The sequence below is a fragment of the Geobacillus thermodenitrificans subsp. thermodenitrificans DSM 465 genome, assembly GCF_000496575.1.
Classification (GTDB): Bacteria; Bacillota; Bacilli; order Bacillales; family Anoxybacillaceae; genus Geobacillus; species Geobacillus thermodenitrificans.
On record NZ_AYKT01000012.1, the window covers coordinates 1 to 57,671 of the forward strand.

At 47.7% G+C, this 57,671-nt stretch carries 54 protein-coding genes, 1 pseudogene and 1 riboswitch (1 of these 56 running past the window's edge); of the genes and pseudogenes, 26 read left to right on the forward strand and 29 right to left on the reverse strand.

The features are described 5' to 3' along the window. Positions 1 to 113: DUF6792 domain-containing protein (locus DSM465_RS20195; RefSeq protein ID WP_317135449.1), on the reverse strand; the 113-nt coding region annotated here is incomplete at its 3' end. 62 nt (positions 114 to 175) lie between these two features. Continuing rightward, positions 176 to 841: a hypothetical protein gene (locus tag DSM465_RS0112300; RefSeq protein ID WP_011886765.1), complete on the reverse strand. Its 666-nt coding sequence runs from the start codon at positions 839 to 841 to the stop codon at positions 176 to 178. Between the two features lie 1,499 nt (positions 842 to 2,340). Here DSM465_RS0112300 and DSM465_RS0112310 point away from each other — a divergent pair. After that, positions 2,341 to 3,267 carry a DMT family transporter gene (locus DSM465_RS0112310; RefSeq protein ID WP_029761474.1) on the forward strand — a complete coding sequence of 309 codons (927 nt, stop codon included), beginning with the start codon at positions 2,341 to 2,343 and terminating at the stop codon, positions 3,265 to 3,267. A 97-nt stretch (positions 3,268 to 3,364) separates the two neighbouring features. Here DSM465_RS0112310 and DSM465_RS0112315 read toward each other — a convergent pair whose 3' ends face one another. From DSM465_RS0112315 to DSM465_RS0112340, 6 genes and pseudogenes are all read right to left on the reverse strand, one after another. After that, the gene (locus DSM465_RS0112315; RefSeq protein ID WP_011886764.1) at positions 3,365 to 5,125 is read right to left on the reverse strand and encodes a glycoside hydrolase family 2 protein; all 1,761 of its coding nucleotides are present in this window, start codon (positions 5,123 to 5,125) and stop codon (positions 3,365 to 3,367) included. A gap of 22 nt (positions 5,126 to 5,147) precedes the next feature. After that, positions 5,148 to 6,038 (reverse strand): carbohydrate ABC transporter permease, encoded by an 891-nt coding sequence (locus tag DSM465_RS0112320; RefSeq protein WP_011886763.1) that lies wholly within the window; start codon positions 6,036 to 6,038, stop codon positions 5,148 to 5,150. A gap of 3 nt (positions 6,039 to 6,041) precedes the next feature. Beyond that, positions 6,042 to 6,914, reverse strand: coding sequence for a carbohydrate ABC transporter permease (locus DSM465_RS0112325; RefSeq protein ID WP_011886762.1), 873 nt, complete (start codon positions 6,912 to 6,914; stop codon positions 6,042 to 6,044). A 323-nt stretch (positions 6,915 to 7,237) separates the two neighbouring features. Beyond that, positions 7,238 to 7,387: pseudogene (locus DSM465_RS19300) on the reverse strand (IS701 family transposase); the annotation flags it as partial. A 150-nt stretch (positions 7,388 to 7,537) separates the two neighbouring features. Then, positions 7,538 to 8,812: an ABC transporter substrate-binding protein gene (locus DSM465_RS0112335; protein ID WP_029761476.1), complete on the reverse strand. Its 1,275-nt coding sequence runs from the start codon at positions 8,810 to 8,812 to the stop codon at positions 7,538 to 7,540. Between the two features lie 694 nt (positions 8,813 to 9,506). Further along, positions 9,507 to 10,913: an MDR family MFS transporter gene (locus DSM465_RS0112340; protein WP_011886760.1), complete on the reverse strand. Its 1,407-nt coding sequence runs from the start codon at positions 10,911 to 10,913 to the stop codon at positions 9,507 to 9,509. A gap of 188 nt (positions 10,914 to 11,101) precedes the next feature. Between DSM465_RS0112340 and DSM465_RS0112345 the strand changes: the two genes are divergently transcribed. After that, positions 11,102 to 11,701, forward strand: coding sequence for a TetR/AcrR family transcriptional regulator (locus DSM465_RS0112345; protein ID WP_011886759.1), 600 nt, complete (start codon positions 11,102 to 11,104; stop codon positions 11,699 to 11,701). Positions 11,702 to 12,093: 392 nt separating this feature from the next. Here DSM465_RS0112345 and rlmD read toward each other — a convergent pair whose 3' ends face one another. From rlmD to DSM465_RS0112365, 4 genes are all read right to left on the reverse strand, one after another. Further along, entirely contained in the window at positions 12,094 to 13,503 is a 1,410-nt protein-coding gene (gene rlmD, locus DSM465_RS0112350) for a 23S rRNA (uracil(1939)-C(5))-methyltransferase RlmD (RefSeq protein ID WP_008881191.1), read from the reverse strand. Then, positions 13,500 to 14,366 carry a DNA-3-methyladenine glycosylase family protein gene (locus DSM465_RS0112355; protein ID WP_029761477.1) on the reverse strand — a complete coding sequence of 289 codons (867 nt, stop codon included), beginning with the start codon at positions 14,364 to 14,366 and terminating at the stop codon, positions 13,500 to 13,502. Before DSM465_RS0112355 ends, rlmD begins: the two co-directional genes overlap by 4 nt. 160 nt (positions 14,367 to 14,526) lie before the next feature. Continuing rightward, positions 14,527 to 15,318, reverse strand: coding sequence for a delta-lactam-biosynthetic de-N-acetylase (pdaA, locus tag DSM465_RS0112360; RefSeq protein ID WP_008881193.1), 792 nt, complete (start codon positions 15,316 to 15,318; stop codon positions 14,527 to 14,529). A gap of 172 nt (positions 15,319 to 15,490) precedes the next feature. After that, complete coding sequence (locus DSM465_RS0112365) at positions 15,491 to 17,038, reverse strand: fumarate hydratase (RefSeq protein WP_008881194.1); 1,548 nt, start codon at positions 17,036 to 17,038, stop codon at positions 15,491 to 15,493. A gap of 225 nt (positions 17,039 to 17,263) precedes the next feature. Between DSM465_RS0112365 and yfkAB the strand changes: the two genes are divergently transcribed. After that, on the forward strand, positions 17,264 to 18,388 hold the full coding sequence (gene yfkAB / locus DSM465_RS0112370; RefSeq protein ID WP_008881195.1) for a radical SAM/CxCxxxxC motif protein YfkAB: 1,125 nt from the start codon (positions 17,264 to 17,266) through the stop codon (positions 18,386 to 18,388). A gap of 97 nt (positions 18,389 to 18,485) precedes the next feature. Here yfkAB and DSM465_RS0112375 read toward each other — a convergent pair whose 3' ends face one another. Both DSM465_RS0112375 and cax read right to left on the reverse strand, forming a co-directional pair. Next, positions 18,486 to 19,274, reverse strand: a complete 789-nt coding sequence (locus tag DSM465_RS0112375) for a YfkD famly protein (protein ID WP_008881196.1) — start codon at positions 19,272 to 19,274, stop codon at positions 18,486 to 18,488. Positions 19,275 to 19,426: 152 nt separating this feature from the next. Continuing rightward, positions 19,427 to 20,479 (reverse strand): calcium/proton exchanger, encoded by a 1,053-nt coding sequence (gene cax, locus DSM465_RS0112380; RefSeq protein ID WP_011886757.1) that lies wholly within the window; start codon positions 20,477 to 20,479, stop codon positions 19,427 to 19,429. Positions 20,480 to 20,630: 151 nt separating this feature from the next. On the opposite strand from cax, the gene DSM465_RS0112385 reads away from it, so the two are divergent. Both DSM465_RS0112385 and DSM465_RS18345 read left to right on the forward strand, forming a co-directional pair. Next, positions 20,631 to 21,764, forward strand: a complete 1,134-nt coding sequence (locus DSM465_RS0112385; RefSeq protein WP_008881198.1) for an MFS transporter — start codon at positions 20,631 to 20,633, stop codon at positions 21,762 to 21,764. A 119-nt stretch (positions 21,765 to 21,883) separates the two neighbouring features. After that, on the forward strand, positions 21,884 to 22,030 hold the full coding sequence (locus DSM465_RS18345; RefSeq protein WP_008881199.1) for a BH0509 family protein: 147 nt from the start codon (positions 21,884 to 21,886) through the stop codon (positions 22,028 to 22,030). A gap of 237 nt (positions 22,031 to 22,267) precedes the next feature. On the opposite strand, the gene DSM465_RS0112400 is transcribed toward DSM465_RS18345, so the two are convergent. Next, on the reverse strand, positions 22,268 to 23,101 hold the full coding sequence (locus DSM465_RS0112400; RefSeq protein ID WP_008881201.1) for a YihY/virulence factor BrkB family protein: 834 nt from the start codon (positions 23,099 to 23,101) through the stop codon (positions 22,268 to 22,270). Between the two features lie 55 nt (positions 23,102 to 23,156). After that, on the reverse strand, positions 23,157 to 23,639 hold the full coding sequence (locus DSM465_RS0112405; RefSeq protein ID WP_029761478.1) for a low molecular weight protein-tyrosine-phosphatase: 483 nt from the start codon (positions 23,637 to 23,639) through the stop codon (positions 23,157 to 23,159). A 230-nt stretch (positions 23,640 to 23,869) separates the two neighbouring features. Here DSM465_RS0112405 and DSM465_RS0112410 point away from each other — a divergent pair, with 230 nt between their 5' ends. The 8 genes from DSM465_RS0112410 to DSM465_RS0112445 all read left to right on the forward strand — a co-directional run bounded on the left by DSM465_RS0112410 (position 23,870) and on the right by DSM465_RS0112445 (position 30,174). Further along, the gene (locus tag DSM465_RS0112410) at positions 23,870 to 24,094 is read left to right on the forward strand and encodes a DUF1128 domain-containing protein (RefSeq protein WP_029761479.1); all 225 of its coding nucleotides are present in this window, start codon (positions 23,870 to 23,872) and stop codon (positions 24,092 to 24,094) included. Between the two features lie 180 nt (positions 24,095 to 24,274). Then, positions 24,275 to 24,381, forward strand: a riboswitch (SAM riboswitch). 122 nt (positions 24,382 to 24,503) lie between these two features. Beyond that, positions 24,504 to 25,211, forward strand: a complete 708-nt coding sequence (locus DSM465_RS0112415; protein ID WP_008881204.1) for a phosphoadenylyl-sulfate reductase — start codon at positions 24,504 to 24,506, stop codon at positions 25,209 to 25,211. 11 nt (positions 25,212 to 25,222) lie between these two features. Further along, complete coding sequence (locus DSM465_RS0112420; protein WP_008881205.1) at positions 25,223 to 26,296, forward strand: inorganic phosphate transporter; 1,074 nt, start codon at positions 25,223 to 25,225, stop codon at positions 26,294 to 26,296. Positions 26,297 to 26,343: 47 nt separating this feature from the next. Next, positions 26,344 to 27,504: a sulfate adenylyltransferase gene (gene sat, locus DSM465_RS0112425; protein WP_008881206.1), complete on the forward strand. Its 1,161-nt coding sequence runs from the start codon at positions 26,344 to 26,346 to the stop codon at positions 27,502 to 27,504. Between the two features lie 12 nt (positions 27,505 to 27,516). Continuing rightward, complete coding sequence (cysC, locus tag DSM465_RS0112430) at positions 27,517 to 28,128, forward strand: adenylyl-sulfate kinase (protein WP_008881207.1); 612 nt, start codon at positions 27,517 to 27,519, stop codon at positions 28,126 to 28,128. Between the two features lie 140 nt (positions 28,129 to 28,268). Then, a complete protein-coding gene (gene cobA, locus DSM465_RS0112435) occupies positions 28,269 to 29,045 on the forward strand; it encodes a uroporphyrinogen-III C-methyltransferase (RefSeq protein ID WP_008881208.1) in 777 nt (258 codons plus the stop codon). A gap of 10 nt (positions 29,046 to 29,055) precedes the next feature. Further along, positions 29,056 to 29,802, forward strand: coding sequence for a sirohydrochlorin chelatase (locus DSM465_RS0112440; RefSeq protein WP_029761480.1), 747 nt, complete (start codon positions 29,056 to 29,058; stop codon positions 29,800 to 29,802). 87 nt (positions 29,803 to 29,889) lie between these two features. Next, positions 29,890 to 30,174 carry an acylphosphatase gene (locus DSM465_RS0112445; RefSeq protein WP_008881210.1) on the forward strand — a complete coding sequence of 95 codons (285 nt, stop codon included), beginning with the start codon at positions 29,890 to 29,892 and terminating at the stop codon, positions 30,172 to 30,174. A 252-nt stretch (positions 30,175 to 30,426) separates the two neighbouring features. Here DSM465_RS0112445 and DSM465_RS0112450 read toward each other — a convergent pair whose 3' ends face one another. Continuing rightward, entirely contained in the window at positions 30,427 to 31,197 is a 771-nt protein-coding gene (locus DSM465_RS0112450) for an arginase family protein (RefSeq protein WP_008881211.1), read from the reverse strand. 163 nt (positions 31,198 to 31,360) lie between these two features. Here DSM465_RS0112450 and DSM465_RS0112455 point away from each other — a divergent pair, with 163 nt between their 5' ends. Continuing rightward, complete coding sequence (locus tag DSM465_RS0112455) at positions 31,361 to 31,708, forward strand: YojF family protein (protein WP_008881212.1); 348 nt, start codon at positions 31,361 to 31,363, stop codon at positions 31,706 to 31,708. 13 nt (positions 31,709 to 31,721) lie between these two features. Further along, positions 31,722 to 32,375, forward strand: coding sequence for a bacillithiol biosynthesis deacetylase BshB2 (gene bshB2, locus DSM465_RS0112460; RefSeq protein WP_029761481.1), 654 nt, complete (start codon positions 31,722 to 31,724; stop codon positions 32,373 to 32,375). A 189-nt stretch (positions 32,376 to 32,564) separates the two neighbouring features. On the opposite strand, the gene DSM465_RS0112465 is transcribed toward bshB2, so the two are convergent. From DSM465_RS0112465 to DSM465_RS0112480, 4 genes are all read right to left on the reverse strand, one after another. Then, the gene (locus DSM465_RS0112465; RefSeq protein ID WP_008881214.1) at positions 32,565 to 33,206 is read right to left on the reverse strand and encodes a precorrin-2 dehydrogenase/sirohydrochlorin ferrochelatase family protein; all 642 of its coding nucleotides are present in this window, start codon (positions 33,204 to 33,206) and stop codon (positions 32,565 to 32,567) included. A gap of 101 nt (positions 33,207 to 33,307) precedes the next feature. Then, on the reverse strand, positions 33,308 to 33,871 hold the full coding sequence (locus DSM465_RS0112470) for a hypothetical protein (RefSeq protein WP_008881215.1): 564 nt from the start codon (positions 33,869 to 33,871) through the stop codon (positions 33,308 to 33,310). A 202-nt stretch (positions 33,872 to 34,073) separates the two neighbouring features. After that, positions 34,074 to 34,445, reverse strand: a complete 372-nt coding sequence (locus tag DSM465_RS0112475) for a DnaJ family domain-containing protein (RefSeq protein WP_029761482.1) — start codon at positions 34,443 to 34,445, stop codon at positions 34,074 to 34,076. A 1-nt stretch (position 34,446) separates the two neighbouring features. After that, a complete protein-coding gene (locus tag DSM465_RS0112480; RefSeq protein WP_029761483.1) occupies positions 34,447 to 36,900 on the reverse strand; it encodes a putative bifunctional diguanylate cyclase/phosphodiesterase in 2,454 nt (817 codons plus the stop codon). A 339-nt stretch (positions 36,901 to 37,239) separates the two neighbouring features. Here DSM465_RS0112480 and DSM465_RS0112485 point away from each other — a divergent pair, with 339 nt between their 5' ends. Both DSM465_RS0112485 and mreBH read left to right on the forward strand, forming a co-directional pair. Further along, positions 37,240 to 37,692, forward strand: a complete 453-nt coding sequence (locus tag DSM465_RS0112485; protein ID WP_008881218.1) for a C40 family peptidase — start codon at positions 37,240 to 37,242, stop codon at positions 37,690 to 37,692. Positions 37,693 to 38,135: 443 nt separating this feature from the next. Continuing rightward, positions 38,136 to 39,143 (forward strand): rod-share determining protein MreBH, encoded by a 1,008-nt coding sequence (gene mreBH, locus DSM465_RS0112490; protein ID WP_008881219.1) that lies wholly within the window; start codon positions 38,136 to 38,138, stop codon positions 39,141 to 39,143. Positions 39,144 to 39,339: 196 nt separating this feature from the next. Here the strand turns inward: mreBH and DSM465_RS0112495 are convergent, their stop codons facing one another. The 3 genes from DSM465_RS0112495 to DSM465_RS0112505 all read right to left on the reverse strand — a co-directional run bounded on the left by DSM465_RS0112495 (position 39,340) and on the right by DSM465_RS0112505 (position 43,896). Beyond that, on the reverse strand, positions 39,340 to 40,704 hold the full coding sequence (locus DSM465_RS0112495) for a (Fe-S)-binding protein (protein ID WP_011886749.1): 1,365 nt from the start codon (positions 40,702 to 40,704) through the stop codon (positions 39,340 to 39,342). Next, entirely contained in the window at positions 40,701 to 42,113 is a 1,413-nt protein-coding gene (gene glcD / locus DSM465_RS0112500; protein ID WP_008881221.1) for a glycolate oxidase subunit GlcD, read from the reverse strand. The genes DSM465_RS0112495 and glcD overlap by 4 nt, the downstream gene beginning before the upstream one ends. 106 nt (positions 42,114 to 42,219) lie before the next feature. Further along, the gene (locus DSM465_RS0112505) at positions 42,220 to 43,896 is read right to left on the reverse strand and encodes an L-lactate permease (protein ID WP_008881222.1); all 1,677 of its coding nucleotides are present in this window, start codon (positions 43,894 to 43,896) and stop codon (positions 42,220 to 42,222) included. Between the two features lie 307 nt (positions 43,897 to 44,203). Between DSM465_RS0112505 and DSM465_RS0112510 the strand changes: the two genes are divergently transcribed. The 4 genes from DSM465_RS0112510 (at position 44,204) to DSM465_RS0112525 (ending at position 47,926) form a co-directional block, all read left to right on the forward strand. Next, positions 44,204 to 44,929 carry a FadR/GntR family transcriptional regulator gene (locus DSM465_RS0112510; protein WP_029761484.1) on the forward strand — a complete coding sequence of 242 codons (726 nt, stop codon included), beginning with the start codon at positions 44,204 to 44,206 and terminating at the stop codon, positions 44,927 to 44,929. Between the two features lie 109 nt (positions 44,930 to 45,038). After that, positions 45,039 to 45,758, forward strand: a complete 720-nt coding sequence (locus tag DSM465_RS0112515) for a (Fe-S)-binding protein (RefSeq protein WP_029761485.1) — start codon at positions 45,039 to 45,041, stop codon at positions 45,756 to 45,758. Between the two features lie 18 nt (positions 45,759 to 45,776). Continuing rightward, entirely contained in the window at positions 45,777 to 47,207 is a 1,431-nt protein-coding gene (locus DSM465_RS0112520; RefSeq protein WP_008881225.1) for a LutB/LldF family L-lactate oxidation iron-sulfur protein, read from the forward strand. Continuing rightward, positions 47,204 to 47,926: a LutC/YkgG family protein gene (locus DSM465_RS0112525; RefSeq protein WP_008881226.1), complete on the forward strand. Its 723-nt coding sequence runs from the start codon at positions 47,204 to 47,206 to the stop codon at positions 47,924 to 47,926. The genes DSM465_RS0112520 and DSM465_RS0112525 overlap by 4 nt, the downstream gene beginning before the upstream one ends. A 46-nt stretch (positions 47,927 to 47,972) precedes the next feature. Here the strand turns inward: DSM465_RS0112525 and DSM465_RS0112530 are convergent, their stop codons facing one another. The 5 genes from DSM465_RS0112530 to hutP form a co-directional block, all read right to left on the reverse strand. Beyond that, the gene (locus tag DSM465_RS0112530) at positions 47,973 to 48,905 is read right to left on the reverse strand and encodes a D-2-hydroxyacid dehydrogenase (protein ID WP_029761486.1); all 933 of its coding nucleotides are present in this window, start codon (positions 48,903 to 48,905) and stop codon (positions 47,973 to 47,975) included. Positions 48,906 to 48,947: 42 nt separating this feature from the next. Beyond that, positions 48,948 to 49,634: a TerC family protein gene (locus DSM465_RS0112535; protein WP_008881228.1), complete on the reverse strand. Its 687-nt coding sequence runs from the start codon at positions 49,632 to 49,634 to the stop codon at positions 48,948 to 48,950. A 292-nt stretch (positions 49,635 to 49,926) separates the two neighbouring features. Continuing rightward, complete coding sequence (locus DSM465_RS0112540; protein WP_029761487.1) at positions 49,927 to 51,189, reverse strand: glycosyl hydrolase family 18 protein; 1,263 nt, start codon at positions 51,187 to 51,189, stop codon at positions 49,927 to 49,929. Between the two features lie 99 nt (positions 51,190 to 51,288). After that, positions 51,289 to 52,803 carry a histidine ammonia-lyase gene (gene hutH, locus DSM465_RS0112545; protein WP_008881230.1) on the reverse strand — a complete coding sequence of 505 codons (1,515 nt, stop codon included), beginning with the start codon at positions 52,801 to 52,803 and terminating at the stop codon, positions 51,289 to 51,291. Between the two features lie 149 nt (positions 52,804 to 52,952). Continuing rightward, positions 52,953 to 53,402 carry a hut operon transcriptional regulator HutP gene (gene hutP, locus DSM465_RS0112550; RefSeq protein ID WP_008881231.1) on the reverse strand — a complete coding sequence of 150 codons (450 nt, stop codon included), beginning with the start codon at positions 53,400 to 53,402 and terminating at the stop codon, positions 52,953 to 52,955. 327 nt (positions 53,403 to 53,729) lie between these two features. Here hutP and DSM465_RS0112555 point away from each other — a divergent pair, with 327 nt between their 5' ends. From DSM465_RS0112555 to DSM465_RS0112575, 5 genes are all read left to right on the forward strand, one after another. Further along, positions 53,730 to 54,575, forward strand: a complete 846-nt coding sequence (locus tag DSM465_RS0112555) for an SPFH domain-containing protein (protein ID WP_008881232.1) — start codon at positions 53,730 to 53,732, stop codon at positions 54,573 to 54,575. Positions 54,576 to 54,590: 15 nt separating this feature from the next. After that, positions 54,591 to 54,767 (forward strand): hypothetical protein, encoded by a 177-nt coding sequence (locus tag DSM465_RS19015; protein WP_008881233.1) that lies wholly within the window; start codon positions 54,591 to 54,593, stop codon positions 54,765 to 54,767. A 613-nt stretch (positions 54,768 to 55,380) separates the two neighbouring features. Next, positions 55,381 to 56,409, forward strand: a complete 1,029-nt coding sequence (locus DSM465_RS0112565) for an XdhC family protein (protein ID WP_008881234.1) — start codon at positions 55,381 to 55,383, stop codon at positions 56,407 to 56,409. Continuing rightward, positions 56,406 to 57,044 (forward strand): xanthine dehydrogenase accessory protein PucB, encoded by a 639-nt coding sequence (gene pucB, locus DSM465_RS0112570; RefSeq protein ID WP_029761488.1) that lies wholly within the window; start codon positions 56,406 to 56,408, stop codon positions 57,042 to 57,044. Before DSM465_RS0112565 ends, pucB begins: the two co-directional genes overlap by 4 nt. Beyond that, on the forward strand, positions 57,031 to 57,671 hold the beginning of the coding sequence (locus DSM465_RS0112575; protein WP_029761489.1) for a xanthine dehydrogenase family protein molybdopterin-binding subunit. Its footprint extends 1,687 nt past the window's final position; only the first 641 of its 2,328 coding nucleotides appear in the window; the start codon lies at positions 57,031 to 57,033; its stop codon lies off the right edge, out of view. The genes pucB and DSM465_RS0112575 overlap by 14 nt, the downstream gene beginning before the upstream one ends.

Genomic DNA, 57,671 nt, shown 5'->3' on the forward strand with positions numbered 1-57,671 from the left:
TTAAAATCGTCTGAATGATAGACTTTAATGTGGGCGGGAGGTTCCTTTCCCGTTTCTTCTATATAAATACGGCGAATCTCTGCTTCCGTCAAATGATCATATTCTAACGCCATGATTCTCGCACGCAACAGATCCGTATCTAACACAAGTTTTTGCGACACAGCGTATCCCTTCCTTAATCATAAAACGTAATAGACCTCATCAACATTTTGGCTGTTTTTTCTTCTTCCTCCACCTTTACTTGGCAACTTTTCCTAGCATCATTGCAATTTACTGAATATATAAATAAAACTCCTTGATGGCTATTGTTTGATTTAATATAACTAAAAAACAAATATTCCGTATCATGTTTATCATCCACCGAAATGTCTTTTTGGCTTTTGGCAAAATAAATAGTTTTGTCATTATATTCTTGTTTCATATATGAACCGTTATAATCCGCATAAGCCCGAGAGGATAATAAATATAAATTGGTTTCAATATCCTCCATGTACTCACCTTGTTCATATTGAAGATCTATAGAATAGTCTAAATTTTCCTCCTCATTGTCCCATCCGATAGCTAATGATTCGAAATCCTTTCCATCTCTTTCATAAAGTCCTTTTGCCACTACAGCGTCTTTAGGAAATAACATCGTATACCCATCTGTTTGCGATTGAAACAAATAGTACCCTTCTTTGACTTCTTTCGTTGATGCCATAAACTCACGAGTAAATTCATCCTGAAACGCGACCGTGTCCGGCCATTTCTTCGGCTGTTCTTTCTGTTCCTCCATGTGACATCCTGCCATCAATACAAGTGCTGATAACCATAACGCTTGCCAATATCTTTTCAAGGCCACCCATTCCTTTCCATTCTGATCCATACTACCCTATACGTATCAGATGATGGTGCGTTTTTCAATAAAAAATGCTACTTGGCCCATTTTTAGATAAAAAACAAGGAATCACGTTGATGAAAAATTTCTTGTCTATTTTTTGGACTGTCAGCATCCATTCTGTATCTTGTCCTCATCACTCCTTCACATGATAAAAGTCCGAACATCTTCCTCTTCACAGAACCATCTGTTGTTCTGGAAGAGGCGCTGTTCGGTTGCTCGTTCCAATTACTTGATAAAATTTCCCAAAGGTTCGATCTTCAAAGGGCATGTATATAGCACTACGTTTTTTGTGTTTTCTCTTTTGAATCTTTTCTCCCGTAAGAAATGATGATTCTGCCTATCCCCTAATGAGAAATCATGTAGAGTGTTCTCGGAAACATTACCATCCAATATATCAACCAACTGTATTAATCCTCTTATGTAAAATAGGATATTTAAAAAAGGTTTCATTGAAACCCTCCATTCTCATTTGAACATATAGCTTTTCTTTTCACCCCGTATTTTTTTGCCAACACGGCCAGCCTGTCAGAGATCTTTGCCACAAAGCATATCTAACAAAAACATAAATCACGATAATAGAAACCTAAATCATTTTCTGTTTTTGTTTCAAAATTTTATTGATACAACATCCTGATCAGCTAGTCTAAAAAATAAGCACACTTTTTGGTCATGAACCAAACAAAATCCAATTTAATCATAAAATGAATCTACATTATAAGGAAACTTTGTGGATATCCATAAATATCTTATTTGCTTACGTGTGAGTTATGGATACACACCAAAACATTCTCATCTATCCATAACTACAGAAACACTGTTAGACAAAGTCCCATCTATTTAGAATAGGGAGTGTTGTTTTAAAACACACTCTCTCATATTGGTCAATTGAAACGGCTGAAACCTAAGGGAAGAAAGTTTGTTTTTTTCATAGTTCTCTCTTACATCCCGTTCCAAACTTCCTTTTTTGAATAAGTAAGCACTCATACTTTCGCTTTTCGGAAATGTACATAAAATCCTATTGTCTATGAAATTACATATTTAGTAATATAAGGACTGGAAAAACAAGGCGATGAGGGTAGAAAAGGAGAAGAGGGATATGAAACCAAATTTATGGAATTGTCACTGCAATTTGTAAATACGGTGGAAAGACGATCCAAGCAATGAGAAATGCAACCGGATCACCTTATGATTCATTTATGGCAGCTTATAAACAAGGATTCGCTGCATGAAGATTGTCTCTAAAGCTTACACATCGTCTCAAGAAAGGAGATTATAGAATTTTTTCGTTTCATGCGATATGTCATAAATCGAAAGTACTCTTGCATGGGAACTGCTCTTTTGATGGGTGACCACACTTTCATTTGAGGGAGGGCCTCATGCAAGGGCTATTTTTTGCCTGTCTGATTCTATCTAACACTTCAGGTAATGAAAGACTTTTTATTCATGTGGGGGAGTAGGAAATGAAAAAGTTATCAGGTCAATATTTATACATCTTTTTATTAGTAACGATTATTTTGTTATGGAGTTATGGATGGGTTCTAACGAAGATGGGGTTAAGTTACATGGGGCCCTTTACGTTTGCCGCTTTACGCTTTTTACTTGCTTCATTGACGATGATCATCATTTTATTTTTTCTAAAGACTCCCCGACCAAAAGGAAAAGAATGGATGATTCTGTTTATAATAGGGTTGTTGCAAACTACCGCCATGTTTCTATTCATTAATTATGGAATGATGTTTGTAAATGTAAGCAAATCTTCAATCCTGATTTACTCGATGCCTATATGGAGCGGAATCCTCGGATATCTCTTTCTTCATGAATCATTAAACTATTACAAGGTAGTCAGTCTCATCCTAGGGATTTCTGGTTTAGTATCTATTATCGGGGTTGATTTTTTTGCTGTGCAGAACAAAAGCTCCATTTTCGGAGAATGTTTCCTTTTACTCGCTGCGATTTCTTGGGCTGGGGCAAATATCATTGTTAAAAAATATTTTAGCAATCATAATAAGATTGTCGTATCAACATGGCAAATGATTTTCGGAACCATTGGAGTGGTAGTTGCCGCCATTCTCATGGAGTGGGGTCAACCTATACATTTTACAACGATGAGTATGTTTATTCTGATTTACACAGGAGTGATTGCCTCTTCATTCTGTTTTACCTGTTGGTATGTGGTGTTAACCAAGCTTGATACGACAGTCGCTTCGATTTCCTTATTATTTGTTCCGATTGTAGCTATTTTTCTAGACTGGTTGTTACTTAACGAAAAAATGACTGTAAATATCGCCATCGGAGCACTGTTGATCACGATTGGCGTTTACTTAGCTACCGTGGCAAAACCTAAAAAGAAAAGTATAAAAAGATTTTCTACAGAAATAAAAAGCTAAGCAACGTGTTGCTTAGCTTTTATTATGGACTATGGGATTAAGTATGACGCAAGTCAATATAGACAGCCCTACTTAATGATCCTTATCTATTCTTTTCTTAGGAATCATTAACTTTTTTTATTTTTTCTAGTGCGATCTTAGGAGTTCGGTCTTCTTTTAATAAGCCATTAACTTCTTGTTGCACATCTGTAATTTGGGTGTAGCAATATCCGGATATATACGGTAATTTTTTTATCGCGTCTGTGATACTTTGATACCTTCTTAAAAATTCGTCTTCAGTCTCCACTTGGTGTCCATATCCCCAGCCTTTTTCGTCCTTAAATGCAATCCCACCATATTCAGAGATGATAACCGGTTGCCCTTTATAAGTGTAACCTTCAGCAAACGCATACTTATCTTTGTTATGGGGGATCTGATTATTTAAAATAAGATCTTTATCTTTATATCGTTCATAAAATTTTTCTCCACATTCTTCATAATCATGCAGAGTAATAATATCAGAAACTGTATGTTCCCAACCATCATTGACAATAACCGGTCTCATTTGATCGATCGATTTAGTGAGATAATAGATTGATTCAGTAAACGACTGCTGTTTTTTATCATATGCTACATTTGGTATACCCCATGATTCATTAAAGGGGACCCAAGTGATAATAGAGGGATGATTATAATACTGCTGGACAATTTCAAGCCATTCCTTTGTAAAGTTTTCTACAGCCTGATCCGAAAATTCATAAGTCGCAGCCATTTCAGACCACACTAACAATCCTTTTTTATCACACCAATACAAAAATCTTTCATCTTCTATTTTTTGGTGTTTACGTACACCATTAAACCCCATTTGTATTGTTTTATTAATATCATCAATTATTGCTTCATCAGAAGGGGGGGTTAACAACGTGTCAGGCCAATATCCCTGATCTAATAAAAGTTTTTGATAAAGTGGTTTATTATTTAATAATACTTTTCCATCTTTTATAGAGATTTTTCGCATTCCAAAATAGGATTCAACCTCATCAACTAATTGCTCATTGTCATACAAACGAAAAACAACATCATAAAGATTCGGATCCTCAGGCGACCATAGAAATACTTTCCATTCAGAGATCTCCGATAAAAGATCCACTTCTAAATGAAATTGAGGGCGATTAGGATTGATAGAAAATCTTTTTATTTCTCTTCCTTTAAAATTAATCACAGTTTCTAGTCGCAAGTCCTCATGTAATGACACATCGAGATCATAATCAAATCGTATCGAGTGATTATCGATATTTGGCGTCATTTTGACAGACTTTATGGTTTGATGGTTTAAAAATTCCAGCCAAACAGTCTGCCATATACCAGTAGTTTGCACATACCAACAGCCAAAATTCTTATCCATCCACCGTTGTTTTCCTCTCGGCTGATAGCAACTTAAACTATCTTCTACTTTTACGACTAGCTCATTCTCGCCATATTGGTCAATCACATTCGTAATATCAAAAGCAAACGCTGAGTTCCCCCCTTTATGGTCACCTACGAAATGTCCATTTACCCAAACCTTTGTAAAATAATCAGATGCTTGAAACCTTAAGATCACCTTTTTGCCTATTTGATCTTCTGGAATTTTAAAAGAGCGTTGGTACCACACAACAGGGTGAAACGTTTCGTCTCCAATCCCGCTCGCTTTTGTTTCATAAGTAAAGGGAACTTGTATTTCCATTGAAGTTGATAAATTTTTATACCACTCGTTACGTTCTCCTATATTTTCATCATCAAATGCAAAACTCCATTTTCCATTTAAATTTAACCAGTCCTTGCGTTTAAATTGCGGACGAGGATATTCAGTGCGGTTATAGACTTTGACATTATTCATCTGCCATTCTTCCTTTCTATGTTTATCCTTTAATACCTGTGAAACTAATTCCTTTTACAATTTGTTTTTCAAAGATTAGAAATGCGATAATAACTGGAATTGAAGCAATTGCATTAGCTGTCATGGGCAATACATACGCAGTTGAATAATTGGAATTGAAAACAGGAATACCAACTGGCAATGTGTATAAATCTTCAGATAATGTGGCCAAGTACGGCCACAAGAAATTATTCCACGAACCAATGAATGTAAAAATTCCAATTGCTGATATAGCAGGTTTAGATAAAGGTAAGATGATTTTATAAAATAGTTTAAAAGTGGAACATCCATCAATTACAGCACTTTCAATTAATTCCTTAGGGACATTATCAAAAAAACTTTTTAATACTATGATGCCCATTGAGGATGCAATCATTGGTAAAATTAAACCAGCGTAAGTATCTATCAACCCCAAACTTTTCGCTACCTCATATAAAGGAATAATAGTTGCTTCACCTGGAATCATTAATCCCAACAAAAAGAATACTAAGATAAAGTTTTTATATCGAAATTTCAGTCGGGAAATTGCAAACGCTGCCAATGATGTAACTAATAACGACAACAATGTAGTAATGAAAGCCACAATGAAACTATTCCAGGTCCACTTGAGAATTAAGCTTTCTTCTAAAAGGCGAGTATAGTTATCCAGAGTATATGGAGGTAAAAACCATTCCACTGGGTTTTTTGTCACATAGCCATCTGGTTTAAGTGAAACAAATATCATCCAAATAACAGGCAGGATAAAAAGAACTGCTGCTATTAATCCTATGATCACTTTTATCCATAAATATGAATCGCGATTTCTCTGCAATAAAGATTTTTGACGTATTTGCGTTTTGTCTTGTATATTAGGCGCTAATTGAGGCATACTCATTTATCAGTTCTCCTTTCTTTGATACCTTAATTGAACAATAGATAGAATTAATAAGATCATGAAAAGTGCATAGGACATTGTTGCTGCATACCCCATCAAATTCTTATTAAACCCAACTTCATAAATATATTGTATTAATGGTCTTGTAGTCCCTCCTGGTCCTCCTCCAGTTATCAACATAATTTGGGCAAACACCTTATACGATGCAATAATTTGCAATAACAAGATGACTTTTCCTATTGGTACTAACTGAGGTAAAGTAATGTGAATAAACATTTGCCAACGAGAGGCACCATCTATTTCAGCAGCTTCATATAATGAATCGGGAATATCTTGAAGAGCCGCCAAAAACAATATCATATTAAAGCCAACCGTCCACCATAAGGTAACGACTACAATTGCAACCCAAGCAAGTTTTTTATCAGCAATCCAAAATGGCTCAGCTTGAATACCAATTAAGTGAAGAAACGTATTGACAAAACCGTTGTATGGTTGAAGCATATAAATAGCTAAAAATGATATAACTGATACGGAAAGAATACTAGGAAGAAAATAAGCTGCTCGGAAGAATTTTTTTAGCTTGGTTTTTAAGTTTGCTAAAAGAGCCAACCCCAAAGCTAATAAGATCATTGTAGGCGTAGTATAAATAACAAATTTAGTCGTATTCCATAACGTTTCCCAGAAGAAAGGATCGGAAATCATTTTTTTGTAATTTTCTATTCCAATAAAATCAACTTTTCCAACTAGTTTCCACTCGTGTAGACTCATTTCAAAGCCTTTAAAAACAGGAAAGATAGTAAAAACTACATATACTAAAAAAAATGGCAAGAGATACGGTATCGCTTTCAAATCTTGAATCAATAACTTTTTTCTCATTGTCCGAACTCCTTTTCAAATTTAAGAAAAAAGGCTGAGTCTTATAAAACGTTGTAGAAAGAACCTGCAGTTGAGCAATTTTAACAAAAAGAGGAAATCAGAATATTCCTTATGCGACATGGAGCTGTTTTTTCACGGCATCAATGAGAAGATTTTATCGCTGCCCGATAAATAAACTATACGCTTTCTTCCATTTGGAGAAGGTCACGTCCAGTAGAGAAATTACAGTCCGAATCGAACATCCTGTACACATAAACCACCTGTCTCAAGATCCAATGCCGTTCACCATCTAAACTTGACGAATGCGATACCCATCAAGCTTCAATATCAATCATTGTTCCCGAAAAACCCGTTGTAATCATCATATCCACAATATGAAAGGGATGCTTCATGACCGGTTTGGAGAAATAAAGTGTGAACCTCAACGTCGTGAAAAACTTGTACATACCTTGATGATTGGCTAAGTTATTCAAGAGGCATGAACCTCTTGGTGTGAATAGTTTGTTGATCCATCTATTCCAACCAAGGAATTAGGTTCATGCCTTCTTTTCAATTGATGTTAGTGATTTTGCTCATCTACAGCAAGAATCAGACTCTGATAATAATAGTCATATTCTAAACTATTAATTACTGATTAATTCGGTCACTTCTTGTTCAATGGTTTTAAATGCTTCTTCAGGTGTTGCCTCGTTTGTCCAAATTCTATCTAGGTTTCGAATCATGATATCTTGAATACCACGTGCGTGAACTGTTTTATCAACAACTTTTACATAGTCTGCAACTTGTGCATAATCACTACGATATGGTAATTCTTTAAATTCTTTCGATTCAACAACGGTATCTTTTGCAGGAATATGTCCAGCTTTAGCCCACATCGCACCATTATCCGTTGCGAATTTCATAAACTCTACTGCACCTTTTAAGACCTCTTCATCGGCATTGCTATAGAATGGTAACACAAAAGTGTGGGAACTAGCCCAAGCAGCCTTTTGACCAAACATATTCGGGAATGGCATTGGGGTAAATTCTAGACCATCAGTTTTTTCCCAAATTCCTGTCGCCCAAACACCTGTTGCCATGACAGCTGCATTGCCAGTTTGAAAATCACTATAAAAATCGGCTAAATTCAACGGGATAACTTTATGGGTATGATATAAATCATATATATATTTTGCTGCTTGAATGGCTTTCTCAGTGTCTAAAACATATTTTGGATGTTCTAAATCTCCCTCTACAATATGTTCGCCGCCTAATTGATTGTATAGAGCCCACCAAATTCGATAAGGATCTTCTCCGACATTAGAAAAAGCAAACGGCATTTTACCTTCTGGCAACTTCTCTTTTAACTTAGTTAAAAATTCTACAAATCCTTCAGGAGTTTCTTCCATCATCACTGTTCCATCATCATTTAAGAGACCAGCTTCTCGTACTAATTTGTTATTTATAAACATGATTTCAGGATGGGTATCAATTGGAACGGCATAGTGTTTATCTTCAAAAATTACAGCTTCAAGAACGTTTTGGTTAAATTCCTCCCACTTAAGACCGATTTCTGAAGCATATTTATCAATAGGCGTAACCAGTCCTTCAGCGACTAATTCTGGAATTACATAACTATGTGCAATAGCCAAATCAGGACCTTTCCCTGAGGCAATACTCGTCAAAAGTTTTGTATAATACTCTTCATATTCTTGAAAGACGTTAGTGATGAAATATTTATCTTGGCTTTCATTGAAAGCGTCAACAATTTCTTGCATGTATTCCGCATCTCCACCACCAAATAAATTCCACATTACAATTTCAGTTCTACCTTCTGGAACCTTCGTGTTACTACTTTTATTACCTGAACAGGCAGCCAATAAAAAAACAATTAACACAATACTAAAAATTTTCCTCATTTCCACTCCCCCTGATTATAATAATCTTGTTTTGCTACACGTATTTATTTGCAAAAAATTCTGTATTTATCTTTTAATTGAAGTATACACTCACATTTTTCAAATGTCAACGAATTATACTGAATATTAACTTAATTTTTAAGTTAATTTTTTTGTAAAAAGCACAAAAACTAGAGTAAAAACTCGAAATGATACGTAAGAATGCTATAATAGGCAGACATTCCGCATCGGGCTTATAAATCGTAAAAACTGCTTCGAAGAGCCATACGATTCACCAATATCATTTTTGAATCCTGTACACCTAGATCGGCGAGCAACTGAACATGAAACCTGGAGAACCCCTGCTCCCAAAACTACTTCGAGACGTGCGAAAAGGCCGACAAAGAAGCAACGCTTGTCCCCTCGCATCCTCTTTAAAAACAGCGAAACTGTTAAACCTATGAAAAAAGGGGCTTTTTAAAGAACGCCCCCCCTGCATCAGAAATTAGAATCTTCTACAAATCCTCATACGTTTTATGACTGTTGATTCTCTTTGAAAGCATCATGCATTCCATTCCCTTTTCTGTTTTATGAAAAAGCTGATTCCCCCTAGGCAGTAAATGGCCTCTTGTCAATGATCACCGACAAGAGGCCATTCTGATTTCTAATGAGAGTAGCAACTCATATATTTCACAATCAAAGCCTTAGATGCAGATTACTGTCCTTCGACCCTCGCTATGCTCATCTTGTTTGTCAAAAACAGTGCAGGCAGAATGCTAATTACCATGAAGATTAAGCTTGTGATAAAACCTGCGTGATAAGCGCCGGCAAAGTTGGCTACTGTAGCCTCCTTCACATTTAGAGCGTTGCTGACCACCGTTGCCAAAATGGCGGAACCAAAGGCGGCTCCAACGTTTTGGATGATGCGGGTGGCAACGCTGGCTGCTGGGACTTGCAGCTTTTGGAGCCCTACGTAAGAATCACTCATCACAGGGACCGTGATCCCTCCGACGCCTATTCCTCGTACAAACAGTACCAACCATATGAGCCATTGCGACGTGTCGGCATCAAAGAATACAAATGGAAGTGTCCCGATGATGGTTATGGCAATGGAAGGCAGTACTACATACCGTGCCCCGAGCTTATCCGTCATTTTACCGATCAAAGGCCGTGTGACCAGCATTCCCACACCTTGGGGAATCAGCCAAAGTGCCGCTGTAATGACGTTGAGCTCAAGTACATTTTGAAAAAACATCGGGAAGAGAAGCATAGGCCCATTGGTGGCAAATCCGGCTAAAAACAGTGAAAGAAACGCAGCACTGAAATTTTTTGATTTGAACAGATCCAGTGGTATCAATGCTTGATCCTTTCTCTTCGACGCATAAAGCAAGTATGCCACCAACGAGATAGCGCCAATGCCAAATGCCAGGATGCCAGTTGCTCGCGTGTTCTGTGCCCTAATCTCCGTCACGCCAAAGACAACCATTCCAGATAACATGGCCAGCAACAGAATCCCTATCCAGTCCAGTTTTGCAGATTTATTCATTGCCTCGAACTTCGGCAATTTCCATTGTGCGATGAGTAATGCTATGCCCCCTATAGGAAGGTTTACAAAAAACAACCAATGCCACGATAAGTGCTGTAAAATGAATCCTCCGATAACCGGTCCGGCAATAGGGCCAAAAACCACCGGAATACCGACAACGGACATGACACGGCCCAGGTTTTCACTGCCAGCAGCTTGTACAACCAAAGTCGTCAGCGCTGGGATTATGATGCCGGAAGCGAGCCCCTGCAGCATACGAAATGCGATTAAGCTCTGCATATCCCATGCAAGACCGCAAAGAAGCGAGCTGATTAAGAACAGTCCCAATGCAACCATGTATACTTTCTTGCCATCATATTTTTGCATCAGCCAACCGGAAAGCGGGACTGCCATCCCCAAAGCGAGAACATATCCAGTCACCACCCATTGCGTAACCGCAAAGGTGGTTGAGAACGCTTTGGCTAAATCGTTCACCGCAATATTGATGATCGTGGAGTCCAACATAGGCAGAATTGCACCAAGCACCAAAATCCACGCGATGCTAATCATTCCTTTTGGTAATTTTTCTTTTCCCATATTTCCATCTCCTATTTTTAATTAAGGTACATGTTGTACCTTAATTAGTATAAACGATTTAAAAATAAGGTTCAATATGTACCTTAAAAATTTTTTTAAATTATGATATAATGTTTTCCGATTTTTGCTGAAATATAAGCTTGAAAAACTCGTGTTGGCAAACACTTTGCGGAGAGATGGTGAATGAAATGAACGATGCGAGCAAGAATGTGCGTAGACGAGGAGACGCACTGATCGAAAGCATTTATAACGCCACGATAGAGTTGATCAAAAAAGTCGGTTATACCAATCTTACTTTTCAGCAAATCGCACATGCTGCGAAAACCAGCCGTACTGTCTTATACCGGCGCTGGAATACAAAATTTGACCTAATCCATGAAATCATGGAATATAAAACGAAGAACGCGCTCGGCGGGGAATTGATTGATAAGATCGAGGACACAGGAAGCCTGCGTGGTGACTTGTTGCAGTTGCTTACCCTCTATCAAAGCATTTATACAGAGGGTGGGCTTGAAATAATGAATGCGATTTTATTTGAGATAGGACAAGACAGCGAAAAATTGTCGAAGATTGAAACTAACGCTAGAAATAAAAATATCTTGGTCATGCGTAAACTGCTTGGGTTCGCAAAAAACCGGGGAGAAAAAATAAAAGAGGTCAGCGACGCGACACTGACCTTGCCTTTTGACCTCATCCGAGTAGAAAATCTCCTGCGCAGAGAGACTATGGATGCAAAACGTCTTGAGTTATTGGTTGATGAAATATTGCTTCCGGTTTTTCTTGCTTAACGAAAATATGATTGCTGTTTTATGAAATCAAGGGAGTCAGTGAATTATAATGAAAATCAGTTGCCTTTAGTAAAAGTTTTTTGATCCGTGACCATGTATGGGTCGAATGTCTACCTCTTGCCTAATGAAACAAACCGTTATGTCATTACAGGTTACCTCAAGAACCAAAGTGCACTGACGATGGCCCACTTGATATCTCTATCCAGAAAGACCGGCAGAGCTAAACAAATATCAAAGTGCCTGAAACGAAGGAATCTAATTTTTCGTCTGATCAGGCACTTTTTACTTTAATAAAAATCCCTAAATAAGGAAGATCAAGCAGTGACACAGGTACCATAAAAGGGACCTTTTTCATACAGATTTTGATGAACAACCATTATCCTTGTTTCCATTTATGAATATCTTGTTAAAATCAACTTCGCAACCGTCTCCACATGCGCCGTATGCGGGAACATGTCGACCGGTTGAATGTAGTCGACGCGATACGCCCTAGCCAAGGTATCAAGATCACGGGCAAGGCTGGATGGGTTGCATGAGACGTAGACGACCGTTTGCGGGCGAACGCGAAGGATCGTCTCAAGCAGCGCTCGGTCGCAGCCGACGCGGGGCGGGTCGACGATGACGACGTCCGGCTTCCATCCTTGTTTCACCCATTTTGGCAGCCAATATTCCGCTTTTCCGACCACATAATGCGTGTTCTCAAAGCCGTGTTTTTTGGCGTTTTTCTTTGCATCTTCGATTGCTTCCGGAATCGTATCCATGCCGCGCACTTCTTTGGCGTCGCGAGCGAGCCAAAGACCGATCGTGCCGACGCCGCAATAGGCATCAACGATCCTCTCTGTTCCGGTGAGAGCGGATGCCTTTTTCACTTCATCGTACAATTTCACCGTTTGGATGGGATTAAGCTGGAAAAAGGCGCGCGCGGAGAGCTCAAATGACAAATCGCCGAGCGTTTCTTGAATGTATTCATCTCCTGCTAGCACTTCTGTCTCGTCGCCGAAAATGAGCGAGGTTTTTTCGCCGTTTATGTTTTGCACGATCGATTTCACTTCTGGAAGACGGCGACGAATTTCGTCAATGAGCAGCTCTTTGCGCGGAATATCTTTCGTCGCCGTGACAAGAACGATCTGGATGTCCCCCGTATGAAAGCCAACGCGGGCGACGATCGTCCGTACGACGCCTGTTCTTGTCCGCTCATTGTAAATGGGGATGCGCAAATCTTGCAAAATCGTTTTGACAATGTTGGTCACGCGCGTCGTTTGTGGGTGTTGGACGCGACATTCCGACAAGTCGATGAGCCGGTGTGAGTTCAGGCCGTACAGCCCGGCGAGCACCTTTCCTTTTTTCACTCCGACTTGAAACTGGCTTTTGTTTCGGTAATGCCACGGATCGTTCATCCCGATCGTCGGGCGGATGTCAATTTTGTCGACATCGAGACGACGGACGTGACGACGCAACGCTTGGATGACAATGTCACGCTTCGCTTCAAGCTGCGCCTCGTACGACAAGTGCTGCAGCTGGCAGCCGCCGCACTGGTTATAGAGCGGGCATGACGGCGTGACGCGGTGAGACGAGCGCTTTCGGATGCGTTTGATTTTCGCCTCAGCATAGGTAGGGTGAATGTCTGTCGCCTCAACGATCACTTCCTCACCTGGCAAGGCGCCGGGGACAAAGACAACTTGTTTTTGAAAATAACCGACCCCTTCACCGTTAATGCCGATCCGCTGAATCGTCAGCGGAAATTGATCGCCTTTTTGAATCTTTACCTTCGTTTGTTGCTTTGTCATATCAGTCCCTCTCATTCAATACTTCTCCACAAATAAAGAGCCGCATAACTCGCGTACGGCTTCCATCGTTCGCCGAGCAATGCCAGCTCGCTAGCAGTCGGCCGCTTCGGAAGCTGAAAAAGTTGTTCAACCGCCCGCTGCAAGCCAATATCAGCCGGCGGAAAGACGTTCGGACGGCCAAGCCCAAACAGGAGAAAATTTTGCACGGTCCATGGCCCGATGCCTCGTATGGCGGTCAACCGCTCCATCACTTCACCGTCTTCCATTTGCTCGAGGTCATCAAGTCGCAGCGTTCCGTCGGCAATCAGACGCGACACATCAACGATATACTCCGCCTTCCGCCTGCTCAGCTGTAAGGCGCGCAAGTCATCATACGAGCGGGCGGCGATATCTTCTGGGCGCGGGTAAAACCAAACGCCGTCCCGTTCCTCACCGAACGTTTTGACAAACCGTTCTGTAAGTCGATAGCCCACTTTGAGATGAAGTTGCTGATGGATGAAACATTTCATCAGGCAAAAATACAAATCAAAATCAAGCACTAATGGCAGCCCCTCATAACGGGCAAACAGCGGCGCCAGCTCGGTCGTGCGGAAATGATCGTACACCGGGGCAAGCGGCGTCTGCCATTGGAATAAATGGGAGACGCGCTCAAGAATGTCTTCTTGCCGATTGGAATGCGGTGCCAAAACAACAAAACGGGGGGCTTCTTTTGTGCCGATGCTTTCAATTACGACCGGTATCTTTAAGCCGTCAAGATGAAGCGGCACGGTGATGCGCTGTCGCTCTACGTCAACCGCCATCAGCGGATCTAACGAAAGCCGGTCGAGCACATGGGCAAAATCATACGGCGCAGGCACGGTGATCGTTCGTTTCCACATTGTCCTCACCTTTTTCGTTGGTCCGTGCCCTTATTATAACGAAAAACGCCCCGCCAAACCAACGAATCGGACAAAGCAGCCGCATACGATTCAGTTGGAAAGGCAGGGACAAACGCCTCATCTCCAAACAACTTCGCTCCATATGTGATTATAAAGCGCCTTATGGGCGAAACAGCCACGGATGGAGTCCCATCTTTTTCCCCATCAGCTCATCTAAGCTGGCAAACGTATACCCTTGTTTGCGCAAGTCATCGATCACTTTGGGCAGCGCGTCGGCGTTATCTTTCGAGACAGAGTGCAAAAGCACAATCGCACCTGGATGGATTTGTTTCATCATTTGGTCGTACGCATATCGCCACCCTCGCTGGCGATCGGTTTGCCAATCGACGAAGGCAAGCGACCAAAAAACATGATAATAGCCTAGGTCGCGGGCGAGGGACAACGTCCGTTCACTAAAAATGCCGCGCGGCGGACGAAGGTACACCATCCCTTTTTGCCCGGTCAATTCCTCTGTCTTTTCTTTGACTTTTTCCAGCTCCTCACGCAGCCGCTCATCACTTACTGTCGTCAAATCAGGGTGATGCCACGAATGGTTGCCGATGATGTGCCCTTCCGCAGCCATTCGTTTCACCAAATCAGGTGCGGTTTGCAAGTAATGGCCCGTGACAAAAAAAGTAGCCGGCACTTGTTTTTCTTTTAACACATCTAAAATTTTTGCCGTATAGCCGTTTTCATAGCCGTTATCAAACGTTAAATACACTGTTTTTTCACTCGTATCGCCTAAATAAAAAGCATCGTACTTCGCCAACAGTTCATCAAGCTCTTTCCCCGCTGACGGGGGTTCATGGTTTTCACTCCGCTTGAATCCCCAATGGATCGGCGCATTGCTTGCCGCTAAAGCGGGGGTGGGAACGAGTGCGATTATGAACACGAGGGAAAGAAGCCATTTCATGCGCAGAGTTCCTCCTTAGCCACCGTCTTTTTCCTTTTTCTTATTGTTTTCCCTCGCCAACGCTTTACGCGCGCCATTTTTTACAAAAAAGCCCCAAAAGCGCATACAAAACACGCTTTTGGGGCCAAGCCATCTTTTCACTAGCCATTCGGTTGCAGTTGCTTCTTCACGTTTATTTGAACACCGGCTCTTTGAATTGGGCCAGCTTTTCCAACGATGATTTTTCAACATCCTCGTGCAAGCTGTTGCCGTGCGAGTCCATCGTGACGACAGCAGTGAAATTTTCAACGCGCAAATGCCACATGGCTTCTGGAATGCCGAATTCCATCAAATCGACGCCTTCTACCGATTGGATACAGTCAGCGTAATATTGAGCTGCACCGCCGATGGCATTTAAGTAGACACCGCCATGCTCTTTTAAGGCCTGCAATGTTTTCGCACCCATGCCGCCTTTGCCAATGACAGCGCGAACGCCGAATTTTTTCATAATGTCACCTTGGTACGGCTCCTCACGGATGCTTGTCGTTGGACCTGCCGCTTTGACATGCCAACGGCCTTCTTCATCTTTTAACATGACCGGACCGCAATGGTAAATGATTTGCCCATTCAAATCGACCGGAGCATCATGGTCCATTAAATATTTATGAATGGCGTCGCGTCCCGTATAAATCATGCCGCTGATGCGGACAACATCGCCGACACGAAGCTGGCGCACTTGTTCTTCAGATAGCGGCGGAACAAGATCGATGACGCGCGTCTCCCCTTGTTCAAGCGCCGCAGCGGCTTCTGCTTTTTCAAGTTCTTTGGTCAAATCAATATCCTCGCCATCTTGGTATAGCCATTCCATGATTTCGCCGGTTTGCGGGTCGATTTTCACGCCCATACGGCGGAACGCCCAACAGTTGTAGGCAACGGACACGAAGAAGCTCGCCGGGATGCGGTGCATAACGCCGATTTTACAGCCAAGCAATGTCGATTCACCGCCAAATCCCATCGTACCGATGCCGAGCTTATTGGCGTTTTCCATAATGTATTCTTCAAGTTGGCGCAGCTCTTCAATCGGGTTGACATCATCGACCGGACGGAACAGCTGCTCTTTGGCAAGCTCATAGCCGGATGAGCGGTCGCCGCCAATGCCGACACCGATAAAACCAGCGCTGCATCCTTGCCCTTGGGCTTGGTACACCGCATGCAAAATGCATTTGCGAATGCCGTCAAGGTCGCGTCCGGCGCGGCCGAGGCCTTCGAGTTCACACGGAAGGCTGTATTGAATGTTTTTGTTTTCACAGCCGCCGCCTTTCAAAATTAAGCGGACGTCAATGTAATCGTTTTCCCATTGTTCAAATTTAATGACTGGTACGCCTTCTCCTAAGTTGTCGCCGCTGTTTTTGCCAGTGAGCGAATCGACCGAGTTCGGACGCAGCTTGCCGTTTTTCGTCGCTTCGACAACGGCGGCACGGATCGCTTTTTTCATTTCAATTTGATTCACGCCGACTGGAACTTTGATTTTAAATGTGGGCAAACCGGTGTCTTGACAGATCGGTGAAACGTTTTCATCAGCCATTTGAATGTTCTCAACGATTGTATCGAGCGCCATAGCTGCACGTGTCCCCAGATTTTCACGCACTTTTGCCTGAGCGATTGCTCGACGAACGTCTTTAGGCAACTTCGTCGACGTCTCGACGATTAAGTCATACATGCTTTGCTGGAATTTGTCCATTTCCGTTCAACGCCCCTTCCCCTGTTCATCCAATTGTCCAATCTTCCTTTATTATACTCCCTTTTTCCTTGTTGTGTAAAAAATCTTTATTTTCCACAACATGATGGCCGCACCATCGTCATACAAATGGAATGTATAAGAAACGAGCCAAAACGATTGACAAGCGTGAAGACGGAGGCTGATAATGGACGGTGGGATTTTAAATGGAAAAAGGAGAAGAAGGCCATGCGTTCATCGACAATGCCGGCGATTACACCGGCATATGACCCGTGGGAGGCATATGTCGATATTGAAGAATACGGGAAACTTGAGTTGACCAATATTGAGTTGACCACAACGACACTTTGCAATATGCGCTGTGAACATTGCGCCGTAGGCTATACATTGGCAACGAAAGATCCGGATGCGTTGCCGCTTGATTTATTGATCCGTCGTCTCGAAGAAATTCCGCATTTGCGTTCCTTAAGCATCACCGGCGGCGAACCGATGCTGTCGTTAACATCGGTGGAACGATACGTCGTTCCTCTGCTTCGCTATGCACACGAACGCGGGGTGCGGACGCAGCTCAATTCGAATTTAACGCTTGATTTAGCTCGCTATGAACGAATCATTCCGTATTTGGATGTGCTCCACATCTCCCACAACTGGGGGACGATCGACGATTTTGTCGACGGCGGCTTTGCCATGATGGAACGAAAACCGACGCGCGCCCAGCGTGAAAAATATTTCCAGCGTATGCTCGATAACGCGAAAGCGCTGGCGAAATCAGGGGTAATGGTGTCCGCAGAAACGATGATCAACAAGCGGACGGTTCGTCATTTGGAAACGATCCACCGCCAAGTCGTCGAGGAAATGGGCTGCCGACGGCATGAAATTCATCCGATGTACCCGAGCGATTTTGCGGGTGCGCTTGAGACGTTAAGCTTAGAGGAGTTGCGCCAAGCGATCCATCATTTACTCGATATTCGTGATGAAAATGTCTGGATGTTGTTTGGCACGTTGCCGTTTTATCCATGCAGTGATAATGAAGACGATCTTCGCCTATTAAAGCGGCTGTATGAAAGCAAAAACGTCACCGTGCGCAACGACCCGGACGGCCGCTCGCGGCTTAACATCAACATTTTTACCGGTGATGTCATCGTTACCGATTTCGGTGATGAACCGCCACTTGGCAACATCATTCATGATTCGTTGCCGGACGTGTATCGCCAATGGCGCCGTTCGAAACTCGCTAACGAACTTCTTTGCCATTGTCCGGCCGCGCGTTGCCTCGGACCAAACGTGCTTGTCAAACAAACCTATTACCGCAATGTCGATTTTACAAAACGTTCGGCACGCGTTGCACGGTAAAAGAAACTTCGAACAAACAAAGTGCGGCCGATAGGTGTCATTCACGTGCATATAGCGGCATAAGAGAAGGTGTCCCATTACCTCTGGGACACCTTCGTTATCTTGGTTGGTCGCTGATAACATAAGACATGTATAGACGGTCTTGCACCGGAATCCATGCCCCGACCCCTCTTGTCGTCACGTTTTTGACAACGATTTTCTTTTTGTTCCCTTTCAAAACGATGTACACTTCGCCATACGTCACTTTTCCTTTTTCATTCACGGCCGGAGCATATGCATACAAATAGCCCATTTTTTTGGCCGGCACATTGTATGACTGGTCTTTTTTCGTACCAATTCCAACAACCGTGCTGAATGATAGCGGCAGCTTCGTTTTTTCCATCGCCTTATTTAACATCATCCGCTTCACCGCCTCTTCGTTCGGCACTTTTGCCGTCAATCCGCCGCGGATGTGCTTTTGCATTTCTTGTCTATAATATAACTTTTGCGCAGCCTCACCGCTGCGGTTATCGAGAAAATTCGTGTTGACCTTTTGATATTCCCAATTCGTGGATGTCTCAAGCGACTGGTAATTGAGTGGCCATTGGCCTAAATAAATCGTCGCCCGGTAGCCGACAGCCCAAGGGGTATTCGCCGCTGAGGATTCGTTAAAGAGATGGATCAATTCCGGATTCTCAATTTTTACGTTCGCTGATTTCAACAGCTGTTTCGTAAACGAACTTGGCTCTAAATGCGGCAAATCTTGCGTCGGGTTCGGATACGTATTTTCTTTTGATATATCGATCACCGTGCCGGGCGCCGGTTTGCCGGAAGCTGCCATCGTCGGAACCGTCGCCGCATAGAGAAGAAGCACGCCCGTCAATAAGGAAACGGCCCATTTTTTCATTACATTCGCTCCTTTCTTTTCCGTATTCACTGTTATTTTCTTTCAAAATACGTCCTTTATCCGTCGCGGTGAAAATTTCATCCTACTTTGGCACCTTATTTCCCCGCATCCGCCAAAAAAACACCCGGGCAGCGAATGCCCGGGTGCAATGATTACAGCAAGTAAAAGCCGATTCCCATAATCGTATATGCCGCTAACAGTGTTGCTCCCTCAAACCAGTTCGTATCCCCATCATTAGAGATCACGATCGTCAAAAGGACTGCAGCCCCCATCGCGATAAGCTCAGGAAGCGAAAAGACAAGCGGCATTTTTTCCGGAAACAAAAGTGAGACAAGCACAAGCACAGGAGCGACGAACATGGCGATTTGCAATGTCGATCCGACCGCGATTTCCACAGCGACATTCATTTTGTTTTTATACGCCATAATAATGGCGGAAGCGTGCTCAGCCGCATTACCGACGATCGCGACGATAATCACCCCAATAAACAACTCGCTCCAGCCGAACGATTCAGCAACTGTTTCAAATGTATGGACAAGCCGCTCCGATAAGTAAGCAACTGCCGCCGTCGCCAGCGCTAAAATAATAGTCGCTTTTCCTCTTCCCCATTCCGGTTCCTCATGTTCTTCCACTTCATCCGATTTATGCTGATAAACACCGCGGTGAGTGACGAGCCGGAAGTAAAGAGCGGCTAGATAAAGCAAAATCATAATGATTGAAATGCCGACGCTTAATACAAGCCGTTCGTCAGGTGCCATCTCCGCCGTGAACACTTCGGGGATAACGAACGCAACAAAAATGGCAAAGGTGAGCAGGCCCGCGTTATGACGAGCATCATAGATGTTGAACTCTTGCCGTTTGTATTTCAGGCCGCCGACAAAAAACGATAACCCCGCCACTAAAAGCAAGTTCCCGAGCACTGAACCAGTCAAGGAAGCAAGCACCACATCAACGAGCCCGGCCCGCAAGGCAAAAATGGAGATAATAAGCTCCACTGCGTTGCCAAACGTAGCGTTCAAAAGTCCGCCGATGCGCGGTCCAGCGACGATCGCTAAACTCTCTGTCGCTCTCCCCATATAGCTGGCCAGAGCGACAATCGTTAAACAGTACAACACAAACATCAAAACGGTCGGCCAGTGGAGAAAGCCACCGATGACGGATACTGGCACGCCGATCCATGTCATCCACGCAAACAACTTGTTCATTCGTTTTCATTCCACCTTTCTTCGAAACGTTTTTCGTTGCATTGGCCATCATTCATATGTACGATGAATACGAAACGATACATTGGTCCGTAAAAAAGCGCGGCCCTGTTCGTTTCATTGTCCGCCATTTTACAGAAATGAGGGTGCAACGATGCGTTTTGCCATTTTAACCGGAATTGTCGCCATCTCCGGCTTATCTCAGGGGATGCTGCTTCCGTTGTTAGCCATGTTGCTTGACGAAAGCGGCGTCTCTTCAACCGTTAACGGAGCGCACGCTGCCGCACTTTATATAGGAGTGCTTGCCATTTCACCGTTTTTGGAGCATCCACTAGGCAAATATGGATACAAGCCCATGATTATCATGGGTGGTTTTATTGTAATATGTTCGCTCATCCTTTTTCCACTTTTTTCTTCATTTTTCCTTTGGTTGGTTATTCGTTTTTTCATCGGAATGGGCGATCATATGCTTCATTTTGCGACCCAAACATGGATTACCGACTTTTCACCGCCGGCTGAGCGCGGGCGGCGGCTGTCGCTGTACGGCCTAGCGTTTGGCCTTGGTTTTACGGCTGGCCCGCTTCTCGCTTCACTCGCCTCGATTAACGAGGCGCTGCCGTTTTATTTGGCCGCTCTCCTCAGCTTCATCGGGTGGATTGCCGTCTTTTGTCTGCCAAATGAAAAACCAAAAGCATTTGAACGCTCTTCCTCCGCTGCCGGGCGATGGATCGGTGCATGGAAATATGCTTGGCCGGCGCTCTTGCTGCCGCTTGCTTATGGCTTTTTGGAAGCGGCCATTCATTCCGTTTTCCCACTATACGCCTTGCATAAACGGATGAGCGCCGAACAGATTACGTTGATTTTGCCGTTTTTCTCATTCGGCGGCATCATCTTTCAGCTTCCGCTCGGAGCTCTTAGCGACCGGTTCGGGCGTCGTGTTGCCATCACGGGCGCGCTGCTGGCCGGCATCAGCTGTTTTTTGACCGCGCTCGTTGTTGACACATCGACAGTTGGGCTTGCTACCTGCTTGTTTGCGGCGGGAATGTTTACGGGGTCACTCTTCTCGCTTGGCATTGCCTATATGACCGACCTGTTGCCGAAAACGCTCCTTCCAGCCGGCAATTTGTTGTCCGGCATGCTATACAGCCTCGGCAGCATCATCGGTCCGCCACTTGCCGGCAGCGCTGTTGATGTGACAGCGGACGCTTTTTTCCTTGCGGTCAGCGCTGTTCTCCTCATTCCAGCCGTTTGCCTTGCCAGACGACGGGAACGAGAAAAAGCGGCTTGACCGCATTTTTTATTTTTCTATTTTTTTAAAAAATTCATTGACCACTCTGTTCCCTCTGTTATACAATAAAACCAAGATATTTAGTTTCTGTTTTAAAACAGAGTAAAGGAGTGGCGATAATGAGCAGAGCGGAACGGAAAAATATGATCGAGTTTATCGAAAAAGTACGGGGGTTATCGCGAGAACAACTTGCCTATATGACGGATGCAGAAATCGAGTATATTTACGAGCGTTACTACCACTATCACGAAGAAAGTGTCGAGTAAAGAGATTGTTGCTGAATCGCCTGTACCCGCGTGAAAAAGGGTGATCTCAAGAGATCACCCTTTTTCAATGATAACCGTTTTGACCGTTGGCACTGCTGCTCGTTTTATGTTTTGGCCTGTTTTTTCCTTTTTGTTTCGTTCCCCCGTCTTTTTTCGTATGCTTAGCCATCGTTATCCCCCCTGTATGAAAATCCCCCACACCGTTACGTTATCCGGTTTTCGAGCCATTTATGCACGTTAACGCATCCGCTTTCTCCCTTCACGTTCACAATCGAAAATTGCGTTCATTTCTCCACCTAAAACGAGGATCATGCCGGATAAATAAAGCCAAATCATCAAGACGATCAACCCGCCGAGACTTCCGTACATGGCTGTGTAGTTGGCAAAATGGTTGACATAATAGGCAAACGCCAGCGACGTCGCAATCCAGCCGGCGGTGGCGAATAAGGCGCCGCGCACGACATTGACGCAGCGCAACTGTTTGTTCGGGGCGAAATAATAAAGGGCGGTGAAGACAGCAAACAATAACAGCGAGCTTGTCGTCCAGCGGAATGCATTCCATACGGTTAAAAACTGTTCCGATAACCCTAAAGCAGAAAACAAAAACAGCCCGATCGTTCGTCCGAATACCGGCAGCACGAGCGCGACGATAATCACGGCGATCATCCCGAGCGTCAGCGCGACCGACAATCCGCGCGCCACCCAAAATGGACGATTTTCCTCCACATCATAAGCGCGGTTGAACGCCCGCATGATAGCGCGCATCCCGTTTGAGGCGGACCAAACAGCACCAATGATGCTTAATGACAATAGTTTCCCATTTTGCACGTCCATCAAGTGATGCACATTTGTTTCGATGAGATGAAGTGCCTCTTTTGGCGCGTATTGCCGCACAAGAGCGAGCACATCTTCATGCGGAATAGGCAAATACGCCAACAGGGTCATTAAAAACAGCAAAAACGGAAACAGCGATAGAAGAAAGTAATAAGCCAGTTCCGCTGACAACCGTGGAATTTCGTCCTCTGTAAAGCGCCGCGCCAACTCGCGGACGAACATCATATTCACTAACACGGGCTGCCCTCCTTTCCCGTTTTTTCAAAGCGAGTGCATCCCTTTTTGCTCCTCTTTATTCGCCCGCAACAAGCCGATGATCACGGATAATCGCCTCAAGCAAATGCTCGCATCCAGAACGGACAAGGTGATATACTTCCACGAAATTCCCAGTATAATATGGATCCGGCACATCGTCTTTTTCACGATCCGGCACAAAATCGAGCAAGCGGGCGATTACGGCCGATGAATTGGATCCAGCTAGTCGGCGTAAATCGTTCAAGTTGGCGGCATCCATGGCGATAATATAATCAAATTCCTCCAAATCGCGGCGTTCGACTTGCCGGGCACGGATGTTGGAATAATCAATGTCGTTTTCGTTTAAGATGCGTCTTGTCCCTTCATGTGGCGGTTCGCCGACATGCCAACTGCCCGTCCCCGCCGAATCAACGGCAATAACCCTATCGAGCCCCCGCTCTTTCACTAAATGGCGGAATATCGCTTCGGCCATCGGTGAACGGCAAATGTTTCCAAGGCAAACAAACAACACTTTGACCATCCGAACAACAACCCCTTTCGCTATTTCTACGGCACGTCTCCGATCATTAGTTTTTCTTCTTTTCCTTTCGTCTAGACTTTTTATGCTGCTTTCCGGCATATGGTGCACATTCATCTATATTTTACTACATTGTCCGTTTTTCAGCAGGTAAACCAGCCATATAACCCCTCCCTATTTCCCCCGCCTGTATGGTACAATACATGATATCTTGCCATGAAAGGGGCCAAACAATGGATTTATCGAAACGGTCGGCGGAAAACGTCGAATATATGATCGAGCAGCTGAAGCAAAAATTGAAAGTGATGAACTTTGACGTCCTTAAACCGTCCCATTTTTCCGAAGAATGGTATGATGAATTGAAAGACATTTATGAGATGGTCATGAAGCGCGAGACGTTTAGTCCAAGCGAAATGCAGGCGATTGTTGAAGAGCTTGGGAACTTACGTAAAAAATAGTTTCGCGCCTTTCTCTAAAATGATATGCTTAGACCACCATCCATATTTGAACGTTCTCCCCCCTACATTCAACTGGGATTTCTCGCTTTAGAATGATAAAAAAATAATTCCCATCGAAAAACTGAGATTGACACCAGCGAGAATTGTGCTAAAATTTTAATCAATTACATCCATTACAAACGCTTATCAAGAGCGAGGGAGGGACTGGCCCGATGAACTCCGGCAACCTGCTTCATTTAGCAAGGTGCCAATTCCAGCAAAATGGATTCCATTTTGGAAGATAAGACGTCACTCGTTCTTCTTGCCCTTTCCAAAATGGAAAGGGCATTTTTGTCACCGGGCTGCCGTTTACTAAGTAAATATCCGACTAATTGCGTGGATTTTCTTTGATTTATAAGGAGGGGAAACGATGCTCACGTATGATCGGTGGGAAACGGTAGAAAAACCGTCTTTTCCGTCTGACAATGAAACAAAAGGGGCGCTTGACGTCCTCGCTTGGGCGTACCGCGAATATGGTGACGAAATCGTGTACGCATGCAGCTTTGGCATCGAAGGGATTGTGCTGATCGATTTGATCTCCCAAGTGAAGCCGGATGCGGAAATCGTCTTTTTAGATACCGGGCTGCACTTTCAAGAGACGTACGATACAATCGCGAAGGTGAAAGAAACATATCCTTCCCTCCGCATCATCATGAAACAGCCGCACTTGACGCTGGAAGAACAAGCCGCGCAGTTTGGCGACGAGTTATGGAAACGTGATCCAAACAAATGTTGCGAGCTGCGCAAAGTCATTCCACTGCGCGAAGTGTTGACTGGAGTAACCGCTTGGATTTCCGGCTTGCGCCGCGAACAATCGCCGACACGGCGCCATGTCGAATATGTCAATAAAGATGATAAGTTCCGCTCCATTAAAGTCTGTCCGCTCATCCATTGGACATGGAAAGACGTATGGAACTATGTGTATAAACATAGTCTTCCGTACAATGTACTCCATGACCGCGGCTACCCGAGCATTGGCTGTGCCCCGTGTACAGCGCCGGCATTAGATCCGAACGATTTGCGCTCCGGACGCTGGGCCGGCCAAGGGAAGACAGAGTGCGGGCTCCATCTCACATAGGGGGAACACATATGCTCCTTGCGATTGCCTTTATTGTCTCCTTTTTCTTCGCCATGAACATTGGGGCGAGCGGTGCGGCCGCCTCGATGGGCGTCGCTTACGGATCGGGTGCCATTCCCCGAAAATCGGTCGCCCTCCTTCTTTGTGGCATCAGCGTTTTTCTTGGCAGCCTTGGTGGCGGAGAAGTGGTGAAAACGATCGGCTCGGGAATTATTCCTTCTTCGATCCTTACCGTCAAAATCGTTGTCATTATTTTAACAGCGGCAACCATTTCGCTGTTTGCTGCCAACATCATGGGCATCCCGTTATCGACGAGCGAGATCACCGTGGGAGCGGTCGTCGGTGTCGGTATTGCCTACCAAGCGGTATACTTCAATAAATTGCTATTCATTGTCTCGGTGTGGATCGTCATTCCGATCATTGCCTTTGCGTTTACACTCGCCGTCGGCAAGTGGTTTTTAGCGCTCAAGCGGAAATATCCACAGCTTGAGCAAGGCCGTTGGCAAAAAACGTTTATGACCTTGCTGATTGTCACTGGCTGCTTCGAGGCGTTCTCCGCCGGCATGAACAATGTCGCCAATGCCGTCGGGCCGCTTGTCGGTGCCGGATTGATCTCGGTTGGGCCAGCAACGATTCTCGGCGGTTTGTCCGTCGCTGCTGGAGCGCTCCTACTTGGACGCCGTGTGTTGGAAACGAACGGAAAGAAAATTACAAATTTTTCTCCATTTGAAGGGAGCGCCATATCGGGTACTGGGGCGTTGCTTGTCATCATCTCATCACTGTTTGGCTTGCCCGTACCGCTCACCCAAATTACGACATCGGCCATTATCGGCATTGGCACGGCAAAGAGCGGTTTATCCATCTGGCAGAAGCGAATTGTTGTGCAGCTCTTAAAAGTATGGCTTGTTTCGCCGATTTTTTCTCTTGTCATTTCATACAGCCTTATTAAACTATTGCTCGACAGCGATGTTTATACTGTCATCGCCATTTTCAGCGTTTGTTTAGCGACGCTCGGCGTTATCAGCTTAAAAAAAACGGCTGTCGAAGAAGAACGCTCGCTTCATGAACATGGCGGTGGCATTTAATCTTAAATATTAAATCTTAAAATCTATCATCCTAGGAGGTTACAAACATGAGTTTAAGCATCCCGCATGGCGGTACATTAATTAACCGTTGGAATCCGGACTATCCGCTCAATGAAGTAACTAAAACGATCGAACTGTCGAATGCAGAATTAAGCGATTTGGAGTTGATCGGCACGGGAGCGTACAGCCCTCTTACTGGCTTTTTAACGAAAGCAGACTACGATGCGGTCGTGGAAACGATGCGCCTCGCTGACGGCACCGTCTGGAGCATTCCGATCACACTCGCAGTGACGGAAGAAAAGGCAAAAGAGCTCGCCATCGGCGATAAAGCCAAACTCGTTTATGGCGGCGACGTCTACGGTGTCATCGAAATTGCCGATATTTACCGTCCGGACAAAACGAAGGAAGCAACGCTCGTTTACAAAACAGACGAACTCGCCCACCCTGGCGTGCGCAAACTGTTTGAAAAACCGGATGTGTACGTCGGTGGAGAGATCACGCTTGTCAAACGAACTGATAAAGGACAGTTCGCCGCGTTTTATTTCGATCCGACAGAAACGCGGAAACGGTTTGCCGAACTTGGATGGAACACCGTTGTCGGCTTCCAAACACGTAATCCGGTTCATCGCGCCCATGAATACATTCAAAAATGTGCGCTTGAGATTGTCGATGGTTTGTTTTTAAATCCGCTCGTTGGCGAAACGAAAGCAGATGACATTCCGGCTGACATCCGGATGGAAAGCTACCAAGTACTGCTTGAAAACTATTACCCGAAAGATCGTGTCTTCTTGGGTGTCTTCCAAGCGGCTATGCGCTATGCCGGACCGCGTGAGGCCATTTTCCATGCCATGGTGCGCAAAAACTTCGGCTGTACACACTTCATTGTCGGCCGTGACCATGCCGGTGTCGGCAATTATTATGGCACCTATGACGCACAAAAAATCTTCTCGAACTTTACGGCTGAAGAACTCGGGATTACGCCGCTCTTTTTCGAACATAGCTTTTATTGCACCAAATGCGAAGGCATGGCGTCGACGAAAACGTGCCCGCATGACGCTGAACATCACGTCGTCCTTTCTGGCACGAAAGTCCGTGAAATGCTGCGCAACGGGCAAGTACCGCCAAGCACGTTCAGCCGTCCGGAAGTGGCTGCCGTCTTGATCAAAGGACTACAAAAACGTGAAGCGGTCACTCCATCAGCTCGCTAAAGGGGGAGCATCATGAGCACGAACATTGTTTGGCATCATACATCGGTCACAAAAACAGATCGGCGCGAGCGTAACGGTCATCATAGCGCCATCCTTTGGTTCACCGGGTTGTCCGGCTCCGGCAAATCAACCGTAGCAAATGCCGTCTCAAGACGGCTGTTTGAGCTCGGCATTCAAAACTACGTATTAGACGGGGACAACATCCGCCATGGGCTCAATAAAGACCTCGGCTTCTCTGCGGCCGACCGGACGGAAAACATTCGCCGCATTGGCGAAGTGGCAAAGCTGTTTGTCGACAGCGGACAGTTTGTTCTCACCGCATTTATCTCTCCGTTTGCCGAAGACCGGGCACTTGTCCGCCGTCTCGTCGAAGAAGACGAGTTTATCGAAATTTATGTTAATTGCCCGCTTGAAGAATGTGAAAAACGCGATCCAAAAGGACTGTACAAAAAAGCGCGCCGCGGCGAAATCCGCGAATTTACTGGCATTGATTCACCGTATGAAGCGCCGGAAGCGCCTGAGTTGACGGTTGAAACACACCGCTACTCTGTCGACGAGTGCGTCGAGCAAGTGCTCGCCTATCTGCGCGAGCGCGGGTTCATTCCGGCCGCCGAAACAAACTGACCGCCATTTCTTGTCTCCCACTAAAAAAGAGTGGGAGACCATTGAACAAAGTCGTTTTCATGCCAAATTAAGCTGTTCACAATAAAAGCACCGCCTTTAGATGGCCAGCTGGGATCATACAAGAAAGGGCTGAAACAACGATGGGCAAAGTGTATCTTGTCGGCGCCGGTCCCGGCGATCCGGAACTCATCACTGTCAAAGGATTAAAATGCATTCAGCAGGCGGATGTCATTTTATATGACCGCCTCATTAACGAAGAGCTGTTGTCGTATGCCAAACCGGGCGCTGAGCTCATCTTTTGCGGCAAGCTGCCCGGCTACCACGTCATGCAACAAGAAACGATCAACCATTCGCTCGTCCTGCACGCCAAAAAAGGAAAAAACGTCGTCCGTCTAAAAGGCGGCGACCCGTTCGTATTCGGGCGCGGCGGCGAAGAGGCTGAGGCGCTCGTCAAACATGGGATTGAGTTTGAGATCGTTCCTGGTGTCACCGCTGCTATCGCTGCGACGGCTTATGCCGGCATCCCCGTCACCCATCGCGAGTTCAGCTCAAGCGTTGCCTTTGTCACCGGACATCGGCGCGACGGAATCCGTGAAGATATCAAATGGGAGAGCCTTGCCAAGGGCATTGATACGATCGCCATTTACATGGGTGTCCACAATTTGCCATATATTTGCGAACAGCTAATCAAATATGGCAAAATGCCAGAGACGCCGGTAGCGGTTATCCAATGGGGAACAACAGCGGCTCAACGAACAGTCACCGGCACGCTGACGACGATCGCCGGGATCGTTGCTAAAGAAAACATTGAAAATCCAAGCATGATCATCATCGGGGATGTCGTCCGGCTACGCGCCAACATTCAATGGTTCGAACGGCTGTTGGCGTCATCTGCAGCTGCTGGTGCAACATCGTGAGGCGGTCGTGATGGAAGCCATTCTATATGTCAGTCACGGCAGCCGCATCGCTGCAGCCTGCTATGAGGCGGCTCGTTTCGTCGAACAATGCAAAGCAGCCATCGACATCCCGATTCAGGAACTTTGCTTCGTTGAACTGGCAGAACCGGACATTGTGACTGGCGTTGACCGTTGCGTCGCCCAAGGAGCAACGCGCATCATCGTCGTTCCACTGCTGCTTCTATCCGCGGGACACGCGAAGCACGACATTCCAGCGGCGCTCGAGCTCGCGAAACAGCGTCATCCATCTCTTGAAATCGTCTGCGGCACCCCGTTTGGCGTCCATGAATCGATGATCGATATCATCATCGACCGCATCGGTGAACATCCGACGCCACTTGATAACGAATCGATGATTCTTCTCATCGGCCGCGGCAGCAGCGACCCGGATACAAAGCGCGACATCACCGCTATCGCTCGGCTCCTGAAAGAAAAAACGAACGTGCCGCACGTTGACATTTGCTTTCTCGCTGCTATCCATCCGACGCTTGACGAAGGGCTTGAGCAGGCGAACGCATCCATATATCGGCATGTGTTTGTCGTTCCGTATTTATTATTTACCGGCGTCTTAATGAAAACGATCGAACGGAAACTAGAGGCGCTGCCTGTTTCACACCAACAGTGGCATTTATGCTCTTACTTAGGCTATCATCCGCGTCTCGTAACACTTATTCAAGAGCAAGTATTGTCGCTATCGTTGGCGAAAAAAGGAGCTTGAAAAGACAAGCTCCTTTTTTCATGTACATTAGGCCGTATCTATTATATGATGGAAGCAGAACGGTCCCAATGAAGGAGGCTTTACCATATGAAACGGGTTCATGTCATTGTCGAAGGACGTGTACAAGGTGTTGGCTTTCGCTATTTCGTCCAGCACGAGGCACTGAAGCGACAGCTGACCGGCTGGGTAAAAAACAATGACGATGGGACGGTGGAAATGGAAGCCCAAGGCCATGAAAGTGCCGTCCAGCTCTTTTTGGATACGATTGAAGCCGGAACGATGTTTGCTAAAGTCTCTCGTATGCACATTGAGCAGCGCGACGTCCGACCGGATGAAAAACAATTTCGCATTATGTACGGCGGCGGGCTTTAACACCAGCGCCATGTTCAGTACAGTTTGTACGATTGGTCACTGACCGCCCAAAGAAGCCACCTTTCCCTGCAGACAAAAGGCAGCCCTGATGGCTGCATGTCCACTTGCTCCCTTTAACTTAAGATGAAAGCAACTTTAGAAGATGGATGATGTTATCAAAAGCTTACTATAGCGGTTTTGATTTTTGGAACACTTAACCATCATCGATGATTGGAACCCGCGATTTTCATCGGTCTTTTAGGCATTCCCCTGTTAAGCCGGACGCAAATGGGAAGTAGCATAACGAAAACACGTCTCTAAAATGGCACTATTCGCCTGTTCATTTTTCCACTGTGCCTCAAGGCAAAGCGGATGAAACACATCGATGACGGCTTTCGGGTATTCACCGCATATGTCTACACCCAACACTTTTTTATAGAATAGTAGCAGACGCAAGCAAGCGAGCAATCGAGAAAGCGTCATCATTCCTTGATCCCAGTTCGTAACTGCGTCTTCGCGACGAAGCACGTCTTTATCGATGCTTATATACACGCTTCCGGTCGGGATGGCCTTCAGAAGCTCATTCGGCCATTCATCATGATCAGCAAATGGAAAAACAGTGATGTTTGGAGATAAACGGAGATTACGCGGAGAAAATGATGGGCCAACAATCACAACTTTTCGCAGCTGCGCGTACTGAAGCGCATGAGCCACCCACGATCCGCATGAAATGAGGCTGCTTTCGTCCTGTTCAGCGTCCGTATGGTGGTCAAACAGCACAAGCGTAAACGGTTCGCTTATTTCCCTTAACAACAAATACGTGACATAATGGTAGTTGCCGCTCCCGATCAGCACCGCCCCACGGGTTCGCCGCCGGCGTAACCGTCTTTCAATCTCGGCAAGCGCCGCTTCGCTGCAATACAAATTTGTCTCCGGTACGTCAGCGAGATCAATCCACTCGTGTGGAAAACAAAACAGCCGCTTTTGTGGCCGGTACGTACCGTCAAAATTGAGCACAGTGACACCGTTACCTTGAAACCCCATTTCTCCTCACCCTTTCCTTCCGCTGAATCATTATTCAACGCCTCTAAGGTGTGGATGAGTCCAAGATGTAGCCTTTTCTATTATACAATGAGAGACGAAATATTTCCGTTCTTATGCTCTCGTCATGTACAATATATAGAAAGCAACTAAAGGAGGGACCTGCATGCAGCCGATCGACACCACCGCTGTACAAGAGGCACTGAACCGCTTGGCTAACCGCGACATATATATTCATTTAGAAACAACGAACGGAGCATACGCTTCTCATCATAACGAAGGTTTTTTTTCCGCTGGCGCTTACATCCGCAACGCCCTCATCCGCTTCACCCGCGGCAAAATCACCGGTCCAGGTCCATATCGCGTCGGGCTGAAGCTGGACATCGGCTGGGTGTATGCTGAAGGGTTAACCCATTGGGAATGGACGAAAGAAGGACAATTGCTGTTAGCAGGACATGATTATGAAGGGAAACTGGCGGTCGCTCTTGAGCTGAGTGACAAGCCATTTGCCTAAGGAGGGGAGTCCGATGAACGAACAACATGTACTCGTTGTCTTTCCCCACCCGGACGATGAAGCGTTCGGCGTCTCGGGAACAATCGCCCAGTATGTGCAAAGCGGCACACCGGTGACATACGCTTGCTTGACGCTTGGCGAAATGGGAAGAAATATGGGCGTGCCCCCGTTCGCCAATCGTGAAACATTGCCATTGATTCGCAGACAAGAATTAGAGGAAGCATGCCGCGTTCTCGGTATTCACGATTTGCGCTTGCTCGGCTATCGCGACAAAACCGTCGAATTCGAAGATGAAGAAGAACTTGCCGACCGGATTGCAGCCATCGTCGCAGAAACAAACCCGTCGCTTGTCATTACATTTTATCCTGGCTACAGTGTCCACCCCGATCATGATGCATGCGGGGCTGCTGTCATCCGCGCTTTGAAGCGGTGGCCAAAAGAGCAACGGCCGACCGTTTATTGTGTCGCCTTTTCCAAAAACTGCGAACAAGACCTCGGTCAGCCGGATATTGTCCGCGATGTTAGCTCAGTGATTGATACGAAACTCGCCGCCATTCGCGCTCACCGCTCCCAAACGGAAGGGCTGATGCAGGCAGCCTCTAAGCGCGGCGACGCGCTCGCCTGGCTGAAAACAGAGCGGTTTTGGACGTACCGGTGGGACGATTAACAGAAAGGAGCCGTTGAAAAGGTCGCCTTTTTTCAAGAGAGATAGACATTCTCTTACGGAGATGTTCAACGCTTTATACAGTGCTGAAAAGGGTGCTCCGCTGCTTTTAGGACACCCTCTTCTCGTTTGTTTCACGACTGCTAGGAAGCAAGCAAACCGAAGCCATCCACAATGTGTATATCGAGAGGTTCAGCGTTCTCTCCCCTTCTTGCTGCTTCGTTCTTTTTCCTTTGCCAATAAGTGAGAAAATTCCTCGCCCCAACGACCGCTTTGCCGGAACGAATCAGCAGCGAGCGCCTGAAACAGCCGCTTTCGTCCCTCGGGGTCCGCGACTTCGCGCAACACGATATCGCGGGCTTGCTGCAAAAACTCGAGATACGGCCCGTACTCTTCTCCGTATTGATCTTCAAGTTCGCGGCGGATGCGGCGGGCGACCGCTGGGCTTGCTCCTTCGGTCGAAACCGCGATCGTTAATGGGCCGCGGCGGATGACCGCCGGAACATGAAAATCACACCGTTGTGGGGCATCAACGACATTGAGCAGTTGCCCCGGCGCTGCCGCCTGTGCCACTGCCTCGTTCACCTTGTCATCGTTCGTCGCAGCGATGACGAGAAACGCCCCTTCCAAATCACTAGGGGCAAATGTCTTGATACGCCAGACAATCGTTCCCGCTGCTGCTAACGCTTGAAGCTCCGGTTCCGCTTCAGGGGCGACCATCACAACATCTGCTCCTGCCTCTAGCAGTCCTCGGATTTTCCGCGCCGCCACCTTCCCCCCGCCGACAACGACCGCCCGTCGGCCGCGTAAATGGAGAATGACCGGGTATCCCATGACATACCCCTCCCCTCGCGATGAGCCTCGTTCCCTTCCATCAGCCAATTCAATGATAAAAAAAGAAGCCGTGCATGGAACACGGCTTTTCTTTCATTATATCACCCTTCTTTGACTTCTTGAAGACATTTCGCCAACCGCTCGTTTTCCTTTTTCATATGCTCGAGCCATTGTGGAAGCAGTTTTTTCATTGCCTCTTGGTCATTGTTCTCCATGGCCTGTCTTGTTTGCTCGTGAAGCATATGGAGTCGCTGTTTCTCTTCTTTTGTCATCCAATGTTTCTTTTTATGTAACTGTTTCAGTTCTTGCTTAAACTGTTCTTTCGTTATTTTTTTGTTCGCGAGCTGATCGATGAGCCGATCAAGCGCCGCTTCACGCTCTTTTTTCATTTGCTTGTACTTTTCTTTCATTGCCTTCTTTACTTTTTCATCCTCGAACTGTTGGCGCAGCGCTTTCCGTTCGTCGAGTACTTTTTTCCACTCGCCAGCTTGCTCCGGCGTATATGTTTGAACCATTTCCATCCACTTTTGTTCATCAAGCGCTCCGTGCTTCCACATATGCCCGACCGGCAAATGAACGTTGACGGCTTCATGATGACCGGCAGTTACCCATGACGGCATCGCCAGCACAAGAGAAGCAAAAAATGCCATCCATACGCTTTTCATGTTTTTTCACTCCTTTTCTTTTTCGTTTTTTCTTCACGGCAACTTAGACTCGCTTAGTTAACAGTTTCCTCGCGTATGCTGCTACCTCTCCTTTCCCACGATCGTTCCTTCCTATTTTTCCCCGTTTTTTGGTCATCATTGCATAAAAAATAAGGAGGCTCGCAAAAAATCGAACCTCCCTATGTTTATTGAGCGAAAACGTTTAGCGAAATTTTTCCTCAATGCGCCGCCCGTAATCGCGCAGTGCCTTTGAGTTTGTTTGTTGCCGTTTTTTCATTAATTCAGCAAAGCGGAGCTGTTTTTCTGTCCATTTTTTCATCAGTTCTTTCTTTTTCTCGTCATCCTCGCAACAGCGAAGCAAATCTTCAAGCGTCATCAGTTCTTTTCGCAATTTCGTCTCTTCCGTCACATACCCAGCGTTTTTCAGCAATAAATACCCGATCCGTAACTCTTCCGGAATGTGGGAAACATCCTCGAGCTCAAGCGGCTTCCCAAAACCAGGCAACTCGTCAAACTCTCCGTTTTTCATCGCTTCACGAATTTTCTCTTCGTCAATGCGCCAAAACCCATCCATTTTACGTCAGCTCCTGTGCCTGCCGCCTCGCATGCTGTTCAGTTAAAAAACGAACAAATTCGCCATACGGAAGCGGCGGGGAAAAGTAATATCCTTGCGCTTCATCACACCGTTTTCCTTGTAAATAGGCCGCTTCGGTCTCTGTTTCTACTCCTTCGGCTAATACTTTTACACCTATATTATGCCCGAGGCGGATAATGGACGGCAAGATGACATCTTTTTTTCCTTGAATATGCTGGACAAATGAACGGTCAATTTTCAGCCGATCGATCGGCAAATCAGTCAAGTAGCTGAGCGAGCTGTAACCGGTGCCGAAATCGTCCATGCTGATCGTCACGCCGAGCGACTTCAGTTTCGACAAAATATCGAATGCATGCTCTGTATCCATCGTCATTCGCTCTGTAATTTCAAGATCTAAATGGTGCGGCGGCAGCCCGGTGTCAGCGAGCAGGCGGGCGAGCTTATCGACAAACCGTCGGCTTTCAAATTCGTACGGCGACAAATTGACAGAGACAGACAAATGGGGAAACTGATCGATCAGCTGTTTCGTTTGCTGGCAGGCGGTGCGAATCACCCATTCGTTGATTCGAATAATCATTCCTGTTTGTTCAGCGATTGGAATAAATAGGGATGGCGGAATGAATCCTTTTTCCGGGTGGCGCCAACGAATAAGCGCTTCCATACCAATGACTTGTCGATCATAAAGCCGAATCTGCGGCTGGTAGTACAGCTCGAACTCTTCCCTTTCAAGCGCACGCCGTAAATCACGTTCCATGGCCATCTTTTCATGCAGCCGGTCAGCCATCGGTTCGTTGAAAAAGAGAAAATCACTCACCACTTTTTCCCTCGCCTCATAGCGAGCAATATCTGCCTTGCGGATTAACGTTTTTGTCTCCTCTCCATCCTTTGGATAGACGCTGATGCCAACGTTTACAGTCACATATAATTCAAGGCCGTTAACAGCAATCGGTTCGTCTGCAACTTCAATCAACCGTTTTGCAGCTTCCTCTGCTTTTTCATTTGAGCTATCTGGCAGCACAGCGATAAATTCATTCCCGCTCCAACGTCCGACCGTTATTCCTTCTTGCTCACTCCAACGACGTGCCAAATGGAGCAACACTTCATCTCCAACGGCATAGCCGTAAAAATCGTTAATCGTCTTAATGCTAGTCACCTCTAAAAGCATAACTGCTGCTTCTCGATGAAATCTTTTTGCATCAGCAAGACGGCGCTCCACTACCTTATACATCGCCTCTTTGTTCGCCAGCCCGGTCAATTCGTCATGGCTGACGATATCGTGCATAGGCTCTTCGTTTTGTTTTTGCGCCGTTAAATCGCGGACGGCGACGACCGTTACTTTTTGCCCTTCATCATCGTAGCAATGCTGAACGATTTCCGCCGGAAACACCGCTCCATCTTTTCGGCGCAGCTCGATTTCAAATCGCTCCACCCCGTTGTTCGAACAACTCGGCCTCATTGATCCGTCGACAACTACATCATTGATTGGCAAGTGAACGAGTTCGCTTTCCCTATAACCAAGCAGACGGCATGCCGCTTCGTTGACCTCGACAATTTTCCCGGAGGCACACACGATGACTCCTTCCATCGTCATTTCTGCCAACTGCCGCAATCGCTGCTCGTTCGCCGCTAGCGTTTTTTTATGGGCGGCCAACACCTTCCGTCCTATTTGTCGATGCAGCACCAACAAATAAATGGAGACGGCAATGAAATAAATCATCATCATGATTGCTGCTGCCTTTTGCCGCTCTTTTTTCAAGCGCCGCTCATATACCTTCGCATCATAATCGATGCCGACGACTGCGTTTACTGTCCCGTCAAGCCCATGAATCGGCATAAATGTGCTGATGCTTTTCCCGGATCCGTCCGCCCTCGGATGCTTTTCCATTGCAAATCGGCCGCGAAACGCTTCCTCTATTTCTGCAAAAGCATGACGGTAAATCGTCCCGGGCGGAACAGCCTGCTCATGTTTTCCGTCGATGCGGCCGCTCCGGCTGCCATCGACCGCTGGAGCCACAACAACATACAACTCGCCGTGCTCGTTCTTTTTTAACGTATATACACTACGCACGAGGCCGTGTTGCTGCCATCGTCCAAGTGCAGCTAGGATCGAATGATACACAGGCAGACGATCCGCGTTTTCATCAAGCTGCTCATGTCCCCTGGCGGCCAAATCACTGGCAATCATGCCGGCGATTTGCTTCGCGCTTTCCTTGTATTCACCATATTCGCGGTTCTCCGCTTCATCAATCCAGGCTATTCCGCCGCCTAAAAGAAAGAGTGAACATATAAAGAAGGCGGCAGTCAGCTTCGGTGCTGCGCTCCATGGTGACAATGCCCCGTGCTGCTTTGCCATCCGATGGGCATACATATAAACAGCACTAGCTGTCAAGAGAACTCCTAATATGTATACAAGATATTCGAATTTATTCGACATCAATCATCACCGTCATAGATTTTTCGACGCGCTTCTTTCATTATAAAGTTAGTTCTCCCAACTCGCTTCCCTCCGCCGTTCCTATTCGTTCGACAACTTCCGACATACACTCAAGCTTACCATAGGACTATAGAACCAAAAAATATGGATATATAAGCACCATATCTCGAAAAGAACACAGAAAAAAGATTAACATAAACCATTATTACTAGGTCTTATGTTTGTAATCTCATTGTAACATTATTTAATTCAACTGTAAAAAACAAGACTGTTTTCCTCTGTTATACTATAGTCAAATGATGTCGAATCGAAAGAGATCTTGTCGGGGGTTTAGGGAAAATGAAAAAATGGCTTACTCTTTTGTCTCTGTCAATGATTGTCCTATTTTCCTCCTTGTTTGTAAACGTTTCTGACACCAGTGCAGCAGCTAATAAAACACGCCTGATCGCTGAAGCCAAAAAGCTTATCGGCACTCCTTATCGGTATGGCGGCACAACACCAAAAGGATTCGATTGCTCCGGGTTTGTTTATTACACACATAAAAAAGTGGGCGTTACTTTGCCCCGTTCTTCCAAAGAAATGTATAAAAAAGGTAAGTATGTACATAAGTCGAATTTAAAACCGGGAGATTTAGTGTTCTTTAACACTTCGAAACGAACAAAAGGCGTTTCCCATGTTGCGATTTACATTGGAAACAACCGAGTCATCCATGCCGTTTCGCGCGGTGTTAAAATTGATAATTTAAACAGCTCCTACTGGAAAACGAAATATGTCGGAGCTAAACGGTTGTAATGGTTTCAGTGAACGAAGAGCTCTCTGTCCTATTAGGCTCGCCTAATAGGCAGGGAGTTTTATTATGGCCAAAAAAAGCGGCTCTCCACAATCGGAGAGCCCAATATATATTCATAGGGGATCGGGGGAATACTTGGAAAACGTTACGCTATTATTCATTTCCTCCCTTTTCGTTTTTTATACATGAAAATAAAAATTTTTTTGCATTCCTTTCCCTATCGTCTGATAAGTGAAGTGAATTCATCCAAAAACAGAGACCGGCTAATTCACGAACCTTGCATGTGCCCGCAACGATGCTTTTCGAAGAATCATAAATATGCCACATAAGCAATTCTCTTGTATGCATCTAACATAACCGTCATAAATCAACGACATATGTCGAATGTTTATAGATGATGATTTGTTGTCCGTTCATCGATTTTTGATAAAGGCAGGTGTTTTCATTGTTCGCTTCCTCAGAGCTGGGCATCGATTTAGGGACAATGAATGTCCGGCTGTTTAGTCAAACGAAGGGGCTTCTTTTTGACGAACCGGCAGCGATCGCCTATAACCGTCAAGCGGACAAGCTGATGGCGATCGGCCAAAAAGCAAAGCAAATGATCGGCAAAGCTCCGGCTCATGTCGAGGTCACCTATCCACTGCGAAATGGCGTTATCGCTGATTTTGACCAAGCAAAAGCGTTGTTGCAACAAGTCTTCAAACAATCCAGCAGACAGCTCGGCCTCTCCTTCAAAAAACCGAGCATCGTTATGAGCGTTCCGTTTCACGCCACCTCCGTCGAACGCCGCTCTTTTTATGAAATCGCCAAACATTGTGGAGCGAAGCATATTCATTTCATCGAAGAGCCAGTCGCAGCGGCTATTGGAGCTGATTTGCCGGTGGGCGAACCTGTCGCCAACGTCATCGTACATTTAGGAGCCGGCAAAACGGAAGCTGCGATTATCTCGTTTGGCGGCGTTGTTGCTTGTCAGTCGCTTCGTATCGGCGGCAACCAGCTTGACGAAGACATTATGCAATATGTTCGCCAACGCTACAATTTGTTAATTGGCGAACAAACAGCTGAACAAGTGAAAATCGAAATTGGCAGTGCTCCGGGAACTAGCTTGACGCAACCGATGACCATTCACGGCCGTGATTTTGTTACTGGATTTCTTAAAGCCGTTTCCCTTGATCCGGCTGAGGTACAACAGGCCATCAAAGAATCGCTTCTGCAAATTGCCGAAGCCATTCGTTCTGTCCTTGAAGAGTGCCCGGCCGAACTAAGCGGCGATATTATCGACCGCGGCATTGTTCTCACTGGAGGAGGAGCCTTGCTTCACGGCATTGAGCAATGGCTAAGTGCTACACTGCACGTGCCGGTGCATGTGGCGCCAAACCCAGCTGAGGCGGTCGCCATCGGCACCGGAAAAGCGTTGCAGGCGATACCGAAACGGCTCAGCACAGCGCTGTAACGAGCTAGGCTCCCTCTAGCCATCGACAAAAAACAAATGGTCGACCATTTGTACGGATGGATACTTCACCATTCATCATGAAAACCCCCGCCATGGACGCGGGGGTTTTCATTTTCATATGAATGAACAGTTGCCTTCGCGCTTTCGTCGCGTTGGAGCCGCCGATCCACACGGAAAGGTTTACACCGACCTCGCATTACGACGTTTGCCGGATGCGTTCTTCCTCTCTTACTGCTTGTGCTCCTTCAGCCGCCTCAAGCAACAAATCCACAATATGGACCGCACGGACGCTTTCTGTCAACCCGGCTCGCTCGATGCCAAGCTTCATTTGCAGCAAACACCCTGGATTCGCGGTGACGATCGTCGTGGCTTTCGTTTGTTTCGCCATTTCCATTTTATAATCTAAAATTTGCATCGACATTTCTGGCTCAACGAGATTGTAAATGCCGGCCGAACCACAGCAGCGATCGGCATCTTTCATTTCACGAAACTCAGCCCCTTCAATCGCTCGCAGCAGGCGGCGCGGAGCTGATGCTGTTTTCATCACGTTTCGCAAATGGCACGAATCTTGGTAGGTGATCGTTTGCGGCGCAACGCGAAGCGGCAGTTGATGAAACTCGAGTTCGACAAGCACTTCAGAGACATCTTTGATCTTCGCAGCAAACGCCGCCGCCCGATCGCACCATTCTGGATCGTCCTTCAGCAAGTGATCGTATTCAAGTAAAAACGCACCACAACCGCCTGCGTTTGTCACAATATAGTCGACGTCCAACTGTTCAAAAGCAGCAATATTTCGTTTCGCTAACTCTTTCGCCATCTCTTTTTCCCCCCCATGACCGTGCAACGCTCCACAGCAACCTTGAGATGGCGGAATGATGACTTCACAGCCGGCGAGCTGCAATAGACGCATCGTCGCATCGTTTGTTGTCATAAACATCGTATCCATCAAACAGCCGGTGAAAAAAGCGACTCGTTTTTTTGCTGGCTCATCCGGATTCAGGCGATGTGGCCGATTTTTCATCTCTTTTGCCGTCGGCACGTCCGGCAGCACGCGCTCCATTTGCCGGAACGATGCCGGCAACAGGCGAAGCAGACCAGTTTTGCGGACAATTGCCCGCAAGCCGGAACGCTGATACCAACCGAGAAATGCGGTCGCCTTTCGCATTCGCTCTTGATATGGAAACAGCCCGGCAAATACAAGCTTGCGCACAAGACGGACGTGAAGCGGCATTCGCTTGTGCTGCGCGATAATATCGCGCGCCTCTTCAAGCAAATGGCCATAGCGGACGCCAGACGGACAAACTTGTTCACATGCCCGGCAGCCTAAACATAAGCTAAGCGACCGCTCGACTTCCTCATCCGGCTCGATCAGCCCATCCACAACTGCTTTCATTAAGGCGATCCGGCCGCGCGGCGACTGGGTTTCTTGCTGTCCGGATTCAATGTATGTTGGACACGACGGCAAACAAAAACCACAGCGCATGCAGTTCATTAATTCATCCTCATCCATCCGTTCTTGAAACGCTTTTTGAATGTGCGCTTGTTCTGTCTTCGTTGTCATCGTGTCACCACCACCCGTTTTCTCGTGCTTTTAGCGAACACTTTGCCTGGATTCATAATGTTGTTCGGGTCGAGCGCCTGTTTGATCGCTTTCATGGCAGCAATGCCAGCCGGTCCAAGCTTCCATTCCAGATACGGTGCTTTCATCGCTCCGACACCGTGTTCACCAGTGATCGTTCCTCCTAATTCAATCGCTTTGGCGAAAATTTCTTCAAACGCTTTTTCTACCCGCTCCATTTCCTCGCGGTTGCGGGCATCGGTCGGACAGGTTGGATGCAAGTTGCCATCGCCAGCATGTCCGAACGTACAAATTTTGAGTTGATATTTCGCTGCGATCTCATTGATGGCTTTCACCATTTTTGCAATTTCCGAACGTGGCACGGTCGCATCTTCTAAAATCGTCGTCGGTTTCAAGCGAGCCAGTGCCGATAACGCCGCTCGTCTCGCTGTCCGCAGCGCCTCAGCCTCTTCCTCTGAGCGGGCAAGTTCAACAGACACAGCTTGCTCTGAGCGGCAAATATCAGCCATCTTTTTCATATCGCGTTCCACGACTTCTTTTGGCCCATCCTGTTCAATGAGCAAAACGGCTTTCACATCGGTCGGCAAACCGATGCGAGCGTAGTCCTCAACAACTTCCAACGTCGGTTGGTCTAAAAACTCAAGCGTTGCGGGGATGATTTGATTGGCAATGATTTTCGATACAGAACGGGCAGCTGCCTCTAAATCTTGGTAAAGAGCAAGCATCGTCTGTTTCGTCTCTGGCATGGGGATCAGTTTCAACGTTGCTTCGGTAACAATGCCAAGCGTCCCTTCCGCTCCGACAAGCAGACGAGTTAAGTCATAGCCAGCCACATCTTTTGCCAGCTTGCCGCCCGTGCGGATGACATCGCCATTTGCCAAGACGACTTCTAATCCGAGTACATAATCGCGTGTCACTCCATATTTGAGACCTCGCAAGCCGCCGGAATTTTCACTAATGTTGCCGCCGATCGTCGAGATTTTCATCGACCCGGGATCTGGTGGATAAAACAACCCTTTTTCCTCAACGGCTCTCATGAGGTCGAGCGTGATCACCCCTGGTTGAACAGTCGCCGTCAAGTTTTCTTCATCAATTTCTAAAATGCGGTTCATATGTTTAAACAGCAGGACGATACCGCCTTCAACTGGACATGTACCCGCACAAAGGTTCGTTCCCGATCCACGCGGTACGATCGGAATTCGATATTCATTGCAAATTTTCGCAATTTCCGCCACCTCTTGTGTATTTCGGGGTGCAACAACTGCATCGGGAAGCGATTGGAACTGTGGCGTCGCATCGTAGGAATAAACGAGCCGCCCAGCCTTCGTATCATCGTAATTTTCCGCTCCGACAATTTGAATCAACCGTTTTTTCGCTTCGTTTGGAATCAACTGTCTCACCTCTTCCAAAGTGGTTGATGCTCATGGACAGCGGAAAAGGGGCCGGGCTTGGCGCCTCTTGCCCACCTTCGCCAAGCCTCGTCCCCCTCCGTTACCGTTATGGAATCATCCATGACAATACCGTCGATTGCAAGTAAACAATAATGCCAATCAAGATGATTAAGAATAAGCTATGTTTGACTGTGAAGCGGAATAAGTCGGATTCTTTGCCAGTCAAGCCAACGGCTGCACAGGCAACAGCGATCGACTGCGGCGAAATCATTTTCCCGACGACCCCGCCGGACGAGTTGGCTGCCAACGCCAGTACGGGTTCCATGCCAATCGATGTCGCCGTCACTTTTTGCAAGTTGCCGAACAATAAGTTCGACGACGTATCGGAACCGGTAATAAACACGCCTAGCCAACCTAAAAATGGTGAGAAGAAAGGAAAGAGCGGACCTGTTTTCGCCAGCGCCATCCCAAGTGTCGTACTCATGCCCGATGAGTTGGCAATATAGGCAAAGCCAACGACCGAAGCGATGGTGACAATCGGATATTTCAGCTCACTCAGCGTTTCCACAAACGTTTGCGCCCAGTCTTTCCACGAAATGTTAACAATAAACTTCGTCACAACCGCCGCCAGCAAAATAGCCGTTCCCGCTGCACCGAGCAACTCCAGCTTATACACAGCGGCAATTGGTTGGCCATTCGCATCTAAAATTTGGTTGTTCAAGCCCGGTACCGGCGGCGCAAATGTCAAATGCGAGCCGATGATGTTGACAAACTTCAGCAAGCTGTTTGTCCCTTCATAATGACCGGTAAGAGCCGCCTTCACTTGCGGAATGCCCCAAAGCGAGATCAACGCCGTCAGCACGAGAAACGGCGACCACGCCCGGAACACCTCTCCGCTGCTGTGCGTCGCACGAGCCACTTGGCCGGCGACCGCTACCTCCGATTCCGTCGCAAAGCGGAATGTGCTTCGCGGCTTCCAATATTTCAAAAAAACAGCCAACGCGACGATCGAAACGAGCGAAGACAAAATGTCCGGCAGCTCCGGCCCTAAAAAGTTTGACGATAAGTATTGCGTCAACGCAAACGAAACACCAGAAACGATAATCGCTGGCAACACCTCAATGGTTCTTTTCCATCCCGCCATAATCAGTACAAGGTAGAACGGAATGAACACCGATAAAAACGGGAGCTGTCGCCCAACCATTTTCGAAATTTCCATCGCCGGCACGCCGGTCGGCCCTTCCATCGAGATGATCGGAATCCCGACCGCCCCGAACGCGACCGGTGCCGTATTGGCAATCAAACAGATGCCCGCAGCGTAAAGCGGATTAAACCCTAACCCGGCAAGAAGTGCTGCCGAAATCGCTACCGGTGCACCAAACCCGGCTGCCCCTTCCAAAAATGCTCCAAACGAAAAAGCGATGAGCAACGCCTGCAGTCGCCGGTCTTCGGTAAGCGAAACGACGGAGTTACGAATAATGTCAAAATGGCCGGTTTTCACTGTCAGCTTATATAAAAAGACAGACGTAATGATGATCCAACCAATCGGCAACAATCCGTACACCGCGCCTTGCGTCACCGACATGACTGCCTTTCCAGCCGGCATTCTGTAAGCGATTACAGCCAGAACAACTGCAAGCAGCAACGTCGTCAGCCCTGCAACATGCCCTTTCATCCGTTTGACAGCCAACGCCCAAAAGAAATACAAAATCGGAATGAGTGCGACAATGGCCGACAACCATAACTGGTCAGCAATCGGTGTAAAATCTTGCTTCCACTGCATGCGGTTTTCCCCTCCCCTTTGCGACTGGCTTAACGACGTTTATCAATGATCGGCCTCTCATCTTTTTATTTCACTCTTCCAGTCATCAGATGACCAGATAAGAAACGTCGTCTGTCTCAAATTATAAAAGCGTTTTCTTTAAAAGACAATAGTTGTTTTTAAATTTTTTGAACTTTCTATTCGTTGTGCTCTTCTGCTAGCAACAAATAGCGCTTGTCTCTTACCATGATGCTATATCATAATAGACAGTGCAGAATATGTCTTCCCTACAATCGGGAATCTACTTTATCGTATTGAGGTGGATCCATTGATGTTTAAGCAGATTAAAACAAAAAAAATTTATGAAGAAGTGGCCGAAGCTATTTTCGACATGATTAAAAACGGCGTGCTAAAGCCTGGCGATAAACTCGATTCCGTCCAACAGCTGGCCGAACAGTTTCAAGTCGGACGGGCCGCCATTCGCGAGGCACTCACTGCTTTGAAAGCGATGGGGCTAATCGAACTCAAACAAGGAGAAGGAACGTACGTACGTGAGTTCGATCCGACAATGATGACGTTTCCGTTATCGATTGCCGTCTTAATGAACAAGGAAGATATTTGGCATTTGCTTGAAGTACGCAAGCTTCTTGAGGCAGGCGCCGCCTCGCTCGCTGCTACGAAGCGGACAGACCGTGATCTTAAAGCGATGATGGAAGCCCTTCGGCAAATGAAAGAAGGGATTGGCAGCGATGAGCTTGGCGAGAAAGCAGATTTCGCATTCCATATGGCCATTGCGGCCGCGTCACAAAATCCGATGCTCACAAGCATCATGAACAGCGTATCGGGCATGATCGTCGAAACGATGCGAGAAACGCGCCGCATTTGGCTGTTTTCGAAACAAACGACGACCGAAAAGCTACTTGCTGAACACCAAGCCATTTTCGAAGCCATTCGCGAACAAAATCCAGACGAAGCTCGGACGCGCATGCTTGAGCATTTGACTAATGTCGAAAACGTGTTGTATCGCTACATTCGCACTCAGCAGTCAAACTGAGTGCATTTTTTACAAAAAAGAACTACAAATCTGAAAAAATCATTTATAATAGACATATAGTCATCAGATGACCTGTTCACTCTGCTAGATAAAATAGGAGGGAGAGTAAGTGAAAGTATCGTTATTCGTCACATGCCTCATTGATCTTTTTTATACGAATGTCGGCAAGGCGACCGTCGAACTGCTTGAACGGCTCGGTTGTGAGATTGACTTTCCGGAGGCGCAAACGTGCTGTGGGCAGCCGGCGTATAACAGCGGCTATATCAAAGATGCAAAAGAAGCGATGAAACAAATGATGCGTGCGTTCGCCGATGCGGACTACGTCGTCACCCCGTCCGGTTCGTGTGCAGCAATGTTAAAAGAATATCCACGCATCTTCCGTGGTGATCCGGAATGGGAAGAGGAAGCAAAGCGCCTAGCGGCGAAAACATACGAGCTGACGCAATTTCTCGTCAACGTGTTGAGAGTTGAAGATGTCGGTGCCTCACTTCCTGGGCGGGCGACATACCATACGTCTTGTCATATGACGCGGCTCCTTGGCGAAAAAGAAGCCCCACTCCGCCTGTTAGAACATGTCAAAGGACTTGAACTTGTTCCGCTGCCTAACGCTCATCAATGCTGTGGATTCGGCGGCACCTTTTCCGTTAAAATGGGTCCGATTTCTGAACAAATGGTTGATGAAAAAATCGAGCATATCGAAGAAGTGAAGGCCGACTACTTAATCGGCGCCGACTGCGGCTGTTTAATGAACATCGGGGGACGCATCGGACGGGTCGGCAAACCGATTCGCGTCATGCATATCGCCGAAGTATTAAATCATCGCAACTAAAAAAGGGGGGGAACGAAGATGCCAATGAAAATCGAAAACGGGCCGTTTTGGAAACGGGTCGAAGAAAATTTACAAAATGACTTTATGCGCGGGGCAGTCGCTGGCATGCAAGACCGCGGCTATGTGCGGCGGCTTGGCGTCATCGAAGAACTCGGCCATTGGGAGGAGTGGCGCTCGCTCGCTGAACAAATTCGAAAGCATACTCTCGAAAACTTGGACTATTATTTAATGCAGCTCAGTGAAAACGTTGCCAAACGGGGCGGGCATGTCTTTTTCGCCCAGACAGCCGAAGAGGCGAACGATTACATCCGACGCATCGCTTTGGAAAAACAAGCGAAAAAAATTGTCAAATCAAAATCGATGGTGACCGAAGAAATCAACTTAAACCCGGTGCTTGAAGCCATCGGCTGTGACGTCGTCGAAACAGATCTCGGTGAGTACATTTTACAAATTGACGACCATGACCCACCGTCACATATCGTCGGCCCGGCGCTTCATAAAAACAAAGAGCAAATTCGTGACGTCTTCCACCGCAAGCTCGGCTACAATAAGTCGTCCGATCCAGTTGAACTTGCGCGTCATGCTCGTGAAACGCTGCGGCGCGACTATTTAACCGCTGACATCGGCATCACCGGCTGCAACTTCGCCATCGCCGAATCGGGCTCGATCACGCTCGTCACAAACGAAGGCAACGCTGATTTGGTGACGTCTTTGCCCAAAACACAAATCACAGTGATGGGAATGGAGCGGATCGTTCCGACATTCAAGGAAATGGAAGTACTCGTCAGCATGTTGACGCGCAGCGCCGTCGGGCAAAAATTGACAAGCTACATCACTGTTCTCACCGGTCCACGCGAGCAAGGCGACGCCGACGGACCTGAAGAGTTCCATCTTGTCATCGTTGACAACGGACGCTCATCGATCTTAGGTACGGAGTTTCAGCCGGTGCTGCAATGCATCCGTTGCGCCGCCTGTGTCAACGTCTGTCCAGTATACCGCCATATTGGTGGCCATTCATACGGCTCGATTTACTCCGGCCCGATCGGCGCGGTCTTGTCACCACTTTTAGGGGGGTATGACGACTACAAAGAGCTTCCATACGCGTCCTCCCTTTGCGCCGCCTGTACGGAAGTGTGCCCGGTGAAAATTCCACTTCATGAACTGTTGATCAAACATCGCCAAATCATCGTCGAGCGGGAAGGAAAAGCGCCGGTCGCAGAAAAATTGGCAATGAAGGCGTTTCGCCTCGGAACCGCTTCACCGTCATTGTACCGTTTCGGCACGAAATTGGCGCCAAGCGCCTTCGCCCCGTTTGCTGAAGACGGGCGTATCACGAAAGGCCCCGGCCCGCTGAAAGCATGGACGGAAAGCCGCGTGTTTCCCGCACCGAACAACGAACGATTCCGTGACTGGTTCCGCAATCGTCAAAAAGGAGGAAATCCATCATGACGCGTGGTACGATTCAAAACCGTGACGCGTTTTTACAAAATATCGCCAAACGCCTTGGGAGAAGCCCGCGCCTGTCCGGCGTCTCCCAACCACAATGGGATTATGCGCCGCAATGGACAGTGTTCGCCGGCTATAGCCAGGACGACTTATTGTCAGCACTCCGTGAACAGTGCAAACTGATTCATACGGATTATATCGAGACGACAAGCAGCGAACTGGCCGGTGCACTCAAACAACAAGTGGCGGCCTATGGTGGCGGTCCAGTCATCGTTCCCGATGACCCGCGCTTTGCCGAGTACGGGCTATCCGCCTTGCTTCACGACGAATGGCCAGCCGAACAAACCGCCGTTCACGTTTGGAATTCGTCGCTTGGGCGCCAAAATATTGATGCGGCTGAACAGGCAAACGTCGGCATCGCTTTTAGCGAAATCACCCTCGCCGAATCGGGGACGGTCGTGTTGTTTTCCCGTAATGAGCAAGGACGGACCATTCACTTTTTGCCAAAGACGTATATCGCCATCGTTCCAAAAAGCTCTGTCGTGCCGCGCATGACGCAAGCAGCAGCCTACATTCACGAGCAAATCGAAAAAGGCGCCGTCGTTCCATCATGCATCAACTTCATCACCGGCCCGAGCAATTCAGCCGACATTGAAATGAACTTGGTCGTTGGCGTCCACGGGCCAATGAAAGCGGCGTATATCGTCGTCACCGACCGTTGACCAAAACGAAACGGTGCCCCTTTTGAATCGGGCACCGTTCTTTCCTTCAATATTGTCGGCTGACATCGACCACATTGTTAAGCGGTGTACCCGCTTCGATGCAACGAAGCGTGTCTAAAATGCTGCGGACAGCATCTTCGGTCGATGTAAGCGCCGCGATATGAGGCGTGATGAGGACGTTCGGATGCTCCCATAGCGGCGAATGCGGTGGCAGCGGCTCTTCTTCGAACACATCGAGCACAGCGAGACGGATATTTCGGTTCTCCAACGCGCCGACAAGCGCCGTTTCATCGACCGTCGCCCCACGCCCGACATTGATAAAGCCCGCATTGTGGAGACGGGAAAAAAACGTTTCGTCAAAGAGGTGATGTGTTTCCGCTGTTAGCGGAAGCGCGGCGATCACCCAATCCGCCACCGCCAGCGCTTCCTCGGCCTCCTCAGGACGATAAACGGCAGAGAACGGCGCTGACGCTTTCCCACTTCGCGAGATACCAATGGGAGAAACGCCAAACAGCCGCAGCGTTTCGGCAATGCGCCGGCCGATTTCTCCCGTCCCGTAAATGACGATCCGCTGTTCACCGAGCCGCTTCGGTGCGATCGGCTTCCATTGCCGCTGCTCTTGATACCACGCATAAACGTCATGGCATTGAGCATCACGCAGCAAGTAGCTGAGGCAATATTCCGCGATCTGCTCCCCAAACGTGCCGATTGTCCTTGTCAACAGGACGTTTCGATTCCACTCGCGCCCCCATAAAAACGCATCGACCCCGGCGCCGAGTGAATGCACCCAACGTAAATTGGCCAGCGAAAACGGCCCGGCCGGCTGAAAGCCAATGTACGCATCCGCCCAGACAAAATCATCTGCTTTCAGCTCCTCCTCGGCCACAAAACGATACTCCTTATCCGGCCGCTTGTCCGGAAGAAGGGCAGCGAGTTCATCATAAAGACGTCCTGTCACGAGAATGCGTCGGATGTCCATCGCTTCCCACCACCTCTTGCGCTACGAAGAAAACATGTTTGCTTAAATGAGCGTCCCCTCTTCACGCTCTGCCTTTTTATTCGCAATGTAACCGGCAGCCAAAACAAAAATCGTCACGCCGGCCGCAACAGCATAAACGAACGGACCGTGCGAAAGATGGAGAAGGTGAAGCACTCCTTCATCCTCCACCATCATCTTTCCGGCCGTCCATGCCAAAATGCCTGACCCAACGTAAGCAATCCACCGGTGTTTTTCCATCACCCGGACGATCGCTTTAGAACCAAAAATCATAATGGGGATGCTGATAGCTACCCCGAGCGCGAGCATGCCAATGTGCCCTTCAGCCGCCCCAGCGACAGCGACAACATTGTCTAGGCTCATCACCGCATCGGCGATAATAATGGTCATGATTGCTTTCAACAATCGATCTGACGCTTGGACATTCGCCTCCTCTTCCCGCTCCACGAGCACTTTATAGGCAATCCATACGAGCAGCACCCCGCCAATGAAGTGAACGAATGGGATGTTGAGCAAAAAGACAATGATGGCCGCAAACAAAATGCGTAGCAACACCGCCCCTGCCGTTCCCCAAATGATCGCCTTGTTCCGTTGGTCTTTCGGCAGCCGGCGCGTCGCCATTGCAATGACGACCGCATTATCCCCCGACAAAATAATATCAATCGCAATAATCTTCCATAACGCCAATAATGCCGCGGCAGAAATTGTCAATGGTCTGTCCACCCTTTCCCCTTTCTTTCTTTTTCATCTTACCGCAAATCGGTGAAAGGGACAACCGTACAATATGCCATGCTACGAGCGGGGGCAAGACATTGCAGCTTTTTTCGGTTCACCAACTTCGAGGAATAGGATGGCTTGGCCGATACATCCTCAAAAAAATGGCAACAGCTCCAGGGGTAGCTGTTTGCCAAGAAAGCGAGAAAAGTTGATTCAAAGTGACAAAGATATATGCACTGCCAGCCTTCTATCATTTTCACTGGCTTGGCGGTGCTAGACCATCAAATCAAACTTTTCGAACCGTAAAAAACTTACGCAGCAGCCACGGCCCTGGGGCAAATCCAAGTGTGAGCTGCCATGCTCCAACGCCGGCAAGTTGAAATTGCCGAGCCAACTTCATTTTCTGTCCCATGCTTCGAACATCTTCAAACCATACTTCGTGAACGTTTCCGAGTGCATCGGTATACCGGAAAAATGGGGATTCATCCGCCAATGAATACTGAATAGGGGATTGATAGCGCATGGCCGTAAGCAGTGCTTCCTGGTTGGAACGCGCTGTAGCGAGCATTCCAGGCTGATACGGGATGATCCAGTCATATCCGTACAGCGGGAGCCCTAGCAAAATTTTTTGGCGGGGGACACGCTCAACAGCAAACTGCAACGTCGCCCTCACCCCACCAATCGGTGCCACCGGGCCAGGCTCGCTTGCCGAATGGTGCCAATCGTATGCCATAATAAACATATAATCAACAACCGTGCCAATGCCGCCATAATCGTACCCCTTTAGCCATGGAATGTCTTCGCTTGTTTTCGCTGGAACAGCGATCGTTACGACGTATCCAGCCGGCTTGAGCCGATCGCGCAGCTGGCGCAGAAAACCAGTGAACAAATCGCGGTCTTCGCCACGAATTTGCTCAAAATCAATATTGACCCCACCATATCCTTTTCGCGACACTAAATAAAAAATGTTTTCAACGAGGTTCGCCCTAGCCTCTCGATTGTTCAACACTTGGCTGACAAGCGTTGGGCTGAACCCCTCCGGCGTTAAATTCGTGATGGCAACAAGCGGCGTCACCCGGTTTCGCCATGCTTCCTCAACAGCAGCTGCATCATTCAATTCATTCACTATATCGCCGCTTGGGGCAAAGTGATATTCAAAAAGGGTGATATACGATGAATACGGAGCAAAATCACGAATAATCGCCCTGTCGGCACTCGGTTCGCGAACGACGTAGTAGCCGAACGTCGTCGCCTGATACCATGAGATATCGGGAATGACGATTTTCATTCCTGGGCGCAGGGCATTTGGATTGACATTAGGATTGGCCGCACGCAATTGTTCAAGCATGACAAACGACCGCCGGGCAATGGCTGTCAGCGTGTCCCCTGGTTGCACCGTATAGGTGTAAAGTGGGATGAGCAACGCCTGGCCAGGGACGATGTTCGGTTCCACCATCCCGTTGACAAGACGAAGATCTTCCAATGAATAACCGTACCGGCGGCCGATGGAAAACAGCGTATCCCCCGGCTGGACTGTATGAGTAAACATTTTGTATCGCCTCCATTATGACTAGATGCGAAAAATGGCTGACGATATCCTTTACTATATGCTCCAAACCGGAGGACGTATGTTGTCCTATGACTTGTTTTACACGCTCGCTCCGCCGGCCAAACGGTCTCTTATCGCCTGCTGCTTCAACCAAGCATCCACCGCTTCAATATCACGGGAAAACACGCGATCCGCCACAATGGAAGGAACAATGCGGCGCGCCTGATGGTAAAGCTGACTTGTTGACGGTGCCAGCTGATCAATGCCGCGCTCCTCTACCGCCTGTAAAGCGCAAATGAGCTCGATGGCCAATACTTTTCTCACATTCTGCACGATCAGATACGCATGACGGGCAGCAGTCGTTCCCATGCTGACATGGTCTTCTTGGTTGGCCGATGACGGGATGGAATCAACGCTTGCTGGATGGGCCAGCGTCTTGTTTTCTGATACGAGCGAAGCGGCAACGTACTGCATGATCATCGCCCCCGACTGTAGGCCTGGCTCTGGGCTTAAAAACGGCGGCAAGCCTTCGCTAAGCTGCGGATTGACAAGCCGCTCAATACGCCGCTCGCTCATATTGGCCAGTTCCGCCACCGCGATTTTTAACAAATCCATGGCGATCGCAACAGGTTGGCCGTGAAAATTGCCGCCCGAGAGCACGGCTCCGTCCGCAAAAATAAGCGGATTGTCCGTAGCAGCGTTCATTTCGATTTCAAGTGTTTCCTTTACATAGCGAAGCGCTCTGAGCGATGCTCCATGCACTTGCGGAATGCAACGGATCGAGTACGCATCTTGCACGCGCCGCTCTCCTTGCCTTGTGATAAGCTGACTGCCATCTAGATAGCGACGCAGCCGCTCGGCCACCTCCGCCTGCTCTAAAAATCCACGGGCTTCGTGGATGCGGGCATCAAACGCATCGATCACGCCATAAAGCGCCTCGATTGTTAACGCGGCGATCCACTCGCTGTCGTAAGCAAGCTGTTCCGCCTCAAGATAAGCGATCACCCCCATAGCTGTCATCGCCTGCGTACCGTTAATAAGCGCCAACCCCTCCTTCTCTTTCAGAGAGAGCGGAGGAATTCCCGCTTGCGAAAGCGCTTGGATGGCAGGCATCCGCTGCCCTTGGTACATCACCTCCCCTTCACCGACAAGCGCCAACGCCAAATGGGCAAGCGGCGCTAAATCGCCGCTGGCGCCGAGGGAACCTTGCTGCGGAACAATCGGATGGATACCGGAATTAAGAAACGCGAGCAGCCGCTCAATCACCACCGGCCTTATGCCGGAATATCCCTTTAATAAAGCATTCGCCCGTAAAAGAAGCATCGCCCGCACCACTTCCTCGGCAAACGGCTCACCAACTGCGCAAGCGTGCGATCGGAGAAGATTGATTTGCAACTGCTCAAGATCACTTCCATCAATGCGCACATCGGCAAGTTTGCCAAAGCCGGTATTCACGCCATAAATCGTCCTGCCGCTCGCAATCGCCTGTTCCACAGCTGCTCGACTTTTCCGAACCGCTTCCATGCTCTCCAAAGCGGCTGCCACCGGTTCTCTATCATAAATGACGCGTCTTGCCTCGGCAATTGTTAATGAATGCCCAGTCAACACAATCATGACCCCATCTCCCTTCGTTCATATCAAAAAACAAAAAGGAGGCGCCCCGCCGTTTCAGGCAGTATTCGCCTCCTCATGACTCATCGCTCTAGGCTGATCCTACTCTATCTCATTGTCCGAGCCGCCGCACGTCTCCCTTTCCTGCAATCCTATATATGATTGATTCCGAGCCCGACCGCTTCGTGCTCAAGCCCGCGCACCGGAGCGCCGATCGTCCCGTACAATGCGACGGCGATCCATTCCCCTTCTTTTGGCTGTTCATACGGTGTTCCTCGCACAACAGCGAAACGAAGGCCAGCCGTTCTCAACAAATCTCCTAACTCAACCTGCCCCCTCGTCACGCCGTGCACCGCCTCTAAAATGGCATGATACAAAGCATGCATGTCGCGGTATAAACTGCCGTCAACCACTTCATGACGTTTCGCCGCCGTTTCGATCGCTGCGACGATTTTTTGCGGCTCCATCGCCCCGACGCGTCCTTGGCAATAGCGCCAGTTGCTCGCCCGAAGCTCGTCGAGAATTGCTCCTTCCTCTCCTTCGTCAAGCATCGCCAGCAAAAGCGCCTGACGACCAATGCGCACCGATTTTTCTTTCCCCATTTGGTTGCTGCCCCTAATTTCCTCTTTTTTTCTATTGTATGACGGCAAGGAAAACCGAGTCAACACTTTTTCCAAATTTTAACACATTAACTTATTATCATAATAAAGGTCCATCAACATAACATGTGCGTCACAAGTGAGACTATTTTCTAGAGATTAGGAGTATGCCAACGCTCGATTGATTTTTCCTTACAGATGAAGAAGAACGTTTAATTGAAACAGTCAAACATCGTTTTGGTAAAAATCCACAACAACACATAATTTACATTTTATTGAATATGTGATATCATTAAAATATCAAATTAATATGAGTTGAGGGGGACAATCATGAGGGAACAGAAAGCATGGTATATCAATGGTTTTATCGGCATCGGTGGCATCGTTTTGCTTCTCATTGTCGGGTTTTTCTTCCTCGTTCAAGAGCTGTTTTTGCCCGCCATTTTGTTTTTCATCATTGCTGTTTTGCTCGCCACCGGCATCACAATCGTCCATCCCAATCAAGCGAAAGTGCTCACCTTTTTCGGCCGCTATTTTGGCACAATTCGCGACAGCGGGTTGTTTCTCACCGTACCGCTCACAGTCCGGAAAAACGTGTCGCTGCGCGTGCGCAACTTCACCAGCAGCAAACTGAAAGTCAACGACATCCAAGGCAATCCGATCGAAATCGCCGCCGTCGTTGTCTTCCGCGTCATTGACTCAGCCAAAGCAGTGTTTGATGTGGACGATTATGAACAGTTCGTCGAAATTCAAAGCGAAGCGGCCATCCGCCATGTCGCCACGAAATATCCGTACGATACGTTTGAGGACGATAACGAAGTCACGTTGCGCGGCAACGCGGATGTCATTTCTGATGTGCTTGCTGCGGAACTGCAAGAACGTCTGCGCGTTGCTGGGGTCGAAGTGGTTGAAGCACGCCTCACCCACTTAGCCTACTCCCCAGAAATTGCGGGCGCTATGCTCCAACGCCAGCAAGCAGCTGCCATTTTGGCAGCGAGGAAAAAAATCGTCCAAGGAGCCGTCTCCATGGCGCAAATGGCGATTGAACAGCTTGACAAAGAAAACATTTTAGAGTTAGATGATGAACGAAAGGCAGCGATGGTGAATAACTTAATGGTGGCGATCGTCTCCGAACGCGCCACCCAGCCGGTGATCAACACGGGCAGCCTATATTAACGGTTGTGGAGTGCGATGACAAAGAAAAAACAATTTCCTTTACGCATTGACCATGATTTATATGCTGTGTTGGAGCAATGGGCGCAAGACGAGTTTCGTAGTGTCAACAGTCATATCGAGTTTTTGCTGCGGGAAGCAGCAAAGCGAGCCGGACGGCTCGGGAAAAAGAAAACGGATCAACAAAGAAGCTAGCCAACGCCGGCTGGCTTCTTTTGTTTTTCAGTCATGGTCATTTTTTACATAAATATAATGATAGCAGAGCCTTTTTTGAAAGGGAGGGACGAACCGATGCCGCCATTTCGCGCTGAAACAAACGTATTGCTGTCACATCTTCCCGTCTACGCCGCAACTACGGCCGGACCTCCCCATTTTTGCCGTACTGTTCCGCCAGCTATCCATCGCACTAGCCGTTACAAACGATCATCACCGCCGATCATTTCTCCTTCATATGGAGATACCACACAAAGACATGAACAGATATGTGCAAGACGAGAGCAACAAATAGGTGGATTCCACTTTGCGACATTTGCTCGAACGGCTGCGGCTTCATCACGGCAAAAAGCAATCACATCGTTGTCATTAAGGGCAATGGCCCCAATCTCGCCAACTGCAGTCCGGCTCATCTCGAAAGGAGAAAACCAATGGTGGGCAAACAACAACCTTGAACAGTTAACGCGCCTGCTCATCCACACTCGGAGTGAAACGCTTGTGCCAAAGACAGCTACCATTACAAACGTTTATTGATCGTCACGCTTTACTTTCATCAGCTTAGCCGCCTTTGGTGCAACGCGGAAGGAGGATAAGCATGGAAAGCTACTATGCCGTGCTCGATGCCATGGCCGCTGCGCCGGGCGATGGTGTATTCGCCATCATTATTGACGTCGAAGGTTCAGCCTATCAAAAGGAAGGCACATGGATGTGGATCGAAGCGGATGGAAAGACAACTGGCTTATTAAGCGGAGGCTGCTTTGAGGAAGCGGTGGCCGCGCACGCCCTCGACGTGCTGTCAAACCGTCAGGCGACGTCCATATCGTTTGACTTGCGCGCCGAAGATGATTGGTCTTGGGGACAAGGGGCTGGTTGCAACGGCCTTGTCCGCATTTGGCTTGAACCGGTGACAAGCAACACCAAACCTGATTGGCTGGCATTGAAACGCTGCCTTGACCGCGGTGAACATGTGTTTATGGCTCGAAGCATTACCGATCCGAGGGAGCAGCCGTTTTTCCAAAGCGAAACGGGGGAGCGCTTCGGCGGCTATTCTTCGCCGCCGAGGCCGGAATGGCTGAAAGAGTTGCATGGCACACCGTTTTTCCGTGGCCGGAACGGTGTGTATGAAACGGAAGAGGACACGTTTTTCATTCAGCATTTTTGGCCAAAACCGCGTCTTACGATTTTCGGCGCCGGCCCCGACGCTCCGCCACTCGTCTCGGCAGCTAAAGCCGCTGGGTTTTCCGTCACGGTCAGCGACTGGCGCCCGGCGTTTTGTCAACCGTCGCACGTGCCGGACGCGGACGCTTGGGTCGTCGGCTTTCCGCATGAAACCATTCCGAAACTTCACCTTACCGAGCGCGACTTTGTCGTTATTATGACTCACCAGTTTGAGCGCGACCGGGAACTTATGAGATGGTTAGCCGACATACCGCTCGCCTACCTCGGCGTGCTTGGACCGCGGCGGCGCACAGACCGACTCTTTCCTTCTGGAACGGCCCCGCCGTTTGTCCGTTCACCAATTGGACTGCCAATTGGAGCGCGCAGCCCGCATGAAATTGCTATAAGCATCACCGCCGAACTAATTAACGTGCTGCGCGGAGGGCCGATGGAGACTGCACGATGAGTGAACTCACGATTGCAGGCATTTACTTGGCCGCTGGGCAGAGTCGGCGGATGGGAACGGATAAACGCGCCTTGCCTTGGGGGGATGGGACGCTTGGGACGGCCGGTCTCAAGGCAGCGCTTCATTCCTGCCTCTCACCTATCATCGTTGTCGTTCCACCAACCGATGCGCTCGTTTGGCTTCCTGACGCGCTGCTAAACCACGACAAATGCCGTCTTGTCCGTTGCGCCGCCTGCCACCGGGGGCAGGCACACTCGCTTGCCTGCGGCTTACAAGAGGCGATTGTTGTAGGGGCGGACGCTGCCGCAGTATTATTGGCAGATCAGCCGTTTGTCACGACAGAAACGCTCGATGCTCTTGCCCGTTTTTATCGCCAGCACCATCCTGATTACGCCGCCTTTTCCCGCTTCGGCACCCCCATGCCTCCAGTCATCTGGGGAAAACAGATGTTTCCTGCCTTATTGGCACTTAGGGGAGATGCTGGCGGACGCAGGCTGTTTTGTGAGCCCCATTGGCGCGGTCTCTTATACGAAGGCGACGAGTCAATCGGCATGGACATCGACACAAAAGAGGACTATGAGTGTGCTGTCATCTATCGAGAAGTAAAGGAGGGACATTCTCGTGGCCGTCGGTAAAAGCATCATCCGCAAAGAAGCATGGGATAAGGTGACCGGCCGAGCGAAATATACGAACGATTTCAAAGAACAAGGAATGCTTCATGCCAAGCTCGTCACCAGTCCGTACGCTCATGCGCGCATCATCTCCATCGAAACGCACGAAGCGCTTGCCGCTCCCGGCGTTCGCGCCGTCCTGACCGGCAAAGGATTGCCGCTCACAGGCGAAGACATGCGCGACCGCCCGCCGATCGCTGCCGATAAAGTGCGATACTACGGAGAAGTTGTCGCCGTTGTGGTCGCCGATACACTCGTGCAGGCCGAACAGGCGGCCCGCCTCATCCGCATCGTTTATGAGCCGTTGCCAGCAGTCGGCTCGCCGCGCGAAGCACTGAAAGAAGGCGCTCCCTTGCTTCACGAAGAGCTCGACCGTTATGAAAGAAATAAGACGACCTACCCTGAGCCAGGGACAAACATCGCCCATCGGACCAAAATCCGCAAAGGCGACATTAAACAAGGGTTTGCCGAAAGCGACGTCATCATCGAAACAAGTGTATCATTCGCCCCGTCCGACCACGTGGCAATGGAAACGCGTTGCGCCACAGCAGAAATTTGGCCGGACGGCTCGATCCATATCTCTGCCTCCTC

Bases quoted from the DNA above. Each gene is read 5' to 3' on its own strand.
- DSM465_RS0112310 (WP_029761474.1), top strand. From the start codon at position 2,341: ATGAAAAAGTTATCAGGTCAATATTTATACATCTTTTTATTAGTAACG.
- DSM465_RS0112315 (WP_011886764.1), bottom strand. From the start codon at position 5,125: ATGAATAATGTCAAAGTCTATAACCGCACTGAATATCCTCGTCCGCAA.
- DSM465_RS0112320 (WP_011886763.1), bottom strand. From the start codon at position 6,038: ATGAGTATGCCTCAATTAGCGCCTAATATACAAGACAAAACGCAAATA.
- DSM465_RS0112325 (WP_011886762.1), bottom strand. From the start codon at position 6,914: ATGAGAAAAAAGTTATTGATTCAAGATTTGAAAGCGATACCGTATCTC.
- DSM465_RS0112335 (WP_029761476.1), bottom strand. From the start codon at position 8,812: ATGAGGAAAATTTTTAGTATTGTGTTAATTGTTTTTTTATTGGCTGCC.
- DSM465_RS0112340 (WP_011886760.1), bottom strand. From the start codon at position 10,913: ATGGGAAAAGAAAAATTACCAAAAGGAATGATTAGCATCGCGTGGATT.
- DSM465_RS0112345 (WP_011886759.1), top strand. From the start codon at position 11,102: ATGAACGATGCGAGCAAGAATGTGCGTAGACGAGGAGACGCACTGATC.
- rlmD (WP_008881191.1), bottom strand. From the start codon at position 13,503: ATGAGAGGGACTGATATGACAAAGCAACAAACGAAGGTAAAGATTCAA.
- DSM465_RS0112355 (WP_029761477.1), bottom strand. From the start codon at position 14,366: ATGTGGAAACGAACGATCACCGTGCCTGCGCCGTATGATTTTGCCCAT.
- pdaA (WP_008881193.1), bottom strand. From the start codon at position 15,318: ATGAAATGGCTTCTTTCCCTCGTGTTCATAATCGCACTCGTTCCCACC.
- DSM465_RS0112365 (WP_008881194.1), bottom strand. From the start codon at position 17,038: ATGGACAAATTCCAGCAAAGCATGTATGACTTAATCGTCGAGACGTCG.
- yfkAB (WP_008881195.1), top strand. From the start codon at position 17,264: ATGCGTTCATCGACAATGCCGGCGATTACACCGGCATATGACCCGTGG.
- DSM465_RS0112375 (WP_008881196.1), bottom strand. From the start codon at position 19,274: ATGAAAAAATGGGCCGTTTCCTTATTGACGGGCGTGCTTCTTCTCTAT.
- cax (WP_011886757.1), bottom strand. From the start codon at position 20,479: ATGAACAAGTTGTTTGCGTGGATGACATGGATCGGCGTGCCAGTATCC.
- DSM465_RS0112385 (WP_008881198.1), top strand. From the start codon at position 20,631: ATGCGTTTTGCCATTTTAACCGGAATTGTCGCCATCTCCGGCTTATCT.
- DSM465_RS18345 (WP_008881199.1), top strand. From the start codon at position 21,884: ATGAGCAGAGCGGAACGGAAAAATATGATCGAGTTTATCGAAAAAGTA.
- DSM465_RS0112405 (WP_029761478.1), bottom strand. From the start codon at position 23,639: ATGGTCAAAGTGTTGTTTGTTTGCCTTGGAAACATTTGCCGTTCACCG.
- DSM465_RS0112410 (WP_029761479.1), top strand. From the start codon at position 23,870: ATGGATTTATCGAAACGGTCGGCGGAAAACGTCGAATATATGATCGAG.
- DSM465_RS0112415 (WP_008881204.1), top strand. From the start codon at position 24,504: ATGCTCACGTATGATCGGTGGGAAACGGTAGAAAAACCGTCTTTTCCG.
- DSM465_RS0112420 (WP_008881205.1), top strand. From the start codon at position 25,223: ATGCTCCTTGCGATTGCCTTTATTGTCTCCTTTTTCTTCGCCATGAAC.
- sat (WP_008881206.1), top strand. From the start codon at position 26,344: ATGAGTTTAAGCATCCCGCATGGCGGTACATTAATTAACCGTTGGAAT.
- cysC (WP_008881207.1), top strand. From the start codon at position 27,517: ATGAGCACGAACATTGTTTGGCATCATACATCGGTCACAAAAACAGAT.
- cobA (WP_008881208.1), top strand. From the start codon at position 28,269: ATGGGCAAAGTGTATCTTGTCGGCGCCGGTCCCGGCGATCCGGAACTC.
- DSM465_RS0112440 (WP_029761480.1), top strand. From the start codon at position 29,056: ATGGAAGCCATTCTATATGTCAGTCACGGCAGCCGCATCGCTGCAGCC.
- DSM465_RS0112445 (WP_008881210.1), top strand. From the start codon at position 29,890: ATGAAACGGGTTCATGTCATTGTCGAAGGACGTGTACAAGGTGTTGGC.
- DSM465_RS0112450 (WP_008881211.1), bottom strand. From the start codon at position 31,197: ATGGGGTTTCAAGGTAACGGTGTCACTGTGCTCAATTTTGACGGTACG.
- DSM465_RS0112455 (WP_008881212.1), top strand. From the start codon at position 31,361: ATGCAGCCGATCGACACCACCGCTGTACAAGAGGCACTGAACCGCTTG.
- bshB2 (WP_029761481.1), top strand. From the start codon at position 31,722: ATGAACGAACAACATGTACTCGTTGTCTTTCCCCACCCGGACGATGAA.
- DSM465_RS0112465 (WP_008881214.1), bottom strand. From the start codon at position 33,206: ATGGGATACCCGGTCATTCTCCATTTACGCGGCCGACGGGCGGTCGTT.
- DSM465_RS0112470 (WP_008881215.1), bottom strand. From the start codon at position 33,871: ATGAAAAGCGTATGGATGGCATTTTTTGCTTCTCTTGTGCTGGCGATG.
- DSM465_RS0112475 (WP_029761482.1), bottom strand. From the start codon at position 34,445: ATGGATGGGTTTTGGCGCATTGACGAAGAGAAAATTCGTGAAGCGATG.
- DSM465_RS0112480 (WP_029761483.1), bottom strand. From the start codon at position 36,900: ATGTCGAATAAATTCGAATATCTTGTATACATATTAGGAGTTCTCTTG.
- DSM465_RS0112485 (WP_008881218.1), top strand. From the start codon at position 37,240: ATGAAAAAATGGCTTACTCTTTTGTCTCTGTCAATGATTGTCCTATTT.
- DSM465_RS0112495 (WP_011886749.1), bottom strand. From the start codon at position 40,704: ATGACAACGAAGACAGAACAAGCGCACATTCAAAAAGCGTTTCAAGAA.
- DSM465_RS0112505 (WP_008881222.1), bottom strand. From the start codon at position 43,896: ATGCAGTGGAAGCAAGATTTTACACCGATTGCTGACCAGTTATGGTTG.
- DSM465_RS0112520 (WP_008881225.1), top strand. From the start codon at position 45,777: ATGCCAATGAAAATCGAAAACGGGCCGTTTTGGAAACGGGTCGAAGAA.
- DSM465_RS0112525 (WP_008881226.1), top strand. From the start codon at position 47,204: ATGACGCGTGGTACGATTCAAAACCGTGACGCGTTTTTACAAAATATC.
- DSM465_RS0112530 (WP_029761486.1), bottom strand. From the start codon at position 48,905: ATGGACATCCGACGCATTCTCGTGACAGGACGTCTTTATGATGAACTC.
- DSM465_RS0112540 (WP_029761487.1), bottom strand. From the start codon at position 51,189: ATGTTTACTCATACAGTCCAGCCGGGGGATACGCTGTTTTCCATCGGC.
- hutH (WP_008881230.1), bottom strand. From the start codon at position 52,803: ATGATTGTGTTGACTGGGCATTCATTAACAATTGCCGAGGCAAGACGC.
- hutP (WP_008881231.1), bottom strand. From the start codon at position 53,402: ATGGGGAAAGAAAAATCGGTGCGCATTGGTCGTCAGGCGCTTTTGCTG.
- DSM465_RS0112555 (WP_008881232.1), top strand. From the start codon at position 53,730: ATGAGGGAACAGAAAGCATGGTATATCAATGGTTTTATCGGCATCGGT.
- DSM465_RS19015 (WP_008881233.1), top strand. From the start codon at position 54,591: ATGACAAAGAAAAAACAATTTCCTTTACGCATTGACCATGATTTATAT.
- DSM465_RS0112565 (WP_008881234.1), top strand. From the start codon at position 55,381: ATGGAAAGCTACTATGCCGTGCTCGATGCCATGGCCGCTGCGCCGGGC.
- pucB (WP_029761488.1), top strand. From the start codon at position 56,406: ATGAGTGAACTCACGATTGCAGGCATTTACTTGGCCGCTGGGCAGAGT.